This window comes from Rubrobacter sp. M3-4 (genome assembly GCF_059772285.1).
Map to the genome: position 1 here is coordinate 1 of NZ_JCBAJP010000006.1, position 57010 is coordinate 57010.

General features: G+C 67.1%; 57 protein-coding genes and 1 riboswitch (1 of these 58 cut by a window edge). Of the genes, 18 read left to right on the forward strand and 39 right to left on the reverse strand.

The genetic code is table 11. The features are described 5' to 3' along the window. The 3 genes from AC6EKW_RS08165 to AC6EKW_RS08175 all read right to left on the reverse strand — a co-directional run. Positions 1-141, reverse strand: a 141-nt coding sequence (locus tag AC6EKW_RS08165; RefSeq protein ID WP_498514241.1) for a zinc metallopeptidase, incomplete at its 3' end; no start/stop codon positions are given. 91 nt (positions 142-232) lie between these two features. Continuing rightward, a complete protein-coding gene (locus AC6EKW_RS08170) occupies positions 233-790 on the reverse strand; it encodes a tetratricopeptide repeat protein (RefSeq protein WP_273888669.1) in 558 nt (185 codons plus the stop codon). A gap of 39 nt (positions 791-829) precedes the next feature. Further along, positions 830-2395 (reverse strand): protein O-mannosyl-transferase family, encoded by a 1566-nt coding sequence (locus tag AC6EKW_RS08175; protein ID WP_273888668.1) that lies wholly within the window; start codon positions 2393-2395, stop codon positions 830-832. A 145-nt stretch (positions 2396-2540) separates the two neighbouring features. Here AC6EKW_RS08175 and fabI point away from each other — a divergent pair, with 145 nt between their 5' ends. Next, the gene (gene fabI / locus AC6EKW_RS08180; RefSeq protein ID WP_273888666.1) at positions 2541-3320 is read left to right on the forward strand and encodes an enoyl-ACP reductase FabI; all 780 of its coding nucleotides are present in this window, start codon (positions 2541-2543) and stop codon (positions 3318-3320) included. Positions 3321-3323: 3 nt separating this feature from the next. On the opposite strand, the gene dnaB is transcribed toward fabI, so the two are convergent. The 4 genes from dnaB to rpsF all read right to left on the reverse strand — a co-directional run bounded on the left by dnaB (position 3324) and on the right by rpsF (position 7126). Beyond that, positions 3324-5972 carry a replicative DNA helicase gene (gene dnaB, locus AC6EKW_RS08185; protein WP_273888665.1) on the reverse strand — a complete coding sequence of 883 codons (2649 nt, stop codon included), beginning with the start codon at positions 5970-5972 and terminating at the stop codon, positions 3324-3326. 70 nt (positions 5973-6042) lie between these two features. Next, the gene (gene rplI / locus AC6EKW_RS08190) at positions 6043-6492 is read right to left on the reverse strand and encodes a 50S ribosomal protein L9 (protein ID WP_273841544.1); all 450 of its coding nucleotides are present in this window, start codon (positions 6490-6492) and stop codon (positions 6043-6045) included. Positions 6493-6508: 16 nt separating this feature from the next. After that, a complete protein-coding gene (gene rpsR, locus AC6EKW_RS08195; protein ID WP_273888664.1) occupies positions 6509-6757 on the reverse strand; it encodes a 30S ribosomal protein S18 in 249 nt (82 codons plus the stop codon). Between the two features lie 30 nt (positions 6758-6787). Continuing rightward, a complete protein-coding gene (rpsF, locus tag AC6EKW_RS08200) occupies positions 6788-7126 on the reverse strand; it encodes a 30S ribosomal protein S6 (RefSeq protein WP_273888662.1) in 339 nt (112 codons plus the stop codon). Between the two features lie 132 nt (positions 7127-7258). On the opposite strand from rpsF, the gene AC6EKW_RS08205 reads away from it, so the two are divergent. From AC6EKW_RS08205 to AC6EKW_RS08235, 7 genes are all read left to right on the forward strand, one after another. Continuing rightward, a complete protein-coding gene (locus tag AC6EKW_RS08205) occupies positions 7259-8014 on the forward strand; it encodes an ABC transporter ATP-binding protein (RefSeq protein ID WP_273888661.1) in 756 nt (251 codons plus the stop codon). Next, positions 8011-10575, forward strand: a complete 2565-nt coding sequence (locus AC6EKW_RS08210; RefSeq protein WP_273888660.1) for an ABC transporter permease — start codon at positions 8011-8013, stop codon at positions 10573-10575. Before AC6EKW_RS08205 ends, AC6EKW_RS08210 begins: the two co-directional genes overlap by 4 nt. A 39-nt stretch (positions 10576-10614) precedes the next feature. Next, entirely contained in the window at positions 10615-12081 is a 1467-nt protein-coding gene (locus AC6EKW_RS08215) for an alpha/beta hydrolase family protein (protein WP_273888659.1), read from the forward strand. 147 nt (positions 12082-12228) lie between these two features. Further along, a riboswitch (SAM riboswitch) is annotated at positions 12229-12339 on the forward strand. 57 nt (positions 12340-12396) lie between these two features. Beyond that, entirely contained in the window at positions 12397-14247 is a 1851-nt protein-coding gene (locus AC6EKW_RS08220; RefSeq protein WP_498514132.1) for a bifunctional homocysteine S-methyltransferase/methylenetetrahydrofolate reductase, read from the forward strand. 25 nt (positions 14248-14272) lie between these two features. Beyond that, positions 14273-15208: a uroporphyrinogen decarboxylase/cobalamine-independent methonine synthase family protein gene (locus AC6EKW_RS08225; protein ID WP_498514133.1), complete on the forward strand. Its 936-nt coding sequence runs from the start codon at positions 14273-14275 to the stop codon at positions 15206-15208. A gap of 4 nt (positions 15209-15212) precedes the next feature. Further along, positions 15213-16367: a uroporphyrinogen decarboxylase/cobalamine-independent methonine synthase family protein gene (locus AC6EKW_RS08230; RefSeq protein ID WP_498514134.1), complete on the forward strand. Its 1155-nt coding sequence runs from the start codon at positions 15213-15215 to the stop codon at positions 16365-16367. Between the two features lie 11 nt (positions 16368-16378). Further along, positions 16379-17131 carry an alpha/beta hydrolase gene (locus AC6EKW_RS08235; protein ID WP_498514135.1) on the forward strand — a complete coding sequence of 251 codons (753 nt, stop codon included), beginning with the start codon at positions 16379-16381 and terminating at the stop codon, positions 17129-17131. Between the two features lie 150 nt (positions 17132-17281). Here AC6EKW_RS08235 and AC6EKW_RS08240 read toward each other — a convergent pair whose 3' ends face one another. Next, a complete protein-coding gene (locus tag AC6EKW_RS08240; protein WP_498514136.1) occupies positions 17282-17767 on the reverse strand; it encodes a hypothetical protein in 486 nt (161 codons plus the stop codon). 158 nt (positions 17768-17925) lie between these two features. Here AC6EKW_RS08240 and AC6EKW_RS08245 point away from each other — a divergent pair, with 158 nt between their 5' ends. Together AC6EKW_RS08245 and AC6EKW_RS08250 are read left to right on the forward strand one after the other, a co-directional pair. Continuing rightward, positions 17926-18063, forward strand: coding sequence for a hypothetical protein (locus AC6EKW_RS08245; protein WP_498514253.1), 138 nt, complete (start codon positions 17926-17928; stop codon positions 18061-18063). 22 nt (positions 18064-18085) lie between these two features. Then, on the forward strand, positions 18086-18373 hold the full coding sequence (locus tag AC6EKW_RS08250) for a YqhA family protein (protein ID WP_498514242.1): 288 nt from the start codon (positions 18086-18088) through the stop codon (positions 18371-18373). Between the two features lie 7 nt (positions 18374-18380). On the opposite strand, the gene AC6EKW_RS08255 is transcribed toward AC6EKW_RS08250, so the two are convergent. The 15 genes from AC6EKW_RS08255 to AC6EKW_RS08325 all read right to left on the reverse strand — a co-directional run bounded on the left by AC6EKW_RS08255 (position 18381) and on the right by AC6EKW_RS08325 (position 35070). Next, positions 18381-18596 (reverse strand): YjzC family protein, encoded by a 216-nt coding sequence (locus AC6EKW_RS08255; RefSeq protein WP_498514137.1) that lies wholly within the window; start codon positions 18594-18596, stop codon positions 18381-18383. A gap of 7 nt (positions 18597-18603) precedes the next feature. Continuing rightward, positions 18604-20184 (reverse strand): phosphoglycerate dehydrogenase, encoded by a 1581-nt coding sequence (gene serA / locus AC6EKW_RS08260; RefSeq protein ID WP_498514138.1) that lies wholly within the window; start codon positions 20182-20184, stop codon positions 18604-18606. Further along, on the reverse strand, positions 20181-21392 hold the full coding sequence (locus AC6EKW_RS08265) for a pyridoxal-phosphate-dependent aminotransferase family protein (RefSeq protein WP_498514139.1): 1212 nt from the start codon (positions 21390-21392) through the stop codon (positions 20181-20183). Before AC6EKW_RS08265 ends, serA begins: the two co-directional genes overlap by 4 nt. Before the next feature lie 36 nt (positions 21393-21428). After that, positions 21429-22208: a RibD family protein gene (locus AC6EKW_RS08270; protein ID WP_498514140.1), complete on the reverse strand. Its 780-nt coding sequence runs from the start codon at positions 22206-22208 to the stop codon at positions 21429-21431. Next, positions 22205-23020 (reverse strand): dihydropteroate synthase, encoded by an 816-nt coding sequence (folP, locus tag AC6EKW_RS08275; protein WP_498514141.1) that lies wholly within the window; start codon positions 23018-23020, stop codon positions 22205-22207. Before folP ends, AC6EKW_RS08270 begins: the two co-directional genes overlap by 4 nt. 64 nt (positions 23021-23084) lie before the next feature. Further along, positions 23085-24293, reverse strand: a complete 1209-nt coding sequence (locus AC6EKW_RS08280) for a hypothetical protein (RefSeq protein ID WP_498514142.1) — start codon at positions 24291-24293, stop codon at positions 23085-23087. An 8-nt stretch (positions 24294-24301) separates the two neighbouring features. Next, positions 24302-25759: an Asp-tRNA(Asn)/Glu-tRNA(Gln) amidotransferase subunit GatB gene (gene gatB, locus AC6EKW_RS08285; protein WP_273888645.1), complete on the reverse strand. Its 1458-nt coding sequence runs from the start codon at positions 25757-25759 to the stop codon at positions 24302-24304. A gap of 61 nt (positions 25760-25820) precedes the next feature. Then, positions 25821-27260 carry an Asp-tRNA(Asn)/Glu-tRNA(Gln) amidotransferase subunit GatA gene (gene gatA / locus AC6EKW_RS08290; protein ID WP_420542076.1) on the reverse strand — a complete coding sequence of 480 codons (1440 nt, stop codon included), beginning with the start codon at positions 27258-27260 and terminating at the stop codon, positions 25821-25823. 10 nt (positions 27261-27270) lie between these two features. Then, on the reverse strand, positions 27271-27552 hold the full coding sequence (gatC, locus tag AC6EKW_RS08295) for an Asp-tRNA(Asn)/Glu-tRNA(Gln) amidotransferase subunit GatC (RefSeq protein WP_273888643.1): 282 nt from the start codon (positions 27550-27552) through the stop codon (positions 27271-27273). Between the two features lie 22 nt (positions 27553-27574). Further along, positions 27575-29197 (reverse strand): putative manganese-dependent inorganic diphosphatase, encoded by a 1623-nt coding sequence (locus tag AC6EKW_RS08300; protein WP_273888642.1) that lies wholly within the window; start codon positions 29195-29197, stop codon positions 27575-27577. 16 nt (positions 29198-29213) lie between these two features. Then, positions 29214-31322 carry a DNA helicase PcrA gene (gene pcrA / locus AC6EKW_RS08305; RefSeq protein ID WP_420542074.1) on the reverse strand — a complete coding sequence of 703 codons (2109 nt, stop codon included), beginning with the start codon at positions 31320-31322 and terminating at the stop codon, positions 29214-29216. Between the two features lie 14 nt (positions 31323-31336). Then, on the reverse strand, positions 31337-32023 hold the full coding sequence (locus AC6EKW_RS08310; RefSeq protein ID WP_273888639.1) for a class I SAM-dependent methyltransferase: 687 nt from the start codon (positions 32021-32023) through the stop codon (positions 31337-31339). A gap of 18 nt (positions 32024-32041) precedes the next feature. Next, on the reverse strand, positions 32042-32500 hold the full coding sequence (locus tag AC6EKW_RS08315) for an RrF2 family transcriptional regulator (RefSeq protein WP_273888638.1): 459 nt from the start codon (positions 32498-32500) through the stop codon (positions 32042-32044). A 133-nt stretch (positions 32501-32633) separates the two neighbouring features. Further along, positions 32634-33986, reverse strand: a complete 1353-nt coding sequence (locus AC6EKW_RS08320) for an MFS transporter (RefSeq protein ID WP_273888637.1) — start codon at positions 33984-33986, stop codon at positions 32634-32636. Positions 33987-34329: 343 nt separating this feature from the next. Continuing rightward, a complete protein-coding gene (locus AC6EKW_RS08325) occupies positions 34330-35070 on the reverse strand; it encodes a GntR family transcriptional regulator (RefSeq protein ID WP_273888636.1) in 741 nt (246 codons plus the stop codon). A 129-nt stretch (positions 35071-35199) separates the two neighbouring features. Between AC6EKW_RS08325 and AC6EKW_RS08330 the strand changes: the two genes are divergently transcribed. From AC6EKW_RS08330 to AC6EKW_RS08345, 4 genes are read left to right on the forward strand one after another with little or no spacing between them, the layout of a single operon-like run. After that, positions 35200-36147, forward strand: a complete 948-nt coding sequence (locus AC6EKW_RS08330) for an enoyl-CoA hydratase/isomerase family protein (protein ID WP_273888635.1) — start codon at positions 35200-35202, stop codon at positions 36145-36147. Beyond that, a complete protein-coding gene (locus AC6EKW_RS08335; protein ID WP_498514143.1) occupies positions 36140-37282 on the forward strand; it encodes a CaiB/BaiF CoA transferase family protein in 1143 nt (380 codons plus the stop codon). Before AC6EKW_RS08330 ends, AC6EKW_RS08335 begins: the two co-directional genes overlap by 8 nt. After that, on the forward strand, positions 37282-37905 hold the full coding sequence (locus AC6EKW_RS08340; RefSeq protein WP_273888632.1) for a glutathione S-transferase family protein: 624 nt from the start codon (positions 37282-37284) through the stop codon (positions 37903-37905). Before AC6EKW_RS08335 ends, AC6EKW_RS08340 begins: the two co-directional genes overlap by 1 nt. A 45-nt stretch (positions 37906-37950) precedes the next feature. Beyond that, positions 37951-38868, forward strand: a complete 918-nt coding sequence (locus AC6EKW_RS08345) for an AEC family transporter (protein ID WP_498514144.1) — start codon at positions 37951-37953, stop codon at positions 38866-38868. Here AC6EKW_RS08345 and AC6EKW_RS08350 read toward each other — a convergent pair. From AC6EKW_RS08350 to AC6EKW_RS08385, 8 genes are all read right to left on the reverse strand, one after another. Further along, positions 38865-39551, reverse strand: coding sequence for a phosphate signaling complex PhoU family protein (locus AC6EKW_RS08350; protein ID WP_273888630.1), 687 nt, complete (start codon positions 39549-39551; stop codon positions 38865-38867). The genes AC6EKW_RS08345 and AC6EKW_RS08350 overlap by 4 nt on opposite strands. A 4-nt stretch (positions 39552-39555) precedes the next feature. Next, on the reverse strand, positions 39556-40347 hold the full coding sequence (gene pstB / locus AC6EKW_RS08355; RefSeq protein WP_420542075.1) for a phosphate ABC transporter ATP-binding protein PstB: 792 nt from the start codon (positions 40345-40347) through the stop codon (positions 39556-39558). 117 nt (positions 40348-40464) lie between these two features. Beyond that, complete coding sequence (pstA, locus tag AC6EKW_RS08360; protein ID WP_273888629.1) at positions 40465-41328, reverse strand: phosphate ABC transporter permease PstA; 864 nt, start codon at positions 41326-41328, stop codon at positions 40465-40467. After that, entirely contained in the window at positions 41325-42263 is a 939-nt protein-coding gene (gene pstC, locus AC6EKW_RS08365) for a phosphate ABC transporter permease subunit PstC (protein ID WP_498514145.1), read from the reverse strand. The genes pstA and pstC overlap by 4 nt, the downstream gene beginning before the upstream one ends. 85 nt (positions 42264-42348) lie before the next feature. Beyond that, the gene (gene pstS, locus AC6EKW_RS08370; RefSeq protein WP_498514146.1) at positions 42349-43500 is read right to left on the reverse strand and encodes a phosphate ABC transporter substrate-binding protein PstS; all 1152 of its coding nucleotides are present in this window, start codon (positions 43498-43500) and stop codon (positions 42349-42351) included. Between the two features lie 160 nt (positions 43501-43660). After that, on the reverse strand, positions 43661-43918 hold the full coding sequence (locus tag AC6EKW_RS08375; protein WP_498514147.1) for a GrpB family protein: 258 nt from the start codon (positions 43916-43918) through the stop codon (positions 43661-43663). Then, positions 43915-45435 carry a glutamine-hydrolyzing GMP synthase gene (gene guaA / locus AC6EKW_RS08380; protein WP_498514148.1) on the reverse strand — a complete coding sequence of 507 codons (1521 nt, stop codon included), beginning with the start codon at positions 45433-45435 and terminating at the stop codon, positions 43915-43917. Before guaA ends, AC6EKW_RS08375 begins: the two co-directional genes overlap by 4 nt. Before the next feature lie 9 nt (positions 45436-45444). Next, on the reverse strand, positions 45445-46605 hold the full coding sequence (locus AC6EKW_RS08385; RefSeq protein WP_273888624.1) for a GuaB3 family IMP dehydrogenase-related protein: 1161 nt from the start codon (positions 46603-46605) through the stop codon (positions 45445-45447). Positions 46606-46801: 196 nt separating this feature from the next. Between AC6EKW_RS08385 and AC6EKW_RS08390 the strand changes: the two genes are divergently transcribed. From AC6EKW_RS08390 to AC6EKW_RS08400, 3 genes are read left to right on the forward strand one after another with little or no spacing between them, the layout of a single operon-like run. Next, entirely contained in the window at positions 46802-47539 is a 738-nt protein-coding gene (locus AC6EKW_RS08390; RefSeq protein ID WP_498514149.1) for a FadR/GntR family transcriptional regulator, read from the forward strand. Between the two features lie 27 nt (positions 47540-47566). Next, positions 47567-47827 carry a helix-turn-helix domain-containing protein gene (locus tag AC6EKW_RS08395; RefSeq protein WP_273841453.1) on the forward strand — a complete coding sequence of 87 codons (261 nt, stop codon included), beginning with the start codon at positions 47567-47569 and terminating at the stop codon, positions 47825-47827. A 3-nt stretch (positions 47828-47830) separates the two neighbouring features. Further along, a complete protein-coding gene (locus AC6EKW_RS08400) occupies positions 47831-48334 on the forward strand; it encodes a hypothetical protein (RefSeq protein ID WP_498514150.1) in 504 nt (167 codons plus the stop codon). A 51-nt stretch (positions 48335-48385) separates the two neighbouring features. On the opposite strand, the gene AC6EKW_RS08405 is transcribed toward AC6EKW_RS08400, so the two are convergent. Further along, entirely contained in the window at positions 48386-48583 is a 198-nt protein-coding gene (locus AC6EKW_RS08405; RefSeq protein ID WP_273841449.1) for a hypothetical protein, read from the reverse strand. 229 nt (positions 48584-48812) lie between these two features. Between AC6EKW_RS08405 and AC6EKW_RS08410 the strand changes: the two genes are divergently transcribed. Then, positions 48813-49757, forward strand: a complete 945-nt coding sequence (locus AC6EKW_RS08410; protein WP_498514151.1) for a quinone oxidoreductase family protein — start codon at positions 48813-48815, stop codon at positions 49755-49757. A 5-nt stretch (positions 49758-49762) separates the two neighbouring features. Here the strand turns inward: AC6EKW_RS08410 and AC6EKW_RS08415 are convergent, their stop codons facing one another. The 7 genes from AC6EKW_RS08415 to AC6EKW_RS08445 form a co-directional block, all read right to left on the reverse strand. Continuing rightward, positions 49763-50479 (reverse strand): TerC family protein, encoded by a 717-nt coding sequence (locus AC6EKW_RS08415; RefSeq protein ID WP_498514152.1) that lies wholly within the window; start codon positions 50477-50479, stop codon positions 49763-49765. Further along, positions 50479-51150: a TerC family protein gene (locus tag AC6EKW_RS08420; RefSeq protein ID WP_498514153.1), complete on the reverse strand. Its 672-nt coding sequence runs from the start codon at positions 51148-51150 to the stop codon at positions 50479-50481. Before AC6EKW_RS08420 ends, AC6EKW_RS08415 begins: the two co-directional genes overlap by 1 nt. A gap of 156 nt (positions 51151-51306) precedes the next feature. Then, on the reverse strand, positions 51307-51849 hold the full coding sequence (locus AC6EKW_RS08425; protein WP_498514243.1) for a hypothetical protein: 543 nt from the start codon (positions 51847-51849) through the stop codon (positions 51307-51309). Positions 51850-51854: 5 nt separating this feature from the next. Next, positions 51855-53420 carry an Nramp family divalent metal transporter gene (locus AC6EKW_RS08430; protein WP_498514154.1) on the reverse strand — a complete coding sequence of 522 codons (1566 nt, stop codon included), beginning with the start codon at positions 53418-53420 and terminating at the stop codon, positions 51855-51857. A gap of 124 nt (positions 53421-53544) precedes the next feature. Continuing rightward, complete coding sequence (locus tag AC6EKW_RS08435; protein WP_498514244.1) at positions 53545-54729, reverse strand: thiamine pyrophosphate-dependent enzyme; 1185 nt, start codon at positions 54727-54729, stop codon at positions 53545-53547. 32 nt (positions 54730-54761) lie between these two features. Further along, positions 54762-55976 carry a pyruvate ferredoxin oxidoreductase gene (locus AC6EKW_RS08440; protein ID WP_273888616.1) on the reverse strand — a complete coding sequence of 405 codons (1215 nt, stop codon included), beginning with the start codon at positions 55974-55976 and terminating at the stop codon, positions 54762-54764. A gap of 19 nt (positions 55977-55995) precedes the next feature. Further along, positions 55996-57010, reverse strand: partial view of a 4Fe-4S dicluster-binding protein gene (locus tag AC6EKW_RS08445; protein WP_498514155.1) — the 3' portion only. 170 nt of this gene lie beyond the right edge of the window; the window shows 1015 of its 1185 coding nt (coding positions 171-1185); its start codon lies beyond the right edge, outside the window; it ends in the stop codon at positions 55996-55998.

Genomic DNA, 57010 nt, shown 5'->3' on the forward strand with positions numbered 1-57010 from the left:
CGCCACCTGCGCCCCGGTCAGGCCGCTCGTACTTCTCTTCTGTGAGTAACGCGCGTAGGAGCTTCTCACCCACAGCGCCGCCGCCCCGGAGATCAGGGCGCCTACGATCAGTACCAGGAAGTAGCCAAAATAGCCACCCACCTCATCTCACCATCCTTTCGGTATAGAACACCACACTTCTTGTACGCATTATTCTACTACGCAGGAGATACGCCGTACCGCCGGCAAGGTTTCACCGCCGGTCCTGGTGGGCGGACAGGCGCTCGAGCCGCTGGCGGAACCGCTCTGCAGAGCGCACGTCGCCGGCCGCTTCGAGCACTTCGACGGCGCGGCGGGAGATCTCCCGCGCCTCCTCGGTCTGCCCCCGGTATTCGTAGAGGGTGGCGAGCCGCTCGTAGCAGAAGGTACCCGCGTGCCCGAGGCGTACGGCCTCCAGACAGTGCTCCACGAAGGCCTCCAGCTCTCCCTCTTCTCTTCGGTTCTGGAAGTGGAGCTGGGCCAGGGCGACGTGGGCGAGCTGACGCTCTTCGTCCGTCTCCGCGAGCTGCAGGGCCGCCTCACCGGTGCGGCGGGCCAGCTCCGTATCCCGGACGAAAGCGGCCTGCGAGCAGACCGAGGAGAGAAACGAGGAAGTACTCACGCCGGGGTTCTCCTCGGCGTAGGCGCGTAGGGTCCTGGCGGCAGCCTCCCGTCCGCCGGTGAGGTCCACGCCCGCGTAGCGGGAGAAGGAGGCCTGCTCCTCCGGAGGGAGCGAGGCCACGTAGCCGGCGAGATCCTCCCAGCCGCTCAAACCGCCCCCCGAGATGGTATGGACGTCTGCATGCCAGGCTCAGCCTCCCCCGCCATCCTCCTCGACCCTGTAGAAAGCCCCGTCGTCGCGCGGTGAGAGCCTCAGGCCGGACTGTTCGAAGTAACTCATGTAGTAGCCGTCGCGGTCGCCGGGCAGGAGCACGTACACGTCCTGGCCCTCCCGGAGATACTTCTCGGAGAGCCTCACCCAGGGTTTCGCCTGCTGGCTCCAGTCCTCTGGGTTCAGGAAAGGGGAGACTATCCTCAAATCGGTCCTGCGGTGGTCGACGAGCTTCATGTACCAGAGGCTGCTGCCGTTGGTTATGACGGTAGCCCCCCGGGGAACGTCCCTCGCGACGAGGTCCATCGTCTTCCTCGCCTGGTAGTAGTCGCTGTGGTCGACCACGCGGTAGGTCTCCTGCACACCGGCGAGGGGGGCGGCGAGCACCAGGAATCCCAGCGCTCCCTTCGCCGCGAGTCGGCGGGTGGAAGAGAGATGCCGTGAAGCCTGCCAGCGTCGGGAGAGGTGGGCGGCCATCTCGAAGAGCGCGACGAGCCCGGAGGCGACGAACACGCAGATGACCAGGTAGGTCGGGATGAAGTAGACCCAGACGTCCGGGATGGCGTACTCGAGCGCGAAGACGAGCCATCCCGCGTACAGGATGCCGAAGAAGACCGCCGCAGCCCGGTCGGTGAAGAGCATGTACCAGAACCCGAAGGCGGCCACCACGAGGAAGACCGGAGGGAACTGATGGAGGAGGTGGGACAGGTAGAACTCCAGCCGCCACGGGATCTGAGCAGGACCGTAGACGAACATCTGCCCCTGAAAGCTGCTCCCCGTGACGAAGGAGAAGAACCCGTCGAGCGAAGCCGGGTGGTAGCCGCTGAGCGGCGGGTGGGTCATGGCCCGGACGGGCAGGTAGATGTACGGCGTAAGCCCGGCGACGAAGAGCGCCGCGGCCTTGAGCGCCAGGCGCCAGTCGAGCAGTTTCCTCCGGTCGGTCAGGCCCACGAAGACGAGCCCCGCCGGGATGAGGAGCCCGCTCGTGAGGTGGTTCGTGAGGGAGAGCCCCATGAGAAACGCGGCGAGCAACAGGTAGCGGTCCTGCCCGCGCTTCCGCCAGAGCAAAAGCGGCAGGCAGACCAGGCAGACGAACATGACGTTGAGCGTGTAGACCTCGGCGATCACCGCCTGGCTCCAGAAGGCTCGCGAGACCCCGAACAGGAGGGCGGCCGCGGCCGCCGGGAGCGTCCTCCCCGTGAGCACCCGCAACAGGAAGAAGAGCAGCAGCACCGCGACCGCGGCGTAGACTGCCGAGGCCAGGTTGACCCGGTAGCCGATATCCCCGACCGGCAGGTAGGTGAAGAGCTTGCCCAGCAGGAGATAGGTCGGGTACCCGGTCGGGTTCGGGATTCCGAGTATGTAGACCCTCACCTGGAACAGTCCGGCGTCGGCGAGCCCCGCGTTCACGTCGCGCGGCAGCGCGGTAGGGGCGAGGGTAGCGAGATAGAGACCGAAAGAGATCAGCGCCACCAGAACACCCGGAAGGACGGCCAGGCTCCCGGCCGGGAAGCTCCCGATCTTCGAGCGCAGCTTCTTCTTCACGGCGACGATTCTAAACTAGATTCATACACGAATGTAACCAAGGCTCCGGAGTACCCCTTTGGCACGCCGGGATGGCATCACATAGACTGTCCCGGTCCGGAGCGTGCGAAGGACGAGAGAGATACACGTCTGGAGGAGGAAGAGAATGGGCGGCATACTGGAGGGCAAGAGGGTGCTCGTGACCGGCGTGCTCGACCGGCGCTCGATAGCCTACACGGTGGCGAGGATCGCCCAGGAGCAGGGTGCCGAGATCGCGCTATCCAGCTTCGGGCGCGCGGCGAGCCTTACCCGCCGCACGGCGCGCAGGATGGACCCGGAGCCCCCGGTGCTGGAGCTGGACGCGAACAAGCCTGAAGACATCGAGAACGTCGCCCGCGAGCTGGGGGAGCGATGGGGCCGGGTGGACGGCGTGGTGCACGCCATCGCCTTCGCCCCGGAGGACGCGCTCGGCGGCAACTTCCTCAACGCCGGCTGGCCCTCGGTCGCGACGGCGCTCCAGACCTCGGCCTACTCGCTCAAGGCGATAGCCGCCGGGCTCGCCGGGATCATGCCCGAAGGCTCCTCGGTCGTCGGGCTCGACTTCGACGCGAGCGTGGCGTGGCCGGCGTACGACTGGATGGGGGTGGCGAAGGCTGCCCTGGAGTCGACCGCGCGCTACCTGGCGCGAGACCTCGGCGAGCGGGGCATCAGGGTGAACCTGGTCTCGGCCGGCCCTCTGAAGACGCTCGCGGCGAGCGGCATAAGCGGCTTCGAAGAGATAGAGGGGGTGTGGGGCAAGAGGGCGCCTTTGGGCTGGAAGGCGAACGACCCCGAGCCGGTGGGCCGGGCGGTGGTGAGCCTGCTCTCCGACTGGTGGCCGGCGACGACGGGCGAGATAGTCCACGTCGACGGCGGCTACCACGCGATGGGTACGGACATAAGGTAGCCCTCAGAGCCCCTTCGCGAGCGAAGCGAACTTGGTGTACTGCTCCATCCAGGCGAGCTGGACCTTGCCGGTGGGCCCGTTGCGGTGCTTGCCGACGATGACCTCGGCGATGCCTTTGTCGTCGGAGTCTGGGTTGTAGTACTCGTCGCGGTAGAGGAACATCACCAGGTCGGCGTCCTGCTCGATGGCCCCCGAGTCGCGCAAATCCGAGAGCAGCGGGCGTTTGTCGTGGCGCTGCTCGACGGCGCGGGAGAGCTGGGCTATCGCCAGGACGGGCACGTCCAGGTCGCGCGCGAGGACCTTGAGACCGCGGCTGATCTCGGCGATCTCCTGCTGGCGGTTCTCGCGGCTCTGCCCGACCATGAGCTGGAGATAGTCCACGACGACGAGCGCGAGCGGGCGTCCTTCCTGGGCCAACAGGCGGCTGGAGAGGCGCCTGACCTTTGCCCGCATCTCCATCAGCGAGATCCCGGCGGTGTCGTCTATCCAGATGGGGGCCTTGGAGACCTCGGCCACCCCCCGCACGAGCTTCGGCCAGTCCTCGGGCTTCACGTTGCCGCTCCTGAGATCCTGCGCCCTTATGCGGGTGGTCTGGGAGATCAGACGCTGGACGAGCTGCTCCTTGCTCATCTCCAGCGAGAAGATCGCGACCGGCTTCTTCTGCACCCCGGCGGCGTGCCAGATGGCGTTCAGCGCGAAGGCGGTGTTGTGCACGAAGATGTCCTGGGCGACGAAGTTGGCCCCTTCGGGCACGGTCAGGTCGTAGACCCGGTGTTCTCCCACGTACTCTATGGAGACGATCTCGTCCCACAAGAGATCCGGGCTGGCTATGCGCGCAAGTCTTTCATCGTTCAGAACCTCTGCATACCGCGCCAGCCGATAGGCGGGCAGGTTCCTGTTGGTGTGCGGGTTGTAGCCGGCGCGCCTGCCATGCCTCTCCGTCTCTCGAGCGCGCCGTCCCAGCTCCGAGAGGCTCAGGCCCCGCCGCGCGGCGGCCTCGCGCACCAGCTCCCAGACCTCCCTTGGGGGGTGGCCGTAGTTGGGACCGCGCTTCGGCAGCTCGCGCTCCGCGAAAGCCCCGCCCGCAAACCGGAGGGCCTTCTCCCCGATCCAGCCGATCTCCGCCTGGTAGCGCAACACGGAGTCGGGGGCGGTGATCTCAACCCTCCAGCACCGCTCCTTCTTTCGCCAGAGCTTGGCGACGATGCCGAAGCGCAGGAGGGCGTGGTGGACGTCGCGGGCGAGCCGTTCGGAGCCGACGCTGAACTCGATGCGCGGATGCTTCCCCAACCCGTAGATGGTCCCGTCGCAACTGAACAGCACGCGCAGGAACTCGGCCAGGTAGCGCCGGCTCCACCGCCAGACGAGCGAAGGGAACGATTTGTCCCCGGCATACTTGCCCATGAGGCCAAGCTCTTTCAGCCAGGCGGTGACGGGATTACTGTTCATCCCTCGCCGCTCTCCATTGCCCACGACCTTGTAGTCGTACGGGCGATGGGGCTCCTTCGTCACGACCGCGTCGGGGAACTGCTCCCCGATGCACCGGCGGAAGTCCTCTACGAGCTGGGGATCCGCGTTCGTCCACTTCGGACATTCGCGGGTCAGTCCACCCTCGGCGATGAAGTAAGCGAGCAACCGGACCCGGCCCAGGGGCCACGTCTCGTCGCTCCCGAACACCGGCAACCCGCGCGGCACGGCGATGCTATCGCCTACCTCGAGGTCGTGCAGCGGCGTCCATCCCTTCACCGTCAGAAACGGGTGGTGACCGGTGACCTCGACGCTGCGACCGGTACGGGTGACGACGCGGTAGCACGGCTTCACGCCGCTGTCTATCCAGTCCGAGATGTCGGTAGTCTGCAGCTCTCCGGCTTCGGAGACGTTCGATACGCGGGGCAGCCGGCGCTTAACGCACTCCTCGATCGTCAACCTCTCGCCGCTCTCCGGGTCTACGACCAGGTTGTCCCACTTCACGCACTTCCCCATCGCGGGCCGGGCGGCGAGGATGATGAGGTCGCTCTTGTGGAAGCCCGTCGTCAGGCGGTCGAGGTCCTCGAAGCCGGTCTCGACCCCGGTCACCTCCCCCTCGGACTCGTAGAGCTGCTGGATCATCTCCAGCGCCCCAGGCGCGAGCTCGGAGACCGGGGAGAGCTGCTCCTTGAGACGCCGGTTGGAGATGCTGTAGATGAGTTGCTCGGCGGCATCGAGCGCCTCCCCCACGTCCTCCGGTTCCCGGAAGGCGTCCTCGGCGATGCGGCTCGAGGCGTCTATCACGGCCCTGAGGATGGCTTTCGAGCGCACTATGTCGGCGTAGCGGGAGACGTTCGCCGTCGTCGGGACGCTCTCGACGATCTCGAAGATGTAGGCTCGTCCGCCGACCTTGTCGAACTCGCCGCTGCCACGCAGCTCGTTGGTGAGCGTGAGCTGGTCTATGGGGTCCCCGCGGGAGTAGAGCCGCATCATCGCCGAGTAGATGATGCGGTGCGTCTCCGAGTAGAAGTCCTCGGCGGCGAGCTTCTCGGCGACGGTGGAGACCGCAGCCTCCGAGACGAGCATCGCCCCGATCACGGCCCGCTCGGCCTCCAGGTCGTGCGGCGGTACGCGGGCCGCCTCCGGCCCGGCACCGACGCTCCTTATCCTCCCCCGCCGTTCCATGCCCCAAGGATGAATCAAAAACGGGCCGCTTACAAGCGGCCCGCCTCATCCTGAGATCGAGGTTGAAGCCCTAGAGCTTCGGAACGACGATGACCTTGACGCTGGCCTCGACGTCCCCGTGCACCTGCACGGGGACCTGGTGCGTCCCGAGCGACCTTATCGGCTCCTCGAGGCGTATCTTGCGGCGGTCGAGGTGGATGCCGCGCGCCTGCTCTATGGCCTCGGCGATGTTCGCCGCGGTGATCGAACCGAAGAGCCGCTCGTCCTCGCCGGTGCGGGCCTCGATCGTGATGACGCTCTTGTTGAGCGTCTCGGCGATCTCGACGGCCCGCTCGGCGAGCCGCCGCTCGCGTTCGGCGGCCTCCTGCATCCTCCTGCGAGCCTCCTCGAGCTTCGCGGGGGTCGCCACCTCCGCGAGCCCGCGCGGCACCAGGAAGTTGCGGACGTAGCCGCGGCTCACGTCGACGATCTCGCCCCGGTTCCCGACCTTCTCGACGTCCTGTGTGAGTATCACCTGCATCTCAGAGAAGCCCCCTCTAGCGTCCGGCGATGTAGGGAAGCAGCGCCATCTCCCGGGCCCGCTTTATCGCCCGGGCGGTCTCCCGCTGGTGCTTGGGGCACAGCCCCGTGACGCGGCGCGCCCGGATCTTGGCCCGGTCGGAGATGAAGCGCCTGAGGGTGTTGTAGTCCTTGTAGTCGACGTAGGTGACGTTCTCCTTGCAGAAGACGCACGGCTTGTTCTTGCCGGAGCGCCCGCCGCCGGATCCCTTGCCCTTGGTGCTCATGTTCTCGTGCTACCTCCTCGCGATCCGCTTCTATCCTGCCGCCTCGACGCTCTCCTCCTCGCGCAGCGACTCCGCGTAGCCGGGAGGGAGCTTCACGATCATGTGCCGCAGAACGTCGTCGGAGACGCGCAGGATGCGCTTGAGTTCGACGAGGGTCCTCTCGCCGACAGTGAAGTGTATCACCGCGTAGTAGGCCTCGGAGCGGTGGTCTATCTCGTAGGCGAGCCGTCTCTTGCCCCACTGATCCACGTTCAGGATCTCCCCACCGGTGCGCTCGATGATCGTGCGGAAGCGGCCGACCGTGCTCTCGACCTGCTCCTCGTCGAGCTCGGGGATCACGATGAGCATGACCTCGTAGGCGTTCTCCAAAATTCTCTACCTCCTGTGGTCTCGCGATGGCGGCTTCCCGCGCCGGGCGGGAAGCAGAAGGTCACGGTCGAAGGGTATTGTAGCAGCGAGGTTACGAAACGTCTCCTCCTCATCTCGGGGTATACTCGGCGTGTGCGGCTGGACTCTGGCATCGCGGTCGAGGTTCTGGACCTGGTCAAGGTCTACGGCGAAGGCCCGACCGCCGTGCGGGCGCTCGACGGCGTCTCGACGGGCTTCCCGACCGGCGAGTTCACGGCGATCATGGGCGCCTCGGGCTCGGGGAAGAGCACCCTGCTGCACATCCTGGGGGGCCTGGACAAACCCACCTCGGGGCGGGTGATCGTCGGCGGGCAGGACCTCTCGGGCCTCTCCGACAGGAAGCTCACCCTGATGCGGCGGGAGCGGATGGGCTTCGTTTTCCAGTTCTTCAACCTCATCCCGACGCTCTCGGCAGAAGAGAACATCCTTCTCCCCGCGCTCATCGCGGGCGAGAGGGCCTCCAAGTACGAGGGCCGTCTCTCGGAGCTGCTGGATCTGGTGGGGCTCGAGGGCCGCAGGACGCACCGCCCCGACGAGCTCTCCGGCGGCGAGCAGCAGCGGGTCGCGATAGCGCGGGCCCTGCTGCGCAACCCGGACATCGTGCTCGCCGACGAGCCGACCGGCAACCTCGACTCCCGGACCGGGGGCGAGATACTCTCGCTCCTGCGGGAGTCCGCGAGCCGCTACCGGCAGACCACGATCATGGTCACCCACGACGCCCGCGCCGCGGGTACGGCGGACCGCGTGATCTTCCTGGCCGACGGACGCATAGTGAGCGAGGCCAGAGGGCTCTCTCCGGACGAGATCCTGGAGCGGATAAAGACGCTGGAGTCGGCGGGTCAGGGGTGAAGCTCAGGCGCTTCTCGCAGCTGAGCGTGCGCAACCTGGGCGCCAGACCCCAGCGCACCACGCTCACCGCGATAGGCATCGTCCTCGGCGTGGGGATAGTCTTCGGCGTGATCACGCTCTCCAACACGATGTCGAAGACGTTCACCGAGCTCTACTCGAAGGCCTACGGTGCGGCGGAGATAACCGTCACCGCGCAGGGCGGCAACGGCACCTTCGACGAATCCAGGCTCGGCGAGATCCGCTCGAACCCCGACGTGGGCTCGGCGGCCCCCCGGCTCTCGGTACCCTCCTCGCTCATCCTCGGCGGCAAGGGAGGAAGCCCGCGGGTGGAGAGCATGCGTCTGTTCGGGGTGGAGCCGAAGAGCGCCGCCTTCGCCACCGGCTTCAGCCTGGCGAAGGGGCGTTACCCGAGGAGCGGGGCCGAGCTGATGCTCGACGCCGGCACCGCGAAGGCCGCGGGGCTCAGGGTGGGACAGAAGGTGCGCGTGGGGACGCCGGGCGGCGTGGTGCGGATGAAGCTGGTGGGTACGCTCAGGACGCCGGGTGGCTCCTTCGGAGGGATCGCCTTCGGCATGGCCCCGCTGCGCTTCGTCCAGAAGGAGTTCGGCTACCCGCACAGGATCTCGGGTGTGGCCGTGCAGGCGGCGAAGGGGGTGCCGGTCGAGCGGCTCAGGAAGGAGCTCGACTCCTCGCTCGGCAGAGGGCTCACGGCCCAGCTCTCCTCGACCCGCACCCGCGAGGCGAACAGCCAGTTCCAGGGTTTCGAGCTCGCGCTCCTGTTCTTCGCCGGGACCTCGCTCTTCGTCGGGGCGTTCCTGGTCTTCAACGCGCTCTCGATGACCGTCCTGGAGCGGACCCGGGAGCTCGGGATGCTCCGGGCGCTCGGGGCGACGCGTTCGATGATCGCCCGCTCGGTCATCACGGAGGCCGCCGCGCTGGGGGTGCTGGGTTCCATCGCGGGGCTCGCGTTCGGTTACCTGATGGCCCGAGGTCTCTCCTACCTCTTCGGCCGGGCATTCCACTTCCAGATAGAGCGGGTGGACGTCTCACCGTTCGCGCTCGTCTCGGCGGTGGTGATAGGCGTGCTGATCACGGTGCTCGCCGCCCTCTACCCGGCGCTGCGCGCGGGCCGGGTGAGCCCGGTGGAGGCGATGCGCTCCCGCAGCGCTTCCAGCGGGGGGAGGCGGCGCGGCCGCGTCGCCAGGCTCTCGCCCATCGCCGGTGTGGTCCTCGCCGGAGGGGGCATCCCCTGGACCTACTACCTGGCGAAGCACCTCTCGGCCCAGCTGCAGGGGCTCGTCTACGCCTCCGGCATAGCCGGGGTCATCGCGATCTTCCTGGGCATCTCTCTCCTGGTCCCTGCGCTCGTCAGGCCGATGGCCGCGGGGTTCTCCCCTCTGCTCAGGCTCCTCTTCGGGGTCGAAGGGCGAATGGCGTCGGCCAACGCCACCCGCAACCCGGGCAGGACGGCGCTCACGGCCTCGGCGCTCATGATCGGCATCGCCCTCGTCATAGCCTTCGCCACCCTGGGAGGGAGCCTGCTCGGTTCGATCCGGGCTTACCTGGACAACTCTCTCGGCAGCGACTACGTCGTCGAGCCCACGGCGCAGAACTCGAACATAGTCTTCTCCTCCAGGATAGCCCACAGGATAGGGAAGATCCCCGGCGTGGAGGAGACGACCGGCATCTCCTCCACCGTACAGGCCCGCGGAGGCCAGGTCTTCTTCATCTTCGGGCTGGACAGAAACTACACGGACATCTTCAGGATCAACTACGCCTCCGGCAAGGGCGTGGGCAGGGGGGCTTTCTCTAAGCTCCAGCACGGTCAGGCGATCATCGGCAAGCAGCTCGCCCGCTCCCAGCACCTCGGGGTCGGCTCCGAGGTATCCGTGCCGAGCCCGAAAGGCACCCGTCACTACCGGGTCGCTGGGATAGTCGACAACGACATCCTCGGCGGGGGCACGGGCGTCTACATCTCCAAGAGAGCGCTCGCGCGGGACTTCAACGTGGGCGGAGACAGATTCCTCGCCATAAAGGTCGCCCCCGGCGCCGATCGCAAGGCCGTGGCGCACAGGATAAAAGAGATCATCAAAGACTACCCACAGCTCACGCTCTACTCGAACGCCGAGTGGAAGGCCTCGATAGAGCGCAGTTTCGAGCAGCAGTACGTGTTCTTCTACGCGATCATGGGCGTCTCGGTGGCGGTCTCGGCGTTCGGGGTGGTCAACACCCTCTCGATGAGCGTCTTCGAGCGCACGCGGGAGATAGGCATCCTCCGGGCCATCGGCTCCACCAGGCTGCAGGTGGGGCGGCTGATCGTGGACGAGGGGGTCGTGATAAGCGTGATCGGCTGCCTGCTGGGGGTGGCGCTGGGCTCTTTCCTGGGGTACCTCTTCGTGCGCGGGACCGGGGCGAACGGCTTCGACATCTCCTTCTACTACCCGACGCTCCCGGCCCTCTACGCGATCCTTGCGGGGCTCGTGATCGGGGTGCTCGCCGGGCTCCTTCCGGCCCGGACGGCCGCGAGAAAGGACATCGTGGAGGCTGTACAGTACGAGTAGCTCGTTGCGTCCTGCTGTCAAACACCGGGGACGACCCTGATGCCGCAGGATAGGGAGAAGGAACACGACGAGGACCTTCGGGAGAACCCCAGAAGGCGGCACCTGATCCTGCTCCTCTCCACCCTCTGGCCGATCGTGCTCGGCGGAGCCTGGCTCTGGAGCGGGGCACGGGATGGAGGGTGGGGCGTGCTCCTGGGATGGCCGCCGGGAGCGCTGCTCTTCGCGGCCGGGCTCTCGGACCTCCTGTGGGCCGGCAACGCCCGCATCCGACACTTCATGGCCTTCGGCTCCCTGCTCGGGACGGTGTTCGCCATCCCCTACTTCGCGGTCGCGGGACCAGCCGCCGCCGTCCTCCTCGTGCTCTCCGCCACGGGCTTCGTCCTGACCGGCTACGCCTCGCTCGTCCGGGAGAAGCTGCCCGAGGGGGTCCCGCAGCCGAAGATCGGCGTGAAGCTGGCCGCTCGCGCCGCCGAGGACGAGGCCTCGATGTGCTACCTCGCTCTCACGACGTGGCCGCTCCTGACCGGGGAGCGGGCCCGACGGGTCTCGGAAGAGGCGGAAGCGGCGCTCGCGCTCTTCGACGAGAAGGGGTGGCTGGCGAGGCCGGCCCTCTACCACCGCACCCCGCCCCCGGTGAACGAGGTCCGCGTAAGGAGGCGTCACGTCCGCAGGACCGCCTTCGAGCAGATAACCTACGAGAGCGGCTACGAGCCGCACCCCGCAGAGCCGGGATACGAGCGCTGGCTCTCCTACGAGAGCAACCGCACCGCCTGCGCCTGGGTCCTGCGGCACGAAGGGGAGCAGCGCCCGTGGCTGGTGTGCATACCCGGCATCCGCATGGGTTCCCCCAGGCTGGACCTCTCGCTCTTCGAGCCGGACTACCTGCACCGCGAGCTGGGCCTCAACGTCTTGATCCCGGTGCTCCCGACCCACGGCCCGCGAAAGATCGGGCTCATAAGCGGAGACCGGGTGCTCTCCGGGGACATAATGGACACGTTGCACGCAGCGTCCCAGGCACTCTGGGACATCCGCAGGATCACCGTCCGGCTGCGCCTGGAGGGAGCCCCGGCCATAGGCGTCCTGGGACACTCCCTCGGAGGCTACGTCGCCGCGCTGCTGTGCGGACTCGAGCGCGACCTCGAGTGCGTCGTGGCCAGCAATCCCCCCTCCGACTACCCGGACATGTTCTGGAACGCCGCCCCGAGCGCCGCGGTGAAGAGCCTCGAGGCTTCCGGCCTCGACGAGCGGAAACTGGCGCTGCTGAGCCGCGTCATCTCACCTCTCGCCCTCGATCCCCTCCTCCCCCCGGAGAGGCTCGCCATCTTCGCCGGCAACGCCGACCGGGTCGTCCCTCCATCCCAGCCCGAGCGGCTGTGGCGCCACTGGGGAAGCCCACGGATCGTCTGGTACGAGGGAAGCCACCAGGGTCTCCTCAGCCACCCGAAGATCCGCGAACAACTCCCGGCCATCCTCTCCACAGCCGGCCTGCTCGAAGAACCCTCCTGAGACCCACATCCCGTCGTGATTGGGCCCGAAGAACGACGCGAGCCCAACCTGCGGTGTGGCGGTTCGCACGAGAGATGCAAACGTCCAGAGCCGCAGTCGACCACGCGGCGATTGCAACGCCACCACGATCGTGGTGTAATTCCCGCGAGCTCATCAAGAGCGGTGGAGGGACGGGCCCTGCGAAGCCGCGGCAACCGGCGGGCGGAAAGTCCCGCGCCAGGTGCCAATTCCCGCGGAGGAGCCTCCGAGAGATGGGCCGCAGAGCTTTCCGCGGCCTCTCCTCCGCGCGAAGATCGACGGAGCGGAGAGAGGCTGGTGGATTTGGATAAGAACCTCAGAGAGTATCTCGATGGTCGGGTCCTCGTCGGCGACGGCGCGATGGGGACCCTTCTGGCGGAACGTGGCGTGGGCTACGGGCATCCCTACGCCCGGGCGAACCTCACACATCCGGATCTCGTCCGAAGGGCGCACGAGGAGTACGTGCGCGCCGGGGCCCGGGCGATAGAGACGAACACGTTCGCCGCGAGCCGCATCAAGCTCGCCGAGCACGCCCTGGAGGACAGGGTGCGCGAGATAAACGCCTCCGGGGCCGCTCTCGCGAAAGAAGCCGCCGAAGGGACCTCCACGGAGGTGCTGGTGCTCGGCGCGATAGGCCCGCTCGGGAGGCCGCTCGCTCCGGTGGGGAGCCTGACTCCGGAGGAGGCCAGGGAGGCGTTCGCCGAGCAGGCCGAGGCGCTCCTCGAAGGGGGGGCGGACGCCCTGATCCTGGAGACCTTCACCGACCTGCGGGAGCTGCGCCTGGCCTACGAGGCGACCCGCGCCTTCGGCGTTCCCGTCATCGCCTCCAAGACCTTCGTCGAGGACGGTGAGACGCTCGCCGAAGGGCTCCCCGAGCGGGTCGCGCGCGAGCTCTCTTCGTGGGGGGTGGACCTCATCGGGGCCAACTGCACCGTCGGCCCGCAGCGGATGGCCGGGATCGTCGAGCAGATGTCCGCCGTCGCCGGTCCGGTCGCCGCCTACCCCACCCCCGGACTGCCGCAGCTCGTCGACGGCCGGGTGCGCTACACCCAAGACGTCGAGCACTTCGCCGCCCGCGGGCTGACCCTCGCCGCCGCCGGGGCCCGCCTCATCGGTGGCTGCTGCGGCACCACCCCGAAGCACATAGCCGCCCTAGCCCGGGCGCTCGAAGACTTCGTACCGGAGCGGAGGACGACCCGCCCGCAGGCCGTGGCGAAGAGGTCCGACGACGGGACGGTGAGATCGGGGCCAGCCACCCGGCTCGCCGAGAGGCTGGAAGAAGGCTTCGCGATCGCCGTCGAGGTCGACCTCCCGCGCGGGAACGACATCTCCGGCGTCGTCGAGGCCGCTCGCTTCCTGAAGGAGAGGGGGGCGGACGCGATAGACATCTCCGACGGGGCCCGGGCGCGCCTGAGGATGCACCCGGTGGCGGCGGCGAAGGTGGTGCAGGAGGAGGCCGGCATAGAGGTCGTCGCGCACATCTCCTGCCGCGACCGCAACATCCTCGGGCTGCAGGCCGACCTGCTCGGGGCCGCCGCCCTCGGGGTGAAGAACATCCTCGCCGTCACGGGGGACCCGGCCCAGATCGGGGACTACCCCGAAGCCACGAGCGTCTTCGACACGGATTCGATCGGCCTGATCCACATCCTCTCCAGGATGAACGCGGGGGAGGATCTCGCGGGCAACTCGGTCGGACGGGCGCCGGGCTTCCTCATCGGGGCGGCCTTCAACCCGACGGCGGAGGATCTGCGCTCGGAGGTCGAGCGGCTCCGGCGCAAGCTCGAGGCGGGGGCGCACGCCTTCTGGACCCAGCCGGTCTTCGAGGTCGGGGCGCTCGAGCGGGCGCTGGAGGAGATAGGGGACGAGAGGGTGAGGCTCCTCCTCGGGCTCCTGCCGCTGAGGAGCGCCAGGCAGGCGGAGTTCTTGCACCACGAGGTGCCGGGCATCAGCATCCCCGAGCGCATCCGCCGCCGCCTGGCGGACCTCTCCCCCGAGGATGCCCTGCTCTACGGGGTCGAGGTCGCGCAGGAGATCCTCTCCCGGACGCAGCATCTCGTCTCCGGAGCGTACATAATGCCCCCGGCGGGCGCGCCGGAGCTCGCCGCGGCGGTCATGGAGGCCGCACAGAGGCCCCACTCGCGCAGTTAGAAGTTAGAAAAGGGAAGGAGAGGAGATGCCGCAGACGAAAGCCTACGCGCCCGGGATCTACGCCCGCTCCGAGGAGCTGGTGCAGGCCACCCGGGATCTGGAGAGGAAGCGGACGACGGAGAAAGAGGTAGAGAGAAGGAGGGAAGAAGACCTCGGGCGCCTCCTCGAGGCGCAGCGGGAGGCCGGGCTGGACTACGTCTCGGACGGGCTCCTCGTCTGGCAGGACATCTTTCGCCCGTTCGCCGAGGCCTCGGAGGGCATCGAGCCGGGCCCCCTCACCCGTTTCCTGAACACCAACACGTTCTTCCGGGCACCCTCTCCCGCCGGCGGCAGGGTGCGCCTCGCCGAGCCGCTCGGCGAGCCCTACTTCGCGTTCTCCAGGCTCCCCGCCGGGGGATGGGTGGCGACGCTCCCCTCCCCCCACTCCTTCGCCGCCCTCTCCACGGGAGGGATCGAGGCCGAGGAGATCGCGGCGAACGTCATAGGGCCCCAGATCAGGCACCTCGCGCAGAGGGGATGCGCGCTCGTCGTGCTGCAGGAGGCCGCGCTCTTCGGCGGGAACGTCGACGTCTCCCCCCTGAGCCGGGCGCTGGACGCCCTCGAGAGCCCCCTGCCGCTCGCGCTGCAGCTCCCGTTCGGGGACGCGGGGGAGGTTCTCGGCGAGCTGGTGGAGCTCGACGTCGCCGCGATCGGGGTGGATTTCTACGCGACCGACGTCGAGGCGCTGCCGCGCCCGTTCCCGAAGACGCTCTTGGCCGGGGTCATAGACTCCCGCAACTCGCTCCTGGAGAAGCCGCAGGAGATCGCCCGGTTCGCCGCGGAGCTGCTCGGAGAGCTGGAGGAAGGGGCGGAGCTGCACCTGGTCCCAAACGGGGACCTGCAGTTCGTGCCGGAGAAGATCGCCCGCCAGAAGCTGGCCCTCCTCGGAGAGGCCGCGAGGATCACGAAGGAGGAACGTTAGGAAGATGAGCGAGATCCGCTTCACCACCCGCGAGATAGGGAGCCTCGCCAAGCCGGGCTGGCGGGTGAAGTCCGTCTCCGGCCGTCCGGTCGGGAGCGAAGACGTCGAGGAGGCCCGCCGGTGGGGGGAACGCCTCGGCGTCGAGGGGCGGGAGCGCCTGTTCGAACTCCTCGCGAAGGGTGAGGGCTTCACCGAAGAGGAGAGGGCCAAGATACAGGACTTCGCCGCGCTGTACGCGATACGGCTGCTCGAGAGTGCGGGTCTCGACGTCGTCTACGACGGCGAGCAGCGCCGCAGCGAGATGTACGACCACGTCGCGCGCCACGCCCGCGGCTTCGAGAGCCGGGGCACGGTCCGCTCCTTCGACAACAAGTACTACACGAAGGCCGCCGTCGTCGAGCGCCCGAGGGTGGAATCCCCTTACGACCTGGAGGAGTTCCTCTTCGTGCGCGAGCACACCGACAGGGTGGTCAAGGTACCCTTCACCGGGGCTTACACCATCCTGGACTGGTCCTACGACGAGTACTACGCCGCGGGCAGCATGCTCGGGACCTCCGCCAGCCGGCGGGCCGAGGCGCGCCGGGCGTTCGGGCTCGACGTCGCGCGCGAGGTGATACGGCCCAACGTGGAGGGGCTCGTCGAGGCCGGAGCGGGGTGGGTGCAGATAGACGAGCCCGCCGCCACCACCCGCCCGGAGGAGGTCCCGCTCGTCGTGGAGACCTTCAACGCGACCCGCGAGGGGATAGACGCCAGGACGAGCATGCACATCTGCTTCTCGGACTACGCCTGCCTCTTCCCGCATATCGAGGACCTCGTGGACTGCTACGAGCTGCAGCTCGAGTTCGCAAACCGCGACTCGCGCGAGCCGGGCAGGAAACAAGAAGACAGACCCGGCTACGCCATCCTGGAGAAGTTCGCCGAGAGCGCCTGGGATGGCAAGATCGGGCTAGGGGTCCTGGACATCCACACGAACTTCATCGAGCCTGCGGAGCTCGTGCGCGACCGCATCCTCCACGCCGCCGACGTCCTCGGCCCGGAGCGCATCGAGGTCAACCCCGACTGCGGCCTCAGGACCCGCACCTGGGAGGTGGCCTACGAGAAGCTCTCCAACATGGTCGAAGGCGCACGGCTCGCCGAGCGCGCGATAAACGGCTCCTGAGGAGGGAACAAATGTCCGAAAGGGTCATGGAAGGTGCGGAGCCCTTCCGCTTCGAGGGTGGCGATGTCGGCGTCCTCGTCTCGCACGGGTTCACCGGAACGACCCAGAGCGTCCGCCCGCTCGGGGAGGCCCTCGCCCGCGAGGGATTCACGGTCGAGGGACCGCGGCTCGCCGGTCACGGGACGAGCGTCTCGGAGATGGCAGAAAGTACGGCGCAGGATTGGATCTCTTCGCTTGAGGAAGGCCTCGCCTGGCTGGAGGAGCGTACCCGTGCGGTCTTCGTCTGCGGGCTCTCGATGGGCGGGACGCTCTCGCTCTACCTCGGCGCGACGCACCCCGAGGTGGTGCGCGGCGTGATCCCGATAAACGGCTGCGTCTTCCTCGGAAACCCCGAGCTCGCCAGGATCGTCCTCTCCCCCGACGCCCCGCCGACGCTACCGGGCGTGGGCTCGGACATAAAGAAGGCGGGGGTGGAGGAGCTCGTCTACGACGAGATGCCCGTCCCGGCGATGAAGGAGCTCATGGCGCTCATGCGCGCAACCGACGACCTGCTGCCGGAGGTGCGCTGCCCGGCGCTCATCCTGCAGTCGACCGAGGACCACGTCGTCCCACCCGACAACGGCCCCTACTTCCTGGAGAAGGTCGGCAGCGAGCACAAGGAGCTGGTCCGGCTCGAGGACTCCTACCACGTCGCCACCCTGGACAACGACGCACCCCGCATAGCGGAGCTTGCGGTCGGCTTCATCCGGGAGCACGCAGGATAAGGTTTCTATATGCACTCCTTCCCCGCGGACTGCCAGGGATCGCTTCAAGATGTCCTTGCACCTGGTCGAGCAGGCGACCGGGGCGGCACTGAGAGCGATCGGACTCATGCTGTCCCTCATCCGCTCGACCGGTTAGCCGCACGTGAATCCTTAAGAGCTTCCGGCCGCAGCAGCGCTGTTCGCCCGCCTGTCCAGCAAGACTGCAAGCCAGATCAGGAACACCCCGACATCCGGCTGCAAGTCGTCGGGCAGCTCAGCCAGCCACGACCTCTTGAAAGCCCCTTCGGGCCGCAGGCTGCCGGCCACGCCGGTCCCGTCGCGCCGGAGCACGAGGGTGCGCCTCCAGGCCGACTCCTTCCTCAGCTCGTAGCGGCCGCCGCCGTGCTCGAAGGAGAAGCAGTCCTTCCAGGCCGAGGGCTTCTCGGCCACCAGGACCGTGGGGCCGCCCTTGTGCGAGAGCACGAACTCCTTCCTGCCTCCCTTGTGGGTGGCCTCGTAGAGCCTCCCGCCCACCTCCAGCGCGGCGTTCTCGCGCCAGTTCGAGAGGTCCGCTCGTCCCACGGACGCGCCGGTTTGGTCGAACACCTCGAAGTCGTAGGAGAACCACTTCTTCGGCACTGCGCGCCACACTACCACCCGGACCTCCTCTAGCATCGTTTCGCGGACCATTATAAGCTGCGGGTGCACACCCGAGTCCCGGGCGCACTGCCGGGGAGTTTGGGTATAGTTTCCACATAAAGCGCGGGCGCGGCTCACCGGAGAGCATCTTAGAGTGGCTGCTCTGGGGTGCGCGGTTGCTGGTTCTCGTCGCGGTCGCCGCGTGCGTCCTTATGGCGCTGGGTGCGCTGTACCTGGGGCTCGCCCAGGTGTACAGGTTCGCGAGCCTCCTGGTACGTCCGGAGCCCCGAGCCGCAGCGAGGCGCTGGCTATGATCGTCAAGGCGGTCGATGTCTCCTGGTAGGTGCCGTCCTGATCGTGATCGCCTTCGGGCTCTACGAGCTCTTCGTGAGCAGGATAAACGTGACCGAGTGCTCCGAGGTGGCCTCACGGCTGTTCAAGATCGAAACACTAGAGGAGCTGAAGAAGCGCATAGCGAAGCTGCTCGTCCTCATCCTCGCCGTCGAGTTCTTCCGGCTCGCGCTCGGCCTGCGCTACGATAGCATGCGGGACATCCTCTACCTGGCCGGAGCGATACTCCTGGTTGCCGGGGCGCTCTCCCTGATAGGCCGCAAGAGCTGGTAGGGCCTTCTCAGGCCTGGATGTTCGTCGAGCGCCAGAGCGTGTGGCGGCCCATACCCTCCGCCTCCGGGAACTCCTCCCCGCGGGAGAGCTGCACGTAGACCGGGGGACGCATCGTGCCCCGATCGCAGACGAAGGTGCCCGAGAAGGGAGCTTTCTCCCCGGGGCGGTAGGTGGGGGCTGGGGGCCTGTAGCGCTTCAGTATCTCCTCTACGACCTCAGACATGAAAACCTCACCAGAGCGTCACCGGACGGGCCTCCTTGAAGCCCGGGATCTTGAGCAGATCCTCTATCACCTCCTGAGGCACCGGGTCGTCCACGGTCACCGCCATGACCGCCCGCGAGCCCGGCTCCCCGCGCCCGACGGCCATGTTGCCGATGTTGATGCCGTGGCCGCCGAGGGCGGTCCCGACCTTGCCGATCATGCCGGGCACGTCCTCGTTGCGGATGAAGAGCATGTACCGCTCGGGCTCTATGTCCACGTCGAAGCCCAAAACCCCGACCAGGCGCGGCCGCATGCGCGGGCCGACGAGCGTCCCGCTCACCACGCTCTCCCTCTCGTTCGAGAGACGGAGCACCACCAGGCTCGTGTAGTCCGCGCTCTCCGGCGATCGCGAGGTCTCCACCTTGAACCCCTTCTCGCGGGCGATGATCGGGGTGTTCACGAAGTTCAGCGGCTCGTGGACCATCGGCTCCAGGAGCCCCTTCTGCGCCGAGACGTCCAGAAGCCGGGTGTCGTAGCGGGCGACCTCGCCGTGGTACTCGATCCTGAGCAGGTTGCCCGGATGGTCTGTGAGCTGATACAGGAGCCTGCCGAGCGTCTCGCACAGCCCGGAGAACTGGGAGACGAACTCCGCACCCTCGCCGGAGGGCACCGGCGCGTTGATCGCGTGCACCGGGACCTCGCCCTTGAGCGCCGCCGCCACCTGCTCGGCGGCGGTGAGGCCGGCCCGGTCCTGCGCCTCGGCGGTGCTCGCCCCCAGGTGAGGGGTGAGCACCGTGTTCGGCAGCTCGAGAAGAGGAGACCCCGCGGGCGGCTCCTCGGCGAACACGTCGAGCGCGGCCCCGGCTATCCTTCCCTCCTTGAGGGCCTGGTAGAGTGCCTGCTCGTCCACGATCCCGCCGCGGGCGACGTTTATCAGGTAGGCGCTCCTCTTCATCCGACCGAGCGCCTCTGCGTCTATCATGCCGGTCGTCTGCGGGGTACGGGGGACGTGCAGCGAGACGAAGTCCGCCTTCTCGAGCACCTCCCCCACGCTCTCCGCCCGCCCGACGCCCATGTCCCGCATCCTCTCCCCGGAGACGTAGGGGTCGTAGGCGAGGACCTCCATCCCCATCCCCAAAGCGCCGCGCGCGACGATCGAACCGACGTGCCCGAGCCCGATGAGCCCGAGCGTCTTCCTGGCGACCTCGACCCCCTTGAACGCACCCCGGTTCCACTCCCCCCGCCTCAGCGAGGCGTCGGCGGCCGGGATGCGCCGTGCGACCGCGAGCATCATCCCTAAAGTGTGCTCGGCGGCGGCGACGGTGTTGCTCTCCGGGGCGTTGGCGACCAGGATGCCGCGCTTGGTCGCGGCCTCGACGTCTATGTTGTCCACCCCGATCCCGGCGCGCCCTATCGCCTTGAGGTTCCCCGCGGCCTCGATGACCTCCGCTGTAACCTTCGTCGCGCTGCGCACGATGAGGCCGTCGTAGCCACCTATCTTCTCCAAGAGCTCCTGCGGGGAGAGCCCGAGCGCCACGTCGACGTCGAACTCCCGCTTCAGGAGCTCGACGCCGCTCTCGGAGATCTTCTCGGTTACCAGTACCCTCAAGCGGCCACCCCGCTCTTCGAGAACACCCGCTGGGCCGCCGCGACGCCCTTCCCGAGCTCGACGGGATACCCGAGGGACTCGAGCGTGAGCTCGGCCGCGGCGATCGTCGCGATGATGTCGTAGGCGTCGAAGTAGCCGCAGTGCCCGATGCGGAAGATCTTGCCGCTCATCTTGCCCTGCCCCCCGGCGACCTGCACGCCGTGCTCCTGGAAGAGGGTGTTGACGAACTGCTTCCCGTCGATGCCTTCCGGCACCCACGCGGCGGTCACCGCGGTGTTCATATCCTCGTCGGGGCCGAAGAGCCTGAGCCCCATCCCCTTGACGCCGGCGCGGGCCGCCCGGCCGAGCAACACGTGGCGTTCGAGGACGTTCTCGAGGCCCTCATCCAGGATCTGCCCGAGCGCCACGTCGAGCTGCATCACCAGGCTCACCGGGGGAGTCCAGGGGGTCTGCGGCGGGTTCTTCTGGTAGGCCTTCTTCGCCTGGGTCCAGTCGAAGTAGAAGCGCGGCATCGCAGCCTCCTCGTGGGCCTTCCACGCCCGCTCGGAGACGCTCACGAACCCGAGCCCCGGCGGGGTCATGAGCGCCTTCTGGCTCCCCGCGACGACCACGTCGACGCCCCACTCGTCGGTCCTGAGCTCGCACGCCCCGAGCCCCGAAACGGCGTCGACGATCGTGATGACGTCCTCGGTGACCTTCGCGAAGCCCTCGATGTCGTTGACGGTCCCGGTCGAGGTCTCGGAGAGGACGCAGACGGCGGCCTTTATCCCCGGGTCCGCGGAGAGGGCGTCGGCCACCTCGGCGTTGTCCGCCTTCTGCCCCCACTCGTAGGCGAGCTCGGTCACCTCCAGCCCGAAGGCCCGGCTCATCTTGGCCCAGCGCTCACCGAAGTTGCCGTTGTTGACGACGAGAACCTTGTCGCCGGGAGAAAACAGGTTCTGCAGCGCCCCCTCGAACGCCCCGGTGCCGCTCGCGGCGTAGACGAAGATGTCGTTCTCGGTCATGAACACCCGCTTGAGGTTCTCGCCGACGCGGGTGAAGACCTCACCGAACTCCGGGGTGCGGTGGTGGATGATCGGCAGCGCACCCGTCGCCGAGACCTCCGGCGGGATCGGGGTGGGACCGGGCGACATCAGACGGTACTTGCTCATCATGGTCTTCTCAAGGCTCCTCTCTGCCGCGACTTCCTCGACGGCTATTTTAGACACAACCTCCCCCGAAAGCTACATATTGGAGCAGGCTCTCTACAAGCTGTTTCCTTCTCCTCCGGTGAAGCGGTAGCGGAGGTAGAGCTCGCTGCCCTGCAGGTAGACCGAGAGGAGCCGAAGGCGGGCGACCTCATCCTCAGGCAACTCCTCCCCCGCGACGATGGTGGGAACCGAGGATCCCCCTATCACCTTCGGCGCGAGAGTGAGGAAGAGCTCGTCGGCGAGCCCCGCCGCGACGAGCGAGTGGTTGAGGCGCGGGCCGCCTTCGACGGCGAGCCGCCGGACACCGAACTCGCGGCGGAGAAGCCCCACCACCTCCTGAACCTCGGGCTCGGGATCCCCCGCCACGCGGCGGACGGTCGTCCGGCGTGCGATCTCCCTGACCTTCCCCTCAGGGGTCGCCTCCGAGACGATGACGAGGAGGTCGTCTCCGGCCTCCCGAAAAATCCTGCGCTCGAGCGGCAGCTCGCCGCTGCCCGTGACGATCACCTGCAGCGGCTGCTCGCGGAGCCCCGAGGAAACCCTCTTCCGGGCCATCTCCTCCGGCACGCCGAGGTCCACGCCCTCGGCACGCAGCGTCCCGGCCCCGCTCATCACCGCGTCCACCGCCGAGCGGATACGCCGCATGAGCAGATGGTCCAGGTCGGACCCGATCGGGTTGGCCCTCCCTCCCTGGGCGGCCTTGCCGTCGACGGTGCTGACCATCGTGAGGACCAGGTAGGGGTCTCCAGCGGGGAGATCGAGGTCCGCGTAGATGCTCCCGGGGTCCACCTCTCCGCCGGGCGCCGGGTAAAGCCGCAGGGCGGGTTCCCTCACCGATCGTCCCCCGCTCCCACTATAGCCTCGGCCATGCGCGCCACCTGACGCATGAAGCCCACGTCGTGCACCCGTACGATGTCAGCCCCCGCAGCGACCGAGAGCGCGGTCACGGCGGCCGTCCCCGCGAGCCGCTCCTCGACCGGCACCTCGAGCACCTCCCCGATGAAGTCCTTGCGGCTCACGGCGAGGAGCACCGGGTATCCCAGCGCCTTTATCTCCGGCAACCGGCGCAGGAGCTCGAGCGAGTGGTGGGCGCTCTTGTCGAAGTCCAGCCCGGGGTCGACGATGATGTTCTCCCGGGCGATGCCGCCGGCGAGCGCCACCTCGATCCGGCCGCGCAGGAACTCGACGACCTCCCGAACCACGTCGCCGTAGCGCGGCAGCGGCACCTTGACCCGCGGTGGGCTCGCCCGGTGCATGATGACGACCCTCGCCCCGGCCTCCGCCACCACCTCCACCAGGCGCGGATCTGCGAGCCCCGAGGTGTCGTTGATGATGTCCGCCCCGCGCTCGAGCGCCTCGCGCGCGACCTCCGGCGTGAAGGTGTCGATGGAGATGGGAACCGGGCTGATCTCGCGCACCCGCTCGACGAGCGGGACGACCCGTCGCAGCTCCTCCTCGACCGGGAGCGGGGGTCCCGCCGCGGCCTTAACCCCGCCGATGTCCAGGATGTCCGCCCCTTCGTCGATGAGCTGACGTGCCCGCTCGACCCCTTTTTCGAGCCCGTAGTAGCGGCCCCTGTCGTAGAACGAATCCGGGGTGGCGTTGAGGATGCCCATGATCGCCGTGCGACCCGCCTCTCCGTGCACCCTCTCCTCGGGCGCGGGCCCTGCTTTCCCGTCAACCCCGGCTCCCCCCTCCTGGAACCGCCGGCTAATCAAATCCTGCCCCTTCGAGCGGCGGGAGCGCCGAGCGGGAGTAGCGCGCGGCGTAACCGCTGCCGGACATCCAGGACTCGACCGGGCTGGTGCGCAGCTCGAGGTCGTGAGCCTTCACCCCGACACGGATGCGCTCCTCGCGCAGGTCGAAGCGTATGTAGTCACCGTCCTGCAAATGGCCGATCATGCCCTCCTCGGAAGCCTCCGGCGTGGTGAGTGAGAACCAGAGCGGACCGGCCCCCTCGGGCGGCAGCCCGTCGGTGAAGACCGGCACCTCCTCCCCGCTCTCCTCTATAGCCCGCCCCAGCTCGTCCAGCCGCAGGAGCCCGGGCCCTCCGTGCGGTCCGCACCCCTGCACGACCAGGATGTCTCCCTCCTCGAGCTCCCCCTCGCGCACCGCCGCGGCCGCCGCCTCCTCGGAGGTGAAGGTCCTGCACCAGCCGAGCACCTCGTCTCTCTCCCTCGGCACCAGCGCGACGGTCTCGGTCCCCGAACCGCGGGCGGAGACGAACAGTATACGCGGCGAGGTGCGCTCCGGCGGGGTGGGTGGGGGAGGATCGGGCAGGAGCGTCTTCAGGTCGCCCCCAAGGGTGCTCACGTCGTGGATGTCGTCGAGCAGGGCGAGCACTCCTCCGAGGCCGTGCTCGCGAAACCAGCTCGACCTCGTGTCGGCGATGGCGGGTCTCTCCGGGGCGAGCACGCGCGCCATCTGGGAGAAGCCGTAGGAGTCTGTCTCGTTGGCGAACGCGGCGAGGTGCACCAGCATCTCCGGCCCGCCCCCGAGGGCTAGCCCGGCGTGCAGCGCGTTGGAGAGCGAGAAGCTGTCGACGAGCCCGCGCGAGCGCGGAGGCTCCGAGAGCAACGCCCCGACCGGCTCGCCCCCGAAAGTCCAGAACCCGAGCGCGGCGAGCGCCGCCGAGAGCGGGGTCGAGGGGGACGAGGCGAGCACGGCCGGGATGTCCAGGCGCAGCGCAGCGAGCAGAAGACCCGCCAGGTCCTCGTTCCTGTCTGCTTCCAGCAAAAGAGACTCCACCCGGAGAGCCTCGCAGGCGGCCTCGACCCAGTCGGCCACCCACTCGCGCCGGAGCGCGACGCCCCCCCGGGGAGAGAAAGAGGGCAGCGATACGGGGACGGGCTCCCCGCCGGCCTCCGCGACCGCCTCGGAGAGCCCGGAATCCTCCGGACCCGGCACGCCGATGCGCATCTTCGGGCTCAGGATCCGAGCTTCTCCATCAGGATCTCGCGCACCTTCCCACCGTCGGCGTTGCCGCGGGTCTCGCGCATGACCTGTCCGATCAGGAACCCCACGACCTTCCTGTCCCCCTCGCGCACCCTCCGCGCCTCCTCGGGGTTCGAGGAGATGACCCGCTCGACGATCCCGGAGAGCTCGTCGCCGCCGACGGTTCCGAGCCCCTCGCGCTCGACTATCTCCTGTGGTCGCTCGCCGGTCTCGAAGCTCCTTTCGAGCACCTCCTTGGCCGCCGAGCGCGAGAGATCACCGCTCTGGACGAGCCCGATCAGCTCGGCCATGTGCCCGGGGAGGATTTTGCACTCCGAGATCGAAAGTCCCGATTCGTTCAGCAGCGCCCTCAGGTCACCCGAGATCCAGTTGGCCGCCTGCCTCGGGTCGACCTGCGATGCGACCTCCTCGTAGTAGGCGGCGAGCTCCCTCTCGGCGGTGAGCACGCCCGCGGCCTCTTCGGAGAGCCCGTACTGCTCGATGAACCGGGCGCGCATCGCCTCTGGCAGCTCGGGCAGCCGGGCGCGCAGCCCCTCGACCCATTCCTCGCTCAACTGCAGCGGGAGCAGGTCCGGCTCGGGGAAGTAGCGGTAGTCCTCGGCGTACTCCTTGCTGCGGGTCTCGTAGACCTCGTCGTCTTCAGGGTCGTAGTGGATGGTGGTCTGGCGTACCGTCCCGCCGGAGGCGACGATCTCGCGCTGGCGCCGGAGCTCGCGCTCTATCGCCCGCTCCATGAAGCGGAACGAGTTTATGTTCTTCAGCTCGGTGCGCGTACCGAGAGAACCGTCGGGGTTGCGGATCGAGACGTTCGCCTCGCAGCGGAGCTGCCCCTTCTCCATGTCCGCCTCGGAGGCGCCGACGGCCCGCAGGATGTCCCTCAGGCGCAGCGCGGTCTCGCGCGCGGCCTCGGCCGAGGGGATGTCGGGCTCGGTGACGATCTCCATCAGCGGGGTGCCGCTGCGGTTGAAGTCTATGAGCGAGGCTGTGGAGCCGTGCATCCGCCCGCTGGTGCCGACGTGGACGTTCTTGGCGGTGTCCTCCTCGAGGTGCAGCCGGCGGATGCGCACCCGCACGGTGCCCGAGGAGGTCGGCACGTCTATGTGCCCGCCGGTGCAGATCGGCTCCTCGTACTGAGAGATCTGGTACCCTTTGGGAAGGTCCGGGTAGAAGTAGTTCTTGCGGGCGAAGACGGCCCGCGGGGCCACCTCGCACCCCATCGCGAGCCCCGCCATCACCCCGAGTTCGACCGCCCGCTCGTTCGCCACCGGAAGGGCCCCCGGGTGTCCCAGACACACCGGGCAGGTGTGGGTGTTCGGCGGATCTCCGTAGGAGACCCGACAACCGCAGAACATCTTCGTGCGGGTGGCGATGTGGGCGTGGAACTCGAGCCCGATGACCGCCTGGTAAGCCTCTCTCTCCTTTACCTCCAAAGCACCAGAACCTCGAACTTTCCTGCCAGCAACCTCACTTCGGGCCATTCTAGCACCGGTCCTACGGCCTCATCTCGAACCGGAAACCAGACGCCTCCTCGACGGTGCGTGCGGCCCGCAGCAGCGTCGCCTCGGCGAAGTGGTTCCCCATGAGCTGCACCCCGACCGGGAGCCCCTCCGAGAGCCCCCCCGGGACGCTGATGGCGGGGATGCCGGCCAGATTCGCCGGGATCGAGCAGATGTCCTGCGCGTACATCGCGAGCGGGTCCTCCACCTTCTCGCCGAGCCCGAAGGCGACCGTCGGCGAGGTCGGGGAGAGCAGGACGTCGAAGCGGGAGAAGGCCGCCCGGAAGTCCTCGATGATCCTGGTCCTCACCTTCTGCGCCTGGGCGTAGTACGCCTCGTAGTAGCCGGAGGAGAGCGCGTAGGTGCCGAGCATGATGCGCCGCTTGGCCTCGTCCCCGAAGCCCCGCCCGCGGGTCCTGCGGAACATCTCGTGCACACCCTCGGCCTCGACCCGCATCCCGTAGCGCACCCCGTCGAAGCGGGCCAGGTTCGAGGAGACCTCCGCCGGGGCGATGATGTAGTAGGCCGCGAGCGCGTACTCCTGGTGCGGCAGGTGCGCCTCGCCGACCTCGGCCCCCGCCTCCTCGAGGCTCCTCGCCGCCCGCTCGACGACCTCGCGCACCCCGGGCTCTATCCCCTCCCCCATCATCTCGCTGATGATACCGACCCGAAGGCCCTCCACCCCGCGATCGAGCTCCGCCAGGTAGTCGGGAACCTCCGCGCTCGCGCTCGTCGAGTCGCGCGGGTCGTGGCCGGCGATCGCCGAGAGGAGCAGCGCAGCGTCGCGCACGTCGCGGGTCATCGGTCCGATCTGATCCAGCGAGGAGGCGAAGGCGATGAGCCCGTAGCGCGAGACGCGCCCGTAGGTCGGCTTGAGCCCGACGATCCCGCAGAGGGCGGCGGGCTGGCGCACCGAACCCCCGGTGTCGGTCCCCAGGGCCCACCAGCCCTCGCCGGCGGCGACCGCCGCGGCCGAGCCGCCCGAGGACCCCCCCGGGACCCGCGAGAGATCCCACGGGTTGCGGGTCGGGCCGAAGGCCGAGTTCTCGGTCGAGGAGCCCATCGCGAACTCGTCCATGTTCGCCTTGCCAACCACTACCGGCTCCCCCAGGCGTGCGAGCGCCGTCGCTTCGTAGACCGGCTCGAAGTTCTCCAGGATCCGCGAGCCGCAGGTCGTGCGCACCCCGCGGGTGGAGAGCACGTCCTTCACCGCGATCGGAACGCCCTCCCAGGGCGCGAGCTCCTCGCCCCGCGCCCTCCTCTCGTCCACCCGCCCCGCCCGCTCCAGAGCGAGCTCCGGCGTCGGCGTGATCATGGCGTGCACCTCGGGTTCTGCGGCCTCGACGCGCTCGCTGGCGGCCTCGGCCGCCTCCCGGGCCGAGACTTCTCCCGACGCTATCTTCCCGGCCAGCTCGAAGGCCGAGAGCTCGAGCAGCCCCCCCACCTCAGTCTATCCTCGGGACGACGAAGAGGTTGCCCTCGGCCTCCGGCGCGTTGGCGAGCGCCTGCTCCACGGAGAGCTCCTCCTGCGGCTCGTCGGGCCTGAGCACGTTGGTCAGGTTGAGCGGGTTCGCCGTGGGAGGAACCCCCGAGAGGTCGAGCTCTCCGATCTTCTCTATGCTCTGCAGGATCGCACCGAGCTGGCCGCCGATCCTCTCCAGCTCCTCGTCGGTCAGCTCGAGCCGCGCCAGCTCCGCGACGTGGCGCACCTCTTCCTCGGATATCATGCAAAACCTCCGTTGGCTCGTTCTAGAAAGCCGCCAGCAGCTTCGGGGCGACCTGCTTCTTGCGGCTCATCACGCCCGGCAGGTCGATCACGCCGTCCTCGGCCTTCCGGTCGAAGGCCCGCTCGACGATCGAACGCTCCCCGACGCACAGAAGTTCCGTCCCGCCCCGGGTTATGTCGGTGACCATGAGCGCCGAGAGCAGGTAGCCGTTGTCTTCCCGCTTCTTCTCGAGCTCGGCCACGAGTTCGTCCTTGCGCGAGAGCAGCCCCGGACCGACGGTCTCTATCTGGGAGATGCTCATCTTCTCTCCGTTTTTGAGCGTGTACTCCTTGGCGTCGCGCTCGACGATCTGCTTCGCCGAGAGGCCAGAGACGTCCGAAGAAGACTCGAACATCTCCATCCCGAACTTCTCTGCGTCGAGGCCGAGCAGCTCCTCCAGGTACTTCACGACCTCCCTGTCGCGGTCGGTCGTCGTCGGAGAGTTGAGGATGACCGTATCCGAGAGAACCGCGGCGAGGAGCATCATCGCCGTGGGCCTCTCCGGCTCGAGCCCGCTCCTTCTGTAGCGCTCGACGACCAGGGTAGCCGTCGATCCCACCGGGTCGAAGGTCGCCGCGATCGGGGTGTTCGTCTCGATGTCTCCGATGTGGTGGTGGTCGAGGATCTCGACGATCTGCGCGTTCTCGACGCCGGGTACGCTCTGGCCGACCTCGGCGTGGTCCACGAGCAGCACCCTGCGGGGCTCGGGGTTCAAGAGATCGGTGCGGGTGACGATCCCGAGCGGCCTCCTCTCCTCGTCCACCGCGACGGCCGCCCGGTAGTGGACCTCCATCACCTGCTGGGTGATGTCGGAGAGGAGGTCGTCCGGCGAGACCGTGAGCGGGTCGGGGTTCATCACCTCCCAGCAGGGGACGGAGAGCTGGATCATGCGGCTCGTGACGTAGGAGTCGAGCGGGGAGAGGATGACCGTGACCCCCTTCTCCTCGGCGAGCCGGAGAACCTCGTCGTCGGGCCGGCGGCCGTTCGAGACGACCATGACCCCGGCCCCGAGCTCTATAGCCTTCTCCTGCGCCTTCCTGCGGTCGCCGACGACGACGATGTCCCCGGGCTCCATCGAGGCCCCCATGGAATCGACGCTCATCGAGATGACCCACAGTTTGCCCGAGGTCTCCTTGTCCTCCCCGGCGAGCAGTTCTCCTTCCAGGACCTCGACCATCGAGCCGACCGAGACGGGGGTGCCGGCGAAGGTGGAGGCCTCCCGCGACTCCCTTATGTACATCCTCGCAAGGTTACGTTCGGTCACGATCCCGATCAGCGTTCCCTTCTCGTCTACTATCGGGATCTGACTGACGTCGTTTTTCGCCATCGCGAGCCCGACGTTGCGTAAAGGATCGTCTCGGCTGGCGACCACGATGTCGGTCTTCATCACGTCCTTGACCCGGAGCATGATGTGTTTGAGGAGCTTCGGCGGCTCCGCCCCGCTCTTCTCAAGCGCCCAGCGGGTCTGCGCGTTGGGCTCCCCCAGCCTGGCCGCGGCGTAGGTGTTGTCGGGATCCACGAGGTTCTTGTACTCCGCGTAACCTATGGCGGAGGCTATCGTGTCGGTGTCCGGGTTGCGGTGTCCCGTCACGTAGACGTATGCCATCTTGCCCCTCTCCTCCTCATGCCTTGCTCAGCGGTGCGATCTCCGGGACGAAGGTCCGCTCCTCGGTCCCGAACCTGACGACCACCCTGCCCCCTCGGGCCTCGACGACCTCGCCGAGCCCGAACTTCGCGTGCCGGACCTTCTCCCCGGCCCGGTAGCCGGGGGTGACGACTGCCGGCTCGGGCTCGCTCCTCCCGCGGCGGGCCACGAAACCAGGGGTTCCTCCGGCCCTGAACTCTTCCGGGATCTCCGAGATGAAGCGCGAGGGCATCCTGTACTCCCTCTCCCCCCAGCTCGTGCGCGACCTGGCGTAGGAGAGCGTGAGCGTCCGCTTCGCCCGAGTGATCCCGACGTAGCAGAGCCTCCTCTCCTCCTCGAGGTTCTGCTCGTCCATCGAGCGGGCGTGCGGGAAGGTATCCTCCTCCATCCCGACGATGAACACGTGATCGAACTCGAGCCCTTTGGCGTTGTGCAGCGTCATCAGCGTGACGCGTCCTTCAGACCCGACCTCGTCGACCTCCGAGTAAAGCGCCTGCTCCTGCAGAAAGCCCTCCAGGGTGGCCTCCGGCTCTGCAGCCTCGTAGGCGCGCGCGGCACCGACCAGCTCCTCCAGGTTCTCCAGCCGGGACTCGGCCTCGACGGTGCCTTCGGCCTCGAGCTCCCCGCGGTAGCCGGACTCCTCCAGGACGGCCTCCACGATCTGAGAGGGGGAGAGTTCCCGGGCGGCCGTCCGCCAGCCCTCGAAGAGGGCCCGAAGCTCCGTGCAGCTCTTCTGAGCCTTGCCGGAGAGCCCGGCCCGTTCTGCCTCACCGAGGGACTCGTAGAGCGTGATCCCCTCCCGCGCGGCGTGCTCCTGCAACTTCGCCACCGAGGTCTGCCCGATACCCCTCTTGGGGGTGTTTATGATCCTCTCGAGCGAGACCGAGTCGTCCGGGTTGGCGATGACCGCGAGGTAGGCCATCGCATCCTTCACCTCAGCCCGCTCGTAGAAGCGCACCCCGCCCACGATCTGGTAGGGGATCCCCTCGCGCACCAGCACGTCCTCGAGCGCCCGACTCTGGGCGTTGGTGCGGTAGAAGACGGCCACCTCCGATGGGGGGATACCGGAGGCGAGCATCCGGTCCACCTCCGAGGCGACGAAGCGGGCCTCGGCGTGTTCGTCGGGTGCGGCGAAGACCCTTATCCTCTCCCCGGCTTCACCGTCGGTCCACAGCCGCTTGGGCTTGCGCGAGGCGTTGTTGGCGATGACCGCGTTAGCCGCGTCGAGGATCGTCTGCGTCGAGCGGTAGTTCTGCTCGAGCTTTATCACCCGCGCGTCCGGGTAGTCGCGCTCGAAGTCCAGGATGTTGCGGATGTCCGCCCCGCGCCAGGAGTAGACCGACTGGTCGTCGTCCCCCACGACGCACAGGTTGCGGTGCCCGGCGGCGAGGAGGTTCACCAGCCGGTACTGGGCGTGGTTCGTGTCTTGGTACTCGTCGACGCTTATGTACCTGAAGCGGCTCTGGTAGCGCTCCCGGACGTCCGGGAAGAGTTCCATGAGCGCCACCGTCTGCATGATGAGGTCGTCGAAGTCCATCGCGTCGTTCTCGTAGAGCCGGTTCTGATAGAGGTCGTAGACCTCGGCGACGTTCTCGGCGATGTACCCCTCGGCGCTCTTGAGGAAGTCGTCGGGGCTCACGAGCTGGTTCTTGGCCGCGGAGATCTGGGCGGCGAACGCACGCGGGTTGAACCGCTTGGGGTCCTTGCCTAGCTCGACGATGCACCGCTTCACGAGCCTCACGCTGTCCGCCTGGTCGTAGATGGTGAACTCGCGCTTGTACCCGAGCTTCTCGGCGTGGGCCCGCAGGATCCTGGCGCAGAAGGCGTGGAACGTCGAGACCCACATCCTGCGTGATTCCGGCCCGACGAGGAGAGCGACCCTCTCCTTCATCTCCCTGGCGGCCTTGTTGGTGAAGGTTATGGCCAGGATCTCCTCAGGACCGGCCAGCCCGCGCTCGAGTATGTAGGCTATGCGGTGGGTGAGCACCCGGGTCTTCCCGCTCCCGGCCCCGGCCAGGATCAGAAGCGGTCCCTCCGTGTGCGTCGCTGCTTCGCGCTGCGTCGGGTTTAGCGAGTCCAAAAGCACCGCCGTGAAGTATATCAGGATGGATATCCGGCTCCTCGCGGGGGCACGGGCTTAGGGGGCCGCCGGAAGTGGTGCAGCAGGATCTCGGCTCCTTCGGCTTCCAGTGGATGCGTCTCGCGCTCGAACCCCGCCCGCTCCATCTCCTCCAGGAAGTACGCCGAGTTCTTGCGCCCGGGGTCGGAGACGATGGCTTCTCCACCGGACGCGACGAGCCGGGGGACGAGCCCGGCCAAAAGCCGGGCGTTCTCGCGCTCGTAGAGAACGTCGGCTGCGACGACCAGCTCGAAGCGCGGCAGATCCCGCGGGGGCCGCCTCCAGTCGAGCAGCATGGTCCGCGGGGAGCTCCCGGTGTTCCTCAGCGCGTTCTCCCGGGTGAAGGCAAGGGCGGCCTCGTAGTAGTCGGTGGCGAGCACATCCGCCCCGCCCGCGAGCGCGGCGACCGTCGCAAGCCCGACACCGCACCCGAGCTCGACGAGCCTCCTGCCAGCGAGCTGCATCCTGCCGAGGCACCCGGCCAGCGCGATCGCACTCGGCCACAGCTCGGCCCAATAGGGGATCCTCTCGTCCTGGTCGAACTCGGCATCATCGAGCAGTGCCTCCGCCGAGGCAGGACGCAACACACGATACAACCCGCTCCCGGTCTCGACGACGGTCTCCTCTATCCCGGTTCTGCCCCCGAGGTAAGAGAGTAGCTCCTCCAAGCCCGGTGGCCAGCCCTCCTAGACGCCCACGGAGGCCGGCTGGTTGCCGGCCCGGATATCACGCTCCGCCTCAGCGAGCTGCGCGATGGTGTACTTACCGAATACCCCTTCGAGCGCGACGCGCGCCTCGTCCCACACCCGGCTGGTGGCGCACAGCGGGGCGTCCTTTATGTAGCAGGAGCCCCCGGCCGAGCAGCGGGCGGGCCTGACCTCGCCGTCGAGGATCTCCACGATGTCCAGGACGGTTATCTCCTCGGGTGGGACGGCGAAGCAGAAACCGCCATGGGCACCCCGGTGGCTCTCGAGGACGTTCGCGCGCCGGAGTTCCCCGAAGATCTGCTCCAGGAAGCGCTCCGGGATGTGCTGGGCGCGGGCCACTTCGGAGACGCCCTGGGGCCTACCGGGCCCGTTCATGGCAAGCTCGACGAGCGCCCGGACTGCATATTTACTCTTCTTGGTGAGCCTGATGCTGCTCAAGGGACCATCACCTGCTCGAAAAATGTTCTGTTTCGCAAATGATATCAGATGTACGCAGACGACACCGGAGGAGGTGGGAAAATCCGGGGCCGCGCGCCTATTCTGGCGCGCGGCCCCCAAGGGAGCGTCGTGCTCAAGCCCGGCTCGGGGCTCCTTCCTCGCCGCCCGCGCGCGGAGCGGCGGTCTGTTCGACCTCGATATCCACTCCGGTACGGTCCTTCATCATGGAGGTAGCGACGATCGTCACGACCGCCGTGAAGGCTATGTAGGCCGCTATGGCGTAGCCGCTCCCGGTCGCCGCCAAAAGTGCTCCGGCGATGAGAGGAGCCGGACCCCCGGCGATTATCGAGGCGAGCTGATAGCCCAGCGAAGCGCCGCTGTAGCGCAGCCGGGTCGAGAAGCTCTCCGCGATGAAGGCGGCCTGCGGACCGTAGAGCATGTCGTGAGGCTGGATCGAGATCACTATCGCCAACCCCACCAGGGCGGGCACGGCGGTATTGAGCAGCGCGATGTAGATGAACGAGTAGATCAGGATACCGAAAGCCCCGATCATGTACATCCTCTTGCGCCCGATCTTGTCCGAGAGCCAGCCGTAGAGCGGCACCGTGAAACAGGAGACGAGCGCGGCGAACGTGACCGAGTTGGTCAGGAACTGTTCGTCCAGCTTCAGGTGCTGCGTACCGTAGGCGAGCACGAACGAGGTGAAGATGTAGAACGGCGCTTGCTCGGCCATCCGGATCAGGGCTGAGAGGATGACCTCCCGCCAGTTGCTCTTGAGGACCTCCGCAACCGGCATCCGCGCCGTCTGCCTGCTCTCGAGCACCCGGGAGAAGGCGGGCGTCTCGACGATCTTGAGCCGAACGAAGAGCCCGACTCCGATGAGCACGACGGAGAGCAAAAACGGTATGCGCCAGCCCCAGCTCTGGAAATTGTCCCCGGTGAGGGCCAGCGTGATGCTGAAGACGACCGTGGAGAGGAAGAGCCCGACCGGAACGCCCATCTGCGCCCAGCTACCCATCAGACCGCGCCGCCTGCGCGAGCCCCACTCCATCGCGAGCAGGACCGATCCCCCCCACTCGCCTCCCACGCCGATGCCCTGGAAGACCCGCAGGATCGTCAAGATCACCGCACCCCAGACCCCGATCGTTCCGTAGGTGGGCGTGAGCCCGATCAAGAACGTCGCGATCCCCATGACGAGCAGCGTCGCTATGAGCGTCGCCTTGCGCCCGATGCGGTCCCCGAAGTGCCCGAAGATGGCCGCCCCTATCGGACGGGCTATGAACCCGACGAAGAAGGTCGCAAAGGCCGCCAGGGTTCCTACCGTCGGGTTGCGCTCCGGGAAGAAGGCATGCCCGAAGACAAGCGCCGCCGTGGTCCCGTACAGGAAGAAGTCGTACCACTCGATCGTAGTCCCGATGACGCTCGCGAGCGCCGCCCTTCTTACCTGTACCTGGGGTCTTGCGTCGTCCACACTCTGCGCATCCATAACGTCTCCTCCTTTCCCGTCTCTACCTCACCTCTACACCGAAGACCGAAAGCCTAGAGAGAGCTTCTCCGCCTCCACCCCCCTGGACCTGCGTCACCTTTCCTCGGGAACACCACCTTACCCTCGATCCCGGACTCATTCGCGCGACGAACCCCACCCGAGGCGACTTCCACGAGATCCGTGAGAACCAGAGCATGCATCTCTTCGCCGCCCAAGATCTGAAAAACCTCCCCCAAAACGACTCTCGCCCTACGACGGATTAAGCTTCTCCCTCACCACCCCACCGAAAGCTGCCGATTGTCGACAAACCCTGTTGCATTCTTACACTGGAGGCACCCGCGAGTCAATACCTCTTTTCGGTGTGCACCCCATCCCGACCGCGGGGTTCGCGTGAGGAGAGGTGCGCGATGGCACGCTCCATACCCCGGGCATCGTGCTCGCGCAGTATGGCGGAGGCGCGCTCGACGTCGGACGCTTCGATCGCCCCGACGAGCTCGGCGTGATCGCGCAGGGAGGCTGCCACGACCTCGGGATCGAGGAAGGAGAGGCGCAGAAACACGCGCAGCGGCCCCTCTATCTGCCGGTAGAGTCGATCGAGAAGCTCGCTGCCGGAGGCCTGTATGAGGGCCTTGTGGAAGGCGAAGTTTAGGTCGTGATAGCGGCGGGGATCGTCCTGCGCCCCGCGCATCCGCTCGAGGATCCCGGAGAGCACCTCGACCGCACCCCTCCGCCCCGGTTCGGAACCGCAGATCCTCTCCAGCGCAAACTCCTCGAGCGCGAAACGTACCCGGTAGATCTCCCGAACCTCCTCTTCGTCGTGGTCCCGGACGATCGTCCCCTTCCTCGGCACCCGCTCGACGAGCCCCGCCTGCTCGAGCAGGTAGATCGCCTCGCGCACCGGCGCCCTACTCGTCCCAAACCGTTCGGCAAGCATCGTCTCCGGCAGCCGGCTGCCCGGCTCGAGCTCCCCTTCCACGATCCAATCGGAGACCGCATCCGCAACCTGCTCCGGTAGCGAGGCGCCGAAGCCACCCCCCGACCCAAAGATGCCCCTCGACTCGAATCGACCCGTCCTCTTCCTCAATGTAACACCATACTACGCCATCTCTCATCCCCGGCAAAGCCAGAGCCCTTGATGCTGGCAAGCCGACGTGCAATAATTATTATATGTTGTCGACAATCGACACACAAGGAGTCCGTGATGGGAGAAGCGGTGAAGGCACCTGAAGGGACGAGGGACAGGGAGGAAGAGCTGCGGTTGCGAGGTTCTCCGGGGAGGAGGATACGCAGGAGGGGCAAGTCTGGGGCGTTACGTCGGAGCGCTGGCGTCGTGGGGTATGTACCGCGGGGAGCGCGGGCGCTGGTTTCGGTGATCCGTGGAGGCAAGGACCAGCGAGAGGAGAGCGGGAAGGAACGACCGGGCTCGGTCGGGCTGCACATCGGAGGTGGGGTGGCGGCGATCACGCTGCGCCGTCCGGAGAAGCGCAACGCGATAAGCCAGGAGATGTGGGACTCTCTGCTCGAGAAGGTACGGCGGGTATCGACCGACGGTTCGGTGAGGGTGCTCGTGATCCGGGGTGCGGGCGAGGACTTCTCGGCCGGGGCCGACCTCAGGGAGATGGGTTCCGTCGAGCTCTCCGAGGCGGAAAAAATTTTCCACAAAATGGAAGAGTGCGTATCCTCCATCGAGGAGTGTCCCTTCCCGACGATAGCCAGCCTGAAGGGGTACGCGCTCGGCACCGGACTCGAGGTCGCTCTGGCGTGTGACCTGCGGATCGCGCAGGAGGGGGCGAGGCTAGGGATGCCGGTAGCACGCCTCGGGATAACGCTGAGCCGGGCCTTCGTAGAGCGACTCACCTCGCTCATCGGACCCTCGCGGACCAAGGAGCTCGTCTACACCGGGCGGATGCTCGACGCGCGGGAGGCCCTCGAGTGGGGGCTCGTCAACCGGGTGGTGCCGGAAGAGGAGTCCGCGTTGCACGAGGCGTTCGAGCTGGCCCGGACCATCCGTGCGCAGTCTCCGGCCTCGCTCCTGGCGGTCAAGGCCCGTGCAGGGTCGGCGTCCGGCAGGGAGCCCGCCGCTTACGGCTACGTCGACCCGGAGGACTTCCCGGAGGGCGTGAAGGCCTTCCTCGAGAAGAGGGCGCCCCGCTTTGGCTGAGGAGGGCCCGCTCGCCGGGATAAAGGTCGTAGACCTCACCCGGGCGCTCGCCGGGCCCTACGCCACCCTGATGCTCGCCGACGCCGGGGCCGAGGTCATAAAGGTCGAGCGCCCGGGGGTCGGAGACGACACCCGCGGGTGGGGACCACCGTTCGTCGAGGGGGAGTCGACCTACTTCCTCTCGGTCAACCGCAACAAGCGCTCGGTGGAGCTGGACCTCAAGGATCCCGGGGACCTCGAGAGGCTCAAGAAGCTCATCCGGGGCGCGGACGTGCTCGTCGAGAACTTCCGGCCCGGGGTCATGCAGAAGCTCGGGCTCTCGCAGGGAGAGCTCGAGAAGCTCAACCCCCGTCTCGTGGTGCTCTCGATCACCGGCTTCGGGGAGGGAGGTCCTGAGGGGCACCGGCCCGGCTTCGACCAGATCGTGCAGGGAGAGGGCGGGCTCATGAGCTTCACCGGTCCCGTCGGCGGACCACCGACGAAGGTCGGCACGCCCATCGCGGACATCCTCGCCGGGATGTTCGGGGCCTACGGGGTCGTCTCGGCGCTCCTCGAGCGCGAGAGGAGCGGCAGGGGGCAGCGGGTCGAGACCTCGCTTTTGGCGGGCATCATCGCGGTCCACGCCTTCCAGGGGACGCGCTGGCTCATCGCCGGGGAGGTCCCCGGTCCCGAGGGCAACCGCCACCCCACGATAGCCCCCTACGGCACGTACGAGTGCGCGGACGGTCTCATCAACGTCGCCGTGGGCTCAGAAGGGCTGTGGCGACGCTTCGCCCCCCTCGTCGGGCTCGACCCGGAGGACGAGCGCTTCGCCAGGAACGAGGACCGGGTGAGGAGGGTGGAAGAGCTGGAGAAGGAGATGGCCCCCGCCTTCGCCTCGGCGGGCGTCGAGGAGTGGATGGAGAGGCTGGACGAGGCGGGCATCCCGGCCGGGCGCATCAGGACGCTCGACGAGGTCTACGCCTCACCGCAGGTAGAGCACCTGGGTCTGGTAGACACCGTGGAACATCCGAAACTCGGCAAGATAAGGCTCCCCGGCACCCCCGTCTCCTACGGGCGGTCCGGCAGGAGGGCCCCCTCTCCCCCGCCGCTTCTCGGGGAGGACAACGCATTGCTAGACGAGGAGGAGGACTGATGCTCCGGGTGTGGGGCAGGAACAACTCGATCAACGTGCAGAAGGTCCTGTGGTGCTGCGAGGAACTCTCCCTCGAGTACGAGCGGGTGGACGCGGGAGGGCCCTTCGGCCGGACCGACACCCCCGAGTACCGCCGGATCAACCCGACCGGCCTCGTCCCCGCGATCGAGGAGGACGGCTTCACCCTCTGGGAGTCGAACGCGATCGTACGCTACCTCGCCCGTCGCTACGGCTCCGGCATCCTCTGGCCCTGGGACCCGCAGGAGGCCGCCGACGCCGACCGCTGGATGGACTGGCAGCAGACCACCGTGTGGGCACACCTCAGGCCCGTCTTCCTCGGGCTCGTGCGTACCCCCGAAGCTGAGCGGGACGAGGCCCTGATCGAGGAATCCGCCCGGCAGGTCGCAGAGGACTGGCGCCTGCTGGACGAGCATCTCCGGGAGAGGGAGTACGTCTGTGGAGATTCGTTCACGGCGGCGGACATCCCGCTCGGTGTGAGCGCGCACCGGTGGTTCAACCTCCCCATCGAGCGCCCGGAGGTTCCCGGGGTGGAGGAGTGGTACGGGCGGCTGCTCGACCGGGGGGCATTCCGCAAGGTGGTCTCGGACGTCCCGATCACCTGAAGCGAAAGACAAAGAAGAAGCGAGACACTACCATGTAGGCAGGACATGGTAGTGGACGTCTTCATGCAGGTTCTGCTCCCCATCCTGGTGGTGGTGGGAGCCGGGTACGTCCTGCGCAAGCTGGTGCGCCTGGAGCTCCAGTCGGTCAACCGCGTCAGCATCTACCTCCTCAGCCCGGCGCTCATCTTCTCCTCGCTGGCGAAGATGCGCACCGGTTCCTCGCAGGCGTTCAAGATCGTGACCTTCATGGTGCTTCTGGTGGCCGTGCTCGGCGCGGCGAGCTGGCTCGGCGGGAGGCTCACGGGCCAGGAGAGGAACACGACCGCAGCGCTCATGCTCTGCACGATGTTCATGAACACGGGCAATTACGGTCTGCCGCTCGCCCGGTTCGCCTTCGGGGAGCGCGGCTTCGAGCAGGCCGTGGTCTTCTTCGTCGCCCAGTCGGTGCTGGCGCAGACGCTCGCGGTGTACATCGCGGGGTCCGGAGGAGGAGGCTGGCGCGAGGGGTTCAGGAGGCTGATCCGGATACCCCAGATCTACGCGGTCTCCGGAGGGCTCGCGCTCAGGGAGGTGGGGGTGCCCACCGCCGGGGCGGGGGCCGACCTCATGCGCGGGGTGAACCTGCTCGCAGAAGCCACGATACCGCTTTTGCTCGTCATCCTCGGGATGCAGCTCGCCGAGACACGGGCCATCACGGGCGGGGCACAGGTCGCCCTCGCGACGTTCATGCGGCTCGTGCTCTCCGTGCCGCTCGCCCTGCTGCTGGCACATCTGCTGGCCATGCCCCCCCTCACCACACGTCTCGCGGTCATACTCGCGAGCATGCCGACCGCGGTGAACATGACGATCATCTCGATAGAGTTCGGGGTACGTCCCAAGCTCGTGAGCAGCGCCGTCGTAGTCTCGACGGTCGCGAGCTTCGTGACGCTGACCGCCCTGCTCGCCTTCCTCGGCGTCGGCTAGCCGTCGTTGCGGTGGAGGTAGCGGTCCATGGCGTCCTCTATCCGCTCTCCGGTGGCGAGGAAGATGGCCTCCGTCCCGATATCCACACCGTGGTCGGCGATGCGCTCCAGATAGTGGGTCATCAGCGCGGCCCGCATCCGCCACTCGGGGGTGCCGGAGGGACCCGAGGAAGGGTTGGCGATGAGCCCCAGTGCCTCCGAGTAGAGGAGGTCGACCCGGTCGTCGATAGCCTGCAGGCCACGGGCACGTTCGATGTCCTGCTCCCGGAAGACAGAGATACCATCCCTGAACAGATCTCGTGCGAGCCCCGCCATCTCGATCAGGGTGGCGTCCAGCTCATCGTCGCGCTCGTGCCCCTCGGTCTCCACGAGCGCCGCGCAGATGTGCTCGCAGAGGGTTCCGGAACGCACCACGTGGTTGGTCACCCCCTGCAGGGTGTGCAGGAACCGCAGGTCGCGGGCCACCGGGGCCTGGCGTGCCTGCAACATCATGCATTCGACGTCTATCTCGGCACCCCGGCTCTTGAAGCGGGCGTCGGACCCGACCACCCGGCGCGCCAGATCCGCGTCGCGCTCCCTCATCGAGGAGGTCATCAGCTCCAGCGCCTCGCTGACGCCGTCGCCGAGCTCCATGACCTCCTCGAACATCCGGTTCAGCTCTCGCTGGAAGACCTCTCTGGGCATGGCGTTATCCGAATCTCCCGGTTACGTAGTCCTCGGTCTCCTGCCGCTCGGGGTTGGAGAAGATCTTCTCGGTCTCACCGAACTCCCAGAGCTGCCCCGGAGCCCCCATCCTCTCGATGAAGAAGAAGCCCGTGTAGTCCGAGGCGCGTGCGGCCTGCTGCATGTTGTGGGTTACGATCACCACCGTGTAGTCCTTCTTGAGCTGCTGCATCGCGTCCTCTATCTTCTGGGTGGAGACCGGGTCCAGGGCGCTCGCCGGCTCGTCCATGAGGATGACCTCCGGCTCAACGGCGAGCGCGCGGGCGATGCACAGCCTCTGCTGCTGGCCACCCGAGAGCGAGGTGCCGCTGTCCTTGAGCTTGTCCTTCACCTCGTCCCACAGGGCCGCCTGCCGCAGCGTACGCTCCACGACCTCGTCCAGATCGGCCTTCTTGCGCCGGCCGCCGAGCTTGAGGCCGGCGATCACGTTCTCGTAGATGGACATCGTGGGGAAGGGGTTGGGCTTCTGGAAGACCATCCCCACCCTGCGCCGGACGCGCACGGGGTCGACCCCTTCGGCGTAGATGTCCTCCCCATCCAGGAGGACCCGTCCCTCGACCCGGGCCCCCGGCACTATCTCGTGCATCCTGTTGAGGCCGCGCAGGAAGGTGCTCTTGCCGCACCCGGAGGGGCCGATGAGGGCCGTGATGCGGTGGCGCGCCACCTTCATGTTCACGTTCGCGAGCGCCTGGAAAGGTCCGTAGTACATCGAGAGGTCGTGCACCTCCATCACGGGCGCAATCTCAGAGCCTCTCATCACGTCCCCGCCATCGGGACGCCCGGCAGTCCTGGGCTCGCTCCCGAAAACTCTTCTGCTCTCCAACCGTTCTGCCTCCCGTCTCTCTCCTTGCTGACCATGAGCAAAGGGTACCCTCTATCTTCCCCCGCCGGGGCTTCTGAAAGCGAGCCGCGCGAGCAGGTTGGCCACCAGCACCATCAGCACCAGCAGGAGAGCCGCACCCCAACCTACCTGTATCACCCCCTGGTAGGCCGAGCGGGCGGCGTTGTAGACCTGCAGCGGCAGCTCCGGCATCGGCCCCTTGAAGGGGTTGAGGTTGAAGTAATCGCTGCCGAAGGCGGTGAACAGCAGCGGCGCCGTCTCCCCGGCGACCCTGGCCACCGAGAGCAAGACCCCGGTGACGATACCGTTCAAAGCCGAAGGCACTACCACCCGCACTATGGTCTTCCAGCGCGGAATACCGAGCCCCAGGGAGGCCTCCCGGATCGAGTCCGGCACCAGCCTCACCACCCCCTCGGTCGAGCGGGCGATCACGGGGATCATCAGGATGGCCAGCGAGAGGGCCCCGGCGAACCCGCTGTAGCCGCCGGTGTTGAGCACGACCAGACCGTAGATGAAGATCCCCGCGACTATCGAGGGGATACCGGTCATCGTGTCGGCGACGAACCGGATCAGGCTCCCCAGACGCCCCGTGCCGTACTCGGAGAGGTAGATCCCGGCCATTACCCCGATGGGTATTCCGATGATGCTCGCGAGAGCGACGGTGATCAGGGTACCTACGATGCCGTTCGCGACCCCCCCGCCACTGCCGAAGAGCGTTGGGAGCCCGGTGAAGAACTCTTTGTTCCAGGCCGCGGCCCCCTTGAAGGCCACGTAGAAGAGGACCGCCGCGAGCGGCACGAGCGCGACGACGACGCTCGCGGCGGCGAGCGCGGTCATGATCCGGTCGGTCCTGTGCCGCCGCCGGTCGCGGGGATCGGAAGAAGAGAGTACGCTCAAACCCTCACACCTCCCCTCGGGTCACGGAAGAAGACCCATACGAGAAGCCTGGCACCGACGTTTATGAGGAACGTGATCGCGAACAGGATGAGCCCTATCTCGAGGAGCGCCGAGAGGAACAGGCCGTGCGCTTCGCCGAAGTCGTTGGCGATCACGCTCGCCATGGTTGCCCCCTGCTGGAAGAGCGAGGTGAAGAGCTGGGTGTTGTTGCCGATGATGAGCGTGACCGCCATCGTCTCCCCCGCGGCCCGGCCCATCCCCAGGATCAGGGCACCGAGCACCCCGTTCTTGGCATACGGCAGGACCGCCCGGCTGAACATCTCCCAGCGGGTCGCCCCCAGAGCGAGCATGCCCTCGCGCTGGGAATCCGGTACGGCTTCTATCACGTCGCGCGAGATCGCCGCCACCGTCGGGAGGATCATTATCGCCAGCACTATCGAGGCCGTGAACACGCTGGCGTTCACGTAGGGGCCGGCGAAGATGGGCAGCCAACCCAGAGCGGATTTTATGGCGGGCACCACGTGCTCCCCGAGCCACGGGGCGAGCGCGAAGATGCCCCAGAACCCGTAGACTATCGATGGGATGGCCGCCAGAAGCTCGACCAGGAACCCCACGACGCGGTTCACCCTCCTCGGCGCTATCTCGACGAGAAAGGCGGCTATGCCGATCCCGACGAGCCCGGAGAGGATTATCGCGATGACCGCGGTCACCACGGTCCCGTAGATGACCGTGAGCGCGCCGATCTCTCCCTTGTTGATGTTGAAGTCGGTGCTCCACAGGAAGCCCAGCCCGAACTTCTCCCGCGAGAGGGAGGTGTTGATCCACAGCTCGAAGATTATCCCGAAGGTGATCGCGAGTATCGAGAGCCCGAACAGTAGCGCGAGGACGCGGAAGAGAAGATCTCCCGCGTTCTCCCTCTTGAACCGTCTACCCATGTAACCCATCATGTGACGTCTCCCCAGAAGACGCGAGAAACGGGGAGCCGACGATCGGCTCCCCATCCTCCCGGAGGATACGCTCTCATCCGGTGTAGCACTTCTTCCCGCCGGCCTCCATGCTCTTTATCTTCTGCTCGTCTATCTTCTGGACCTTGGGCGGGATCTGGACGTACTGCAGGCTCGGGGCGAGCTTCTGACCCTGGTGGGTGACGTACCAGGCGGTCTCGGCGATCGCCTTGCACTTGGCGAGGTTCTGCTCCTGCTGCCTGACGAGCATCCAGGTGAGCCCGACTATCGGGTAGGCGTTCTTGCCCTGAGGGTTGGTCCCGGAGATGATCACCCGCAGGTCGGACGGGATCTTCGCCCCCGCGATCGCCGCCTTCGCGCTATCGAGGCTGGGCTTGACGAAATTGCCGGAGGCGTTCTTGACCGAGGCGTAGGTGATCTTGTTGGTGAGGGCGTAGGCGAGCTCGACGTATCCTATGGCCCCCTGGGTGCGGGTGATCTGCCCGGCGACACCGTCGTTGCCCTTTGCTCCCACCCCAGTCGGCCAGTTCGGGGTGGTGCTGGCTCCCACCTTGCTCTTCCACTCCGGGCTCACCGACGAGAGGTAGGTGGTGAAGATGGCCGAGGTCCCCGAGGAATCAGAACGGTGCACGACGACTATGTTCTCGTTCGGGAGGTTGACGCCGGGGTTGAGCTTCTTTATCGCCGGGTCGTTCCACTTCTTGATCTTGCCGAGGAAGATGTTCGCTATCGTCGGTCCGTCGAGCTTGAGCCCTCCCTTCACCCCCTTGACGTTGTACGCCAGGGTGACGCCGCCGCCGACGACGGCGATGTGCTGCGGGTTGCCACCGGCCTGCTTCATCTCCTGGTCGGTCATCGGGGCGTCGGAGTCAGCGAAGTCGACGGTCTTGTTGATGAGGGCCTGTATCCCTGCCCCGGAACCGACGAGCTGATAGTTGACCTGTATCCCTTTGTCCTGCGCGAGCTGCTTGAAGGCCTTGCTGAAGTAGGGCCCGACGAAGGTCGATCCGGCCCCGCTCAGGCTCGTCGCAGCCTGCACGTTACCGCTGCCGGAGGCTTTCCCGGACCCTCCACCGGAAGCACCGGCTTTCCCGGATCCACCACCGGAGCTGCCGCTGCTGCTCCCGACGGTGTTGCCGCACCCGGCGACCGCCAGGGATAGGGCGACTCCCACCGCCACCGCAGTAGTCCACCCGCTGCGTCTCAAAACCCGGATCCTCCCTTCGTGCATCGGCCCGCCCGGGGCCCTCGAACTTTTCCGGTCCATGCGGGCCAAATGATATGGGAGCAGCCGGCAGGATTGGTTTCACGACCGTAAAACGCCCGTTAAAGCCTTGTTAAAGGCCTGATGGCTCAAGCTTTGGGCTTTAAGCCCCCTGCTCCTCCAGCGCAAGCATCTCGACCGCTCGAACGAAGTCCTCCTTGCCGTCAATGTACCCGGCCCGGTCGTGGCGGAACCGGCGGGCGAAGGTGACGGCGGTAGAGCCGATGTGCACCACCTCCAGGGCGCGAGGGCCGAGCGCGCCCAGTATCCGCTGCCGCTCCTCCTCGAACATCCGCGGCCAGCGCGGGTCGTAGGGGACGACCTCCACCGGGTCTGTACCGAGTGGGGTATTCCCGCTCACTCCCACTCTATCGTGCCGGGCGGCTTGCTGGTTATGTCGAGCGCCACCCGGTTCACCCCGGCCACTTCGTTTATGATGCGGTTCGAGATGCGCTCCAGGAGGTCGTAGGGCAGACGGGCCCAGTCGGCGGTCATCGCATCGTCGGAGGTGACGGCCCGGATCACGATCGGGTAGGCGTAGGTGCGGGCATCGCCCATCACCCCGACCGACTGCACCGCCGGCAGAACAGCGAAGCTTTGCCAGAGTTTGCGGTAGTAGCCGGCCGCGCGGATCTCATCCTGCAAAACGGCGTCGGCCCGGCGCAGGATCTCGAGCCTCTCGGCGGTGACCTCGCCTATTATCCGGATCGCGAGCCCCGGTCCCGGGAAGGGCTGGCGCCACACCAGCCGCTCGGGCATCCCGAGCTCCTCGGCGATCACCCGGACCTCGTCCTTGAAGAGGTTGCGCAAAGGCTCGACGAGCTTGAGGTCCATCACCTCCGGCAGCCCCCCTACGTTGTGGTGGCTCTTTATCCGGGCGGCGTCGCGGGTCCCGCTCTCGATCACGTCCGAGTAGAGCGTCCCCTGCACCAGAAACCGGGCGTCCTCTATCCTCCGGGCCTCCTCCTCGAAGGTGCGGATGAACTCCTCGCCGACGATCTTGCGCTTCTTCTCCGGGTCGGTGACGCCGGCGAGCCTGTCCAGAAAGCGCCGGGTGGCGTCCACGTGGATCAGAGGTATCTCGTAGTTCTCCGTGAACGCCTCCACGACCTGTTCGGCCTCGTTCTCGCGCAACAGCCCGTGGTCGACGAAGACGCAGGTCAGGTTGTCGCCGATGGCCCGGTAGACGAGCATCGCCGCGGTCGCCGAGTCGACCCCGCCGGAGAGGGCGGCTATGACCCTCGCGTCACCGACCTGCTCCCTTATCCTCTCCGTGGCCTCGGTGATGATGTTGACCGGTGTCCACTCGGCCCGGCACTCGCACGCCTCGAAGAGGAAGTTCTTGAGGATCTCCATCCCGTACTCGGTGTGCCGCACCTCGGGGTGGAACTGCACCCCGTAACGCCCCTTCGAGGTCTCCTCGAAGGCGACCACGGGCGTGGAGGAGGTCCCGGCCGTGACCTCGAAGCCCTCCGGAGCGCTCAAGACCGCGTCCCCGTGGCTCATCCAGACCCGCTGTCTCTCCGGGGTGTCGGCGAAGAGGACCCGGTGATCTCTCACTTCGATCTCAGAGGGACCGTACTCCCGGATCTGGACGGCCCCCACCTTCCCGCCCATCTCGAGCGCCATGAGCTGCATCCCGTAGCAGATCCCGAGTATCGGGACACCGAGCTCGAAGAGCGCCGGGTCCACCCGCGGGGCCCCCTCTTCGTAGACGCTGCTCGGCCCCCCGGAGAGGATTATGCCCTCCGGATCCTTGCGCTTTATCTCCTCGATCGAGGTGTCGTAGGGGACGAGCTCGGAGAAGACCCGGCACTCGCGCACCCGGCGCGCGATGAGCTGGGCGTACTGACCACCGAAGTCGAGGACGAGGATCAAGGGAAGACCCTACCTCCCCATCCCGACCCGCTGGGTACGCTGCTCGAGCTTGCCTTCGGTGGCTAGCGACGGAGCGACCATCACCTCGGCCTTCTGGAACTCCTTGATGTTCTGGTAGCCGGTGGTGGCCATGCTGGTCCTCAGAGCGCCCATGAGGTTCAGGGTGCCGTCGTTCTCGTGGGCGGGCCCGACCAGTATCTCCTTGAGGGTCCCGACGGTCTCGGTCTTTATCCGGGTGCCGCGCGGCAGGGTGGGATGGAAGGTCGCCATGCCCCACGAATAGCCTCTCCCGGGCGCCTCCTCGGCCTTGGCGAAGGCGCTCCCGAGCATCACCGCGTCGGCCCCGCAGGCTATCGCCTTGGCGATCTCGCCGCCGGTGCGCATCCCGCCGTCGGCGATGACGTTGACGTACTCGCCGGTCTCCAGGTAGTGCCGCATCCGGGCCGAGGCGGCGTCGGCTATCGCGGTGGCCTGCGGCACCCCCACCCCGAGCACGCCGCGGGTGGTGCAGATGCGCCCGGGCCCGACGCCAACGAGCACGCCGACGGCCCCGGTACGCATCAGGTGCAAAGCGGTCGAGTAGCTCGCACACCCGCCGACGATCACGGGCACACCCACCGAGGGGATGAACTCCATCAGGTTCAGCGGCTCGACCCGGCTCGAGACGTGCTCGGCCGAGACGACCGTGCCCTGTATGACGAGCACGTCGAGCCCGGCCTCGATCGCCGCCCGGTGGTACTTCTCGACCCGCTGCGGGGTGAGCGAAGCCGCGGCGATCACGCCCTGCTCCTTTATCTCCTGCACCCGCCGGAAGATGAGCTCCTCCTTTATCGGCTCCGAGTAGAGCTCCTGCATGACGCGGGTGGCCTTGGTATCGGGGAGGCTCGCTATCTCCTCGAAGACCGGGCCCGGATCCTCGTAGCGGGTCTGGATGCCCTCCAGGTTCAAAACGGCGAGCCCGCCGAGCGAACCTATGATCCCGGCGGTCTTCGGGTCGACCGCCGCGTCTAGCGCGGCGGCGAGACACGGCAGATCGAGCCGCAGGTCGCCGAGCGTCCAGGAGATGTCTACGTCCTCGGGGTCGCGCGTCCTGCGGCTGGGTACTATCGCGATCTCGTCCAGCCCGTAGGCCCTGCGCGCGGTCTTTCCTTTCCCGATCTCAATGTCCATCGGCACAACCTTTCGCTCGGGGATACACTAAAGCCCACGGGCGGGGCAGTTCCGTGGGCCTCCTGCTCTTCTCTCCGTTGGATACCGCAAGTCCCCGCCATGCTATCCCGACACCTGCGGAGGGTCAAGGGAGACTATATATACCAGTATAGAACAGCCACCGGGCTCCATTACCGCCACATGATATATTACCGACGTGAGCGGAGATGTCGAAGGGGTGAACCAGACTACCGCACCCGCCAAGCGCCGCAAGCTCTACATAGAGATAGCCGCCAGGATCCGTGACTCGATCCTGAGCGGGGAGCTGAAGCCGGGCCAGCCGCTCCCTCCGGAGCGGAAGCTCGCGGAGCAGTTCGATGTCGGGCGGGCGGTGATCCGGGAGGCCATCCGGCAGCTGGAGGCCGCTGGGCTGGTGGAGAGCCGTCACGGCGGCGGCAACTTCGTGCGCGAGATCACCACCGAACACCTGGTCGCTCCGATAGCCCGGATACTGCGCAGCAGGGCTCAACTGCGTGAGGAGCTGATGGACGCCCGGCTCTTCTTCGAGCCGCAGATAGCGAGAAAGGCCGCCGACCGGGCGACAGAGGAAGACCTGAGATCCCTCGAGGAGATCCTCGCCCGCCAGGAGGAGAAGGTCCGGAAGGGTGAGCCCACGGCCGACGAGGACGCCGAGTTCCACAGCCTCCTGGCCCAGGCGACCCACAACACGGTGATAGAGCAGATACTCGAGATCATAAACGACCTGCTGGAGAAGGCCTACGAACGCCCCTTCTCCGACGGCGAGCGCTCGAAGCACTCCCTGCAGGGCAACCGGGAGGTCTTCGAGGCGGTCAGGCGGCGCGACCGGGACGAGGCCCAGCGCGCGATGGCACGCCACATAGAGGACGTGGCGAGGAGCTTCAGGCCGAAACTGGACCCCGGGGAGCGAACGTGAATCAGATCCGTCACGGGAGGTGCGGCGGTGAAGGTTGACGGGGCACTGCTGAAGGAGGCGCGAAAGAGGGCCTCCCTCTCCAGGGAGGAGCTGGCCGACGCCATATGCCTGAACCCCGGCGTGGTTGTCGGGCTGGAGGCCACCCCCCGCACGGAGGTGAAGGACAGCGTCACGCAGAGCCTGGCGGAGGCCCTCGGCATCGAGGCCCAGACCCTCACCACCCACCCCTCTCCCCCACCACCGGTGGACCCGGACCTGAGACCAGAGGACCTGGGCTACGAGATCTGAGCCATGCTCGAGGGACGCAGGGTGTCGCTCGGAGAGATGGACGACGAGACCCTGGAAGAGCTCCGCTCCCGGATAACCGAGTACTTCGAGACCTTCTACGCCGAACTGCGCCGCCGTCTCCACGACCACGAGCTCGACCTCCCACACCCCCTCCCGGAACACCTGCGGGGGTACAGGAGGGTCGTGAGCGTCCTCGGGAAAGACGGCATCGTCATAACCCACTGGCCCGCGCCCCGCGACTCCTTCGATTTCCACATCTCCCCAGATAAAACCGCCGCGGAGCTCGTCGCCGAGGAGTGCGCGGGGGAACGCATACTCGAATACCCACCGGGTAGCGACTTCGGCACCTGCGAACTCGACGAACCCCTAAGGCTCACCGTCGGAGACCAGGTGGTGTGGACCTCCCCCTGGATGCGCCTGGAGGTCTCCAGCCGCCTCGACGCCTGGAGCGACCCGGATCGCGCCCGCAAAACGGCAGAGGCAGTCATCGCCTCCATAAAACGTTGAAAAAGGCGGGGCAAGGCGCCCCGCCAGCGATCACCCGAGAGAAAAAGGGGGTTACCCCTTCTTCAACTGACGGACCAGCTCCCTGAACTCCTGCTCGTAGTACGCCTTCTCCGAGCTCTCCTCGTCGGGAACGTCCGCGAGCCGCGCCCCCCGCCCCCTCCCGAGCCCACGGCTCGTGCCACGGAACATCTGCGCGCTCGGGGAGAACCTCTCGAAAAAGCGAACCAGGCGCGAACCGGTCTTGTTCATCTTTACCTCCTTTTCTCCTGATTGGTCTTACCAGTACTGGATTGTAACAGCGTGCAACCATACTGCCGTTAATTGCTTCACAAATAACAGTTTGAAGCGCGATAGATCCTGGGGATAGGTCATCTGGCACGCTTGAAGAAGTGTGGTTCCGGTGATGAATTTCCCCGAGTGGGATGGGAGGAAAGCACCGGGAAGCGACCGGCATGGTTCATCGGGAGAAGGAGGTTCTGTGAGCACGAAGGAGGCGCGTGCCGTGGGCATCACGGCGCCCGGTGGTCCCGAGGTACTCGAGGTCGTACGGCGGGAGGTACGCGATCCCGGCCCCGGAGAGGTTCGGATCGCGGTCCGGGCGGCGGCGGTGAACCCGACGGACATCGGGCTCCGGCAGAGGGGCGTTGAAGATGTCCCTCCGCCCTGGACGCCGGGGATGGACGCGGCCGGGACGGTCGAGGCGGTAGGAGAGGGGGTCGAGCGACTCGAGGTCGGGGAGGAGGTGATGGCCGCGGTCAACCCGCGAAGACCCGAGGGTGGGGCGCAGGCGGAGTTCATCGTGGTTCCGGCGGCCTCCGTGGTGCCGATCCCGGAGGGTACCACGCTGCAGCAGGCCTCGACCCTGCCGATGAACGGGCTCACGGCCAGGCTGGGGCTCGAGACCCTCGCGCTCGAGCCCAGGCAGACGCTCGCGGTGACGGGCGGGGCGGGGCTCCTCGCCTCCTACGTCATCGGGCTCGCAAAGGAGGCGGGCCTGCGGGTCATCGCAGACGCCAGGCCGGAAGACGAAGATCTGGTCAAATCATACGGGGCGGACGTGGTCGTCCCGCGCGGGGAGGACTTCGCCGCAGCGGTACGGGAGGTGGCGCCCGAAGGGGCCGACGGCCTCTTCGACACCGCGCTGCTGCACGAGCGGGCGATTGGGGCCGTCCGCGATAGTGGAGGCATGATCACGGTTCGCGGCTGGCGTCCGGAGCAGCCGGAGCGAGGGATCCGGGTGGAGCCGGTGATGGTCTTCAGGGTACTCGAGCGGACGGACTGGCTGGAGGAGCTGCGTCGTCTCGCCTCGAAGGGCAGGCTGAGCCTGCGCGTCGCCGGCGAGTACCCGCCGGAGGAGGCGGCCGAAGCCCAGCGCGTGATGGACGCCGGTGGCCTGCGGGGCCGGGTGGTCATCGTCTTCTGAGGAGATCACGCACTCCCCCTCCCGCGTCGCGCGAACCAGCTGGAGGCGACGAAGAACGCGGCGGCGGCCAGCCCGATGGCGTCCTCGAGGCGTGCGGGAACATCGACGAGGGCCCGGATCGCGCCGTCGTCCAGGAACATCCCGGCGGCGACCCAGACCAGAAGGCCCGTCCCGGCGTAGACCAGCCAGGTCCACCGCTCCAGCAGAGAGGTAAGGAAGGAGCTGCCCCAGACCACGAGCGGCACGGTCATCGCCACCCCGACCCCGAGCAGCCACAGGTTGCCCCCGGAGACCCCGATCAGGGCCAGAACGTTGTCGAGGGACATCACCGCATCGGCGAGGATTATGATCTTCACGGCCCCGAGAACGCTGCTTCCGGCCCTCACCTCGCTTACACCGGGGTCGTCGCCGGAGAGGTTCCAGGCGATCCAGAGCAGAAGCAGCGCGCCCACCGCCTGCAGGAAGGGGAGCTCGAGAAGCAGGGAGATGAAGCCGGCGAACAGGATCCTCAGGCCTACGGCGCCGGCGGAACCGTACACGATGGCCCGGCGCCGCTGCCGGGCCTTGAGGGTTCGCGCTGCGAGAGCGATGACCACCGCGTTGTCTCCCGAGAGGATCAGGTTGACCAGGAGTATGCCCGGCAGCCGGGCCAGCACCCCCCAATCCGCGAGGAGCTCGGAGGCGTCGAGGAGGTCTTCTACTGCAACCCGCGGGCCAGCCATCACGGCTCCCGACGGTCGTCGTCCCGCTGCAGTGGATATCGCCTGCTTCTGGCCCACAGCCAGCAGAAGAGCACGAAGGCGGCGGTGATCGCCGCCTCTATCGGGTCCTCGAAGCCGCGCACCGAGGCGGCGAACCTCTGCACAGAGTCGTCGCTGAAGATCATACCGATCGCCACCCACCCGAGCAGCGCGGCCCCGGCGTAGACGAGCCAGCCCCAGCGCTCCAGCACCCGGATGAGGAGCCGGCTCCCCCAGAAGACCACCGGCACGGTGGAGGCCAGCCCCACCCCGAGCAGCCAGAGGTTGCCTCCGGAGACCCCGATCAGAGCCAGAACGTTGTCGAGGGACATCAAGACGTCGGCCACCACTATTATCCTTATGGCCTGCCAGATACTCTCTCCGCCCTGGACCTTCGGGTTTTCGGCTTCCCCATCCCCCTGGACGAGTTTCCAGGCTATGTAGAAGAGCAAAAAGCCCCCCGCGACGCGGAAGTAGGGTATCTGCAGCAGCAGGGTGACAACCGAGGCGAACACGAGCAGCAAGAAGACAGCCCCGGCCGCCCCCAAAAAGATGGCTCTCTTGCGTTCTCGTCTTTTCAGCCTCCCCGCTGCCAGAGCGATCACCACCGCATTGTCTCCGGAGAGCATAACAGCGGTGAAGATTACGCCCAAAAGCCTAGCCAGAAGCGGTACGAAAGCCGTTATCTAGACCACCCTCCTTTTCCCTGCGTCCCGTGCAGAAAGACACAAAACGCCGGCTCATCCAGCATATCTCGATCGTGGAGGTTCCCGGGCGCTGCTGGAAGATCTCCCTAAGGAGACCTTTCCTTAAGTCTTGTTTCGCCTTCGACCTCTAGAATGCCGCCTGATGTCCCCGGAAGATCCGGCAGCACTTCCCACAAGCTGCCGCACGTATCTCATGGCCACGGGGTTGTGCTCCGCTATCCTCGGCCACCACCACAAGGCCAGGATCTCGTGTATCCACAGGAAGCCTATCCCGTAGCCCGCACCGAGCAGGGCCTGGTAGCCGAGAAAGGGCAAGAACCCGTCCGGGAAGACCCTTCCCCCGCCGAAGCCGGTCCCCCCCCAGAGGACGAGCTGCTGCACCAGCCGGGCCGCCGGGAAGCCGAGCGTCCAGAACAGCATCGCGGGGGCGACCCCGGCAAGGCGTATCCGTCCCGCCGCCAGGAGCCGGTCGTAGAGGGCGCCGAGCAGCACCAGCGGCACGCAGAGACCGAGCGTGTCGAGGGCAACGAGAGCGGGGGACAGGCCGCCGTAGACGGCCAGTCCCCCCACCATGAGTCCCGTAACCAGTCCGACCACCATGCCGGGGAGGGCGAGTTCCCACGCCCTGCGCGTCGGCAGACGCATCGCGATCAACCCACCACCACCCCGAAACGGAACAGGCTGTAGAACAGCATGCCCAGGTAGAAGATCGCCCCGGCCGCCAGGACGACGTTGACGATCATGTTCGGGCGGATCCTCTTCGGAAGCAGCAGGTTGTTGGTGAACAGCAGCAGGATGCAGTAGGCACCCATCGCGAACGTCGAGAGGAACGCCAGGATGTCGAGCACGGAGGCCGGGCCATCCGCGGGGCCGAACAGCAGGACCAGTATGCCGAAGGCCATCACCCCGTAGAGGAAGCCGAAGTACAGCTTGTTCATGCTGAAGCGGCGCGCTCCCGGGATGAAGTAGTAGGTCATGTCCGACTGGCCGCGGGCGAAGGCGTCGAAGATCCCGAAGGTCCCCTTCCAGCCGACGATCGCGATGAAGCCCAGGTAGACGAGCTTGAGCACCGTGCCGCCGGCGCTCTTGTACGCCGCCGCGATGGCCGAGATCGCCGCCGTCTCGTCACCGCCCTTGATCACGCCGATCACGTGGGGGTTGATCTGCCCGGCGGCCTGAGCCAGGATCGTGAAGACGATGGTCACGAGCATCGTTATGCCCCAGAAAAGCAGGATGGCGTCGAAGCTCACCCACCGCCTCCAGTTGCGCCACTTGCGCATCTCGTCCCGATCCTCGGTGTCGAACATGAACCCCCGCGAGGGCATGGTCTCCTCTTCCTCGTCCAGGTGGATGAGGCCCTTGATCCTGGGGATGTGCGCCCCCATACCCGCGCCCTTGTCGCGCAGCCAGAGCGTGTACCACATCTGCTGCATGCCCGAAGGACCGGCGAACGCTATGGAGCCGACTATCACCGGGAACCACGCCGCGCTCATCGCCGCCTTGGGCATGTACCCGAAGGAGACCAGCCCGTAGAGCGTGGCCCACAGCTGGTGCCAGGTCCCCACGATCCCGGCGACTATAACCGAACCTATCACCAGAAGCCCGATCAGGACGGAGAGCACGGCCTCGAGGATGCTGTAGACGTATTTGGCCACCGTGTAGATGACCCCCATGATGATTATCCCCACTATGGCCGTGCCGAGCCATCCTATCCCGGTCATGTACTCGAAGGCCTGGGCGCCCAGCGAGACGTGCCCCGGCCAGATGTACACCAGGATCGCCACCGCGAAGAAGAACCACATGAACGGCTTGGCTATCCGCGCCGCCCCGAAGAAGATACTCTCGCCAGTCGCCATCGCGTACCGGGCCATCTCGAGCATCACCACGGCCTGCAGCGAAACCCCGATCAAAAACAGCCACCGGATCTGCGGCCCGAAGATCAAAACCAGCCGTGGCCACATGAAGGTCTCGCCGAGCCCTACACCGAGCGCCACCAGGACCATCGCCGGTCCGAGGAGGTGCAACGCCACCGGTGCCTCCGGGAGCCTCCGGATCGGCATCGGCTCTCCGCGTCCGGGGTCCCAGTACCTTTCCTCTGTTCCTCGCACCTCCCCCGCTGGCGCCTCGGGTGTCCCCTCCACGCGATGAGCCTGGCTGTGAAGCCGCCCCTCCCTGTAGTTGGCGGCAGAAGCGCCCTCGTCGCTGTCAGCCGGCATCGCTTCTCACTCCTCCTTTGCCTCGACGGGGAGAGCCTCCACCCTCCCCGTGGTTTTTTCACCGCTCCCGGTTACCAACCCCGCTACCCAGACATCACCTCCTCTCCCGTAGAATCTCTCCACCCTAGTGCCCGGTGGACGGCAGGGCGTTCGGGTATTCGTCTAGCCGGTTGTCGTCACGCCAGGGCTCGCTCGGGGCGTCGGGGACGCCCTCATACTCCTCGTGGGCGTGTCCCGGCTCCCCGGTCCACGAGGCGTTCACCCGCTCGACGTTTTTGTTTCTCACCTTCGGCTCAGCGCTGGTTATGTTTATGGGCCCGCCGTAGCTGAAGGCGACGACGCACGGGATGATCCACTGCTCCCACATCTCGTCGACCTTCTTCTGGAAGTAGGCGTAGTCCTGGTTCTTGAAGTGGGCGAAGCGCCCCTGCTTCTCCAGGTACTCGCGCACCGGCTTGCGGCGCCGCCGGCCCGTGGCGATCTGTTTGGTTATCCCGGTGAACTCCAGCACCCCGTCCTTGATCTCGTAGAGCGGGTAGATGCCGGTCTCGAGCGCGAGCTTGCCGAGCTCGACGGAGTGCTCGGGGTCGTAGTGCCAGCCCTTAGGGCACGGGTCGAGCACGTGGATGTAGGTCGGCCCCCCCGCGCGCAGGGCCGCCCGCACCTTGTCCATCATGTCGACCGGCATCGCCGGGGTCCCGGAGGCTATGTACCTGGTGTCGGGGTGCCCGGCGGCGAGCATGCCGGGGACGTTCTTCTTCCACCGACGCTGCATGATGCGGTGCTTCTTTCCGGGCGGGCTGAAGGTGGTCACCGCCCCCCAAGGCGTCTGCCCCGAGGTCTGGATGTCGGTGTTGGCGTAGGACTCGTTGTCGTAGAGGAAGATCAGGAGGTTGTACTCGATGTCGGTGAGCGCGGCGCTTATGGCCGAGAGCCCCATGTCGGCCCCGCCGCCGTCGCCGCAGAACGCGATCACGTTTATGGGCTCGTCCTTGATCTTGCCCTTGCGCATCAGCGCCTTGAGCCCGGCCGCGGTCCCGACCGCCGCGGAGCCGGCGGCCCCGAGCTGGGTGTGCATCCAGGGCACGACCCAGGGGGTGGTCATGTAGGTGGTGTTGGCCACGTACATGCATCCGGTCGAGCCGAGCACGATCGTGCGCGGGCCGGCCGCCTTGGCCATCAGCCGCATCGGCAGCGAGGAGAGACACCCCTGGCACGTCCTGTGCCCGGACTCGAAGTACTCCTCCACCGGTGCTTTCTTTATCGACCTTATCGGGTCGAGCTTGAGAACCCGTCCCGGTGCCTCCACGGTCAAGGGAAGACCTCCTTCCTGTGTTGCCTCTACTCGCGTACCCCGATCCAGCTTACGGTGGGGACATCCTCTCCCCGCGCGGCGCGTCGGGTGATCTCGGCCATCTCGTCCATCATCTCGGGGGTGAGCTCACGCCCGCCCAGACCACCGATGAAGTTGACCAGCCGGGGTCTCCTCTCGGCGTCGTAGAGCGCGGCCCGCAGATCGGTGAAGAGCACCCCGCCCTGCTGCGGGGAGCCGTAGGAGTAGTCGCGGTCTATGACGCCCACCGCCCGGAAACGGCCGAGCGACTCGGCGAGCTCCTCGTCGGGGAAGGGCCTGAACCACTTCAGCCGGATGAAGCCGACCTTCTCGCCGCGCCCGCGCAGCCTGCGCACCATGACCTTGGCCGGAAGGCCCAGGGATCCCATCCCGAGGAGCACGTACTCCGCATCCTCGGTCATGTACTCCTCGAAGAACGGGTTGTCCCCACCCCGCCCGAAGAGCCGCCTGAAGTCGTCGTGCGCCTCCCGGATCACACCCTTCACCCTCCTCGCGGCCTCGTCGGTCTGTTTGCGGATCTCCATGACCCAGTCCTCGTTGGCCTGCGGGGCTATCGTGATCGGGTTGTCCGGGTGCAGCAGCCGGTCCCCCAGGTCGTAGGGCGGCAGAAACTCGTTGACGGTCTCCTGGTCGGGGATCTTGATCAGGGTCTGGGAGTGGGTGATGAACGCCCCGTCGACGCAGATCCCGACCGGGAACGAGACCCTCCTGTCCTCCCCGACCCGATAGGCCATGAGCGTCGCGTCGAAGCACTCCTGCGCATCCTCGACCCAGAAAAGCAGCCACCCCAGGTCCCGCACGACCATCGCGTCGTTGTGCTCGACCCCGAACGCCCCGGGGTCGTCGAGCGCCCGGTTGCCGATCATCGCCACCACCGGGAGCCGGAGCGACGGGGTGACCGCGAGTGACTCCATCGCGTACATCCATCCGACCCCGGAAGACCCCACGAACACCCGGCTGCCGACGGCGGAGGCGTGCTTGCAGATCTCGAACTGCGAGTGCTCCCCCTCGGCCACGATGTACTCGCACTCGAGCTCGCCGTCGGCGATGAGCTTGGCCACCGCCTGCATCACGCCGTCGTAGGGCCGTATCGGGTAGGCCGCGGTCACGTCCACGTCGGCCAGCTTGACGGCCTGCGCCACCGCCTGAGTCCCCGTGGTCAGCTTCTCGATCTGCCGCCCCCTGGGCCGCGCAACGGTCATCCTCTCTCCTCCTCTCTCGCTAACGCTCCGCAGTTCCGCCGTCCACCGGAGCCCAAACGTCGGTGTTGAAGTAACCGCTGTGCCTGACCCTCCCCCTGGCTATCTTCTCCTCCCTCCACTCGCGGTAGCCCTCCGGATCCTCCTTCCACCTCGGGAAGACGTCCCGATTGCCCTCCTCGATGAACTCCAGGTCGTTGACCATCACGATGCAGTCCTCCACAGGACAGACCTGCGAGCACAGCCCGCACCCGGTGCAGTAGTCGTAGTTGACCGGGAAATATCCCTCCTCGGTCACGTCGAACGCCTCATCCGGACAATCGAGCCAGCACTGCCGGCACTTGATGCACGCGTCGAAATCGACCAGCGGACGCATGGTCCTGTCCGAAGAGGTCTTGTAGTCGGGGTTGCGCTCGCCGGGCTTGCGCGCCTCGACGATTATCGCCTCGCGCATCTCGCGGTAGCCGGGCAGCCTCACCGGCTCGTAGTCGTCCTCCTTGCCTTCTCCCGCAGCGACCTCGTAGACCCTCACCTCCTCGTAACCGCTGCGCAGAGCCTCCAGATGCTCATCCCCGAGCTTCTCGTCCTCCTCGACCACCTCCTCGACGGCCTCGAGCTCGAAGATGTCCGGCCTCACCTTCGCTATAGCCCCGAGCACCCGCATGTCCGTCCCGTCGTCCCGGTAGACCCAGAGCCCGCCCATGCTGGGCGTGCCCGGCAGGATCGCCAGCGTCCAGGGCCAGGGCTTGCGCGGGATCACCCGGAGCAACTCCTCCGCCGACCGATGCGATACGACGAGCAGCGTCCCCCCGCGCCGCAGCCGCAGGTTTATCGGCTGCCGCCCGTAGAACGCCCACGACTCCACCCCGTCGCACAGCGTGTCGTCGAGCACCGTGATCACGTCGAGCTCACCCGGCTCGTACTTCGCCAGATGCTCCTGCAACCGCTCCTCGTCCGGCGCGATCACCGCGAACTGCTTCGCCGGAACCCCATTGCGCTCCGGAGAGTCGCTGTAACGCTGGATCGTGGACCCCAGC

Bases quoted from the DNA above. Each gene is read 5' to 3' on its own strand.
- AC6EKW_RS08300 (WP_273888642.1), bottom strand. From the start codon at position 29,197: ATGGCATACGTCTACGTGACGGGACACCGCAACCCGGACACCGACACG.
- pstB (WP_420542075.1), bottom strand. From the start codon at position 40,347: ATGAGAGGCTCTGAGATTGCGCCCGTGATGGAGGTGCACGACCTCTCG.
- AC6EKW_RS08255 (WP_498514137.1), bottom strand. From the start codon at position 18,596: ATGTCTGAGGTCGTAGAGGAGATACTGAAGCGCTACAGGCCCCCAGCC.
- AC6EKW_RS08225 (WP_498514133.1), top strand. From the start codon at position 14,273: ATGCCGCAGACGAAAGCCTACGCGCCCGGGATCTACGCCCGCTCCGAG.
- rpsR (WP_273888664.1), bottom strand. From the start codon at position 6,757: ATGAGCACCAAGGGCAAGGGATCCGGCGGCGGGCGCTCCGGCAAGAAC.
- AC6EKW_RS08215 (WP_273888659.1), top strand. From the start codon at position 10,615: ATGCCGCAGGATAGGGAGAAGGAACACGACGAGGACCTTCGGGAGAAC.
- dnaB (WP_273888665.1), bottom strand. From the start codon at position 5,972: ATGGAACGGCGGGGGAGGATAAGGAGCGTCGGTGCCGGGCCGGAGGCG.
- AC6EKW_RS08235 (WP_498514135.1), top strand. From the start codon at position 16,379: ATGTCCGAAAGGGTCATGGAAGGTGCGGAGCCCTTCCGCTTCGAGGGT.
- AC6EKW_RS08340 (WP_273888632.1), top strand. From the start codon at position 37,282: ATGCTCCGGGTGTGGGGCAGGAACAACTCGATCAACGTGCAGAAGGTC.
- AC6EKW_RS08400 (WP_498514150.1), top strand. From the start codon at position 47,831: ATGCTCGAGGGACGCAGGGTGTCGCTCGGAGAGATGGACGACGAGACC.
- AC6EKW_RS08430 (WP_498514154.1), bottom strand. From the start codon at position 53,420: ATGCCGGCTGACAGCGACGAGGGCGCTTCTGCCGCCAACTACAGGGAG.
- AC6EKW_RS08320 (WP_273888637.1), bottom strand. From the start codon at position 33,986: ATGGATGCGCAGAGTGTGGACGACGCAAGACCCCAGGTACAGGTAAGA.
- AC6EKW_RS08385 (WP_273888624.1), bottom strand. From the start codon at position 46,605: ATGGACATTGAGATCGGGAAAGGAAAGACCGCGCGCAGGGCCTACGGG.
- AC6EKW_RS08230 (WP_498514134.1), top strand. From the start codon at position 15,213: ATGAGCGAGATCCGCTTCACCACCCGCGAGATAGGGAGCCTCGCCAAG.
- AC6EKW_RS08440 (WP_273888616.1), bottom strand. From the start codon at position 55,976: ATGACCGTTGCGCGGCCCAGGGGGCGGCAGATCGAGAAGCTGACCACG.
- AC6EKW_RS08415 (WP_498514152.1), bottom strand. From the start codon at position 50,479: ATGGCTGGCCCGCGGGTTGCAGTAGAAGACCTCCTCGACGCCTCCGAG.
- rplI (WP_273841544.1), bottom strand. From the start codon at position 6,492: ATGCAGGTGATACTCACACAGGACGTCGAGAAGGTCGGGAACCGGGGC.
- pstC (WP_498514145.1), bottom strand. From the start codon at position 42,263: ATGGGTAGACGGTTCAAGAGGGAGAACGCGGGAGATCTTCTCTTCCGC.
- AC6EKW_RS08425 (WP_498514243.1), bottom strand. From the start codon at position 51,849: ATGCGTCTGCCGACGCGCAGGGCGTGGGAACTCGCCCTCCCCGGCATG.
- AC6EKW_RS08350 (WP_273888630.1), bottom strand. From the start codon at position 39,551: ATGCCCAGAGAGGTCTTCCAGCGAGAGCTGAACCGGATGTTCGAGGAG.
- AC6EKW_RS08405 (WP_273841449.1), bottom strand. From the start codon at position 48,583: ATGAACAAGACCGGTTCGCGCCTGGTTCGCTTTTTCGAGAGGTTCTCC.
- AC6EKW_RS08280 (WP_498514142.1), bottom strand. From the start codon at position 24,293: ATGCGCATCGGCGTGCCGGGTCCGGAGGATTCCGGGCTCTCCGAGGCG.
- AC6EKW_RS08345 (WP_498514144.1), top strand. From the start codon at position 37,951: ATGGTAGTGGACGTCTTCATGCAGGTTCTGCTCCCCATCCTGGTGGTG.
- gatC (WP_273888643.1), bottom strand. From the start codon at position 27,552: ATGATATCCGAGGAAGAGGTGCGCCACGTCGCGGAGCTGGCGCGGCTC.
- fabI (WP_273888666.1), top strand. From the start codon at position 2,541: ATGGGCGGCATACTGGAGGGCAAGAGGGTGCTCGTGACCGGCGTGCTC.